This window comes from Solwaraspora sp. WMMD937, from assembly GCF_029581175.1.
Taxonomy (GTDB): Bacteria; Actinomycetota; Actinomycetes; order Mycobacteriales; family Micromonosporaceae; genus Micromonospora_E.
This window is the reverse complement of sequence record NZ_CP120738.1, coordinates 5408952-5466622: the sequence shown is the minus strand read 5'-3', so window position 1 is coordinate 5466622 and position 57671 is coordinate 5408952. Positions and strand designations below refer to the sequence as shown.

At 70.7% G+C, this 57671-nt stretch carries 43 protein-coding genes, 1 tRNA gene and 1 pseudogene (1 of these 45 only partly in view); 23 read left to right on the top strand and 22 right to left on the bottom strand.

All coding sequences use genetic code 11. The features are described from left to right. A protein-coding gene (locus O7621_RS24110; RefSeq protein ID WP_282231358.1) for an FAD-dependent oxidoreductase crosses the window boundary here: on the top strand, positions 1–374 show its final stretch. It extends 826 nt beyond the left edge of the window; only the last 374 of its 1200 coding nucleotides appear in the window; the start codon falls outside the window, past its left edge; it ends in the stop codon at positions 372–374. Here the strand turns inward: O7621_RS24110 and O7621_RS24105 are convergent. After that, positions 352–1374 (bottom strand): zinc-dependent alcohol dehydrogenase family protein, encoded by a 1023-nt coding sequence (locus O7621_RS24105; protein WP_282231357.1) that lies wholly within the window; start codon positions 1372–1374, stop codon positions 352–354. The genes O7621_RS24110 and O7621_RS24105 overlap by 23 nt on opposite strands. Before the next feature lie 174 nt (positions 1375–1548). Between O7621_RS24105 and O7621_RS24100 the strand changes: the two genes are divergently transcribed. Further along, the gene (locus O7621_RS24100) at positions 1549–2427 is read left to right on the top strand and encodes a helix-turn-helix transcriptional regulator (RefSeq protein ID WP_282231356.1); all 879 of its coding nucleotides are present in this window, start codon (positions 1549–1551) and stop codon (positions 2425–2427) included. Here O7621_RS24100 and O7621_RS24095 read toward each other — a convergent pair. Both O7621_RS24095 and O7621_RS24090 read right to left on the bottom strand, forming a co-directional pair. Then, positions 2424–2675, bottom strand: coding sequence for a hypothetical protein (locus tag O7621_RS24095; RefSeq protein ID WP_282231355.1), 252 nt, complete (start codon positions 2673–2675; stop codon positions 2424–2426). The genes O7621_RS24100 and O7621_RS24095 overlap by 4 nt on opposite strands. A 190-nt stretch (positions 2676–2865) precedes the next feature. Continuing rightward, complete coding sequence (locus O7621_RS24090; protein WP_282231354.1) at positions 2866–5073, bottom strand: S8 family peptidase; 2208 nt, start codon at positions 5071–5073, stop codon at positions 2866–2868. Positions 5074–5963: 890 nt separating this feature from the next. Here O7621_RS24090 and serC point away from each other — a divergent pair. From serC to O7621_RS24060, 6 genes are all read left to right on the top strand, one after another. Beyond that, complete coding sequence (gene serC / locus O7621_RS24085) at positions 5964–7088, top strand: 3-phosphoserine/phosphohydroxythreonine transaminase (protein ID WP_282231353.1); 1125 nt, start codon at positions 5964–5966, stop codon at positions 7086–7088. Between the two features lie 13 nt (positions 7089–7101). Then, positions 7102–7944 carry a 2-oxo acid dehydrogenase subunit E2 gene (locus O7621_RS24080; protein ID WP_282231352.1) on the top strand — a complete coding sequence of 281 codons (843 nt, stop codon included), beginning with the start codon at positions 7102–7104 and terminating at the stop codon, positions 7942–7944. Then, complete coding sequence (locus O7621_RS24075) at positions 7931–9268, top strand: cytochrome P450 (RefSeq protein WP_282231351.1); 1338 nt, start codon at positions 7931–7933, stop codon at positions 9266–9268. Before O7621_RS24080 ends, O7621_RS24075 begins: the two co-directional genes overlap by 14 nt. Next, positions 9265–9849 (top strand): hypothetical protein, encoded by a 585-nt coding sequence (locus tag O7621_RS24070; protein ID WP_282231350.1) that lies wholly within the window; start codon positions 9265–9267, stop codon positions 9847–9849. The genes O7621_RS24075 and O7621_RS24070 overlap by 4 nt, the downstream gene beginning before the upstream one ends. 36 nt (positions 9850–9885) lie before the next feature. Next, a complete protein-coding gene (locus O7621_RS24065; protein WP_282231349.1) occupies positions 9886–11625 on the top strand; it encodes a phospholipid carrier-dependent glycosyltransferase in 1740 nt (579 codons plus the stop codon). A gap of 205 nt (positions 11626–11830) precedes the next feature. Further along, positions 11831–16915 (top strand): AAA domain-containing protein, encoded by a 5085-nt coding sequence (locus O7621_RS24060; RefSeq protein WP_282231348.1) that lies wholly within the window; start codon positions 11831–11833, stop codon positions 16913–16915. Between the two features lie 130 nt (positions 16916–17045). Here O7621_RS24060 and O7621_RS24055 read toward each other — a convergent pair whose 3' ends face one another. The 4 genes from O7621_RS24055 to O7621_RS24040 are packed head-to-tail and all read right to left on the bottom strand — an operon-like array spanning position 17046 to position 19208. Further along, a complete protein-coding gene (locus tag O7621_RS24055; RefSeq protein ID WP_282231347.1) occupies positions 17046–17477 on the bottom strand; it encodes an HIT family protein in 432 nt (143 codons plus the stop codon). 9 nt (positions 17478–17486) lie between these two features. Next, positions 17487–18008, bottom strand: coding sequence for a hypothetical protein (locus O7621_RS24050; RefSeq protein ID WP_282231346.1), 522 nt, complete (start codon positions 18006–18008; stop codon positions 17487–17489). Then, positions 18005–18478 carry a DUF305 domain-containing protein gene (locus O7621_RS24045; RefSeq protein ID WP_282231345.1) on the bottom strand — a complete coding sequence of 158 codons (474 nt, stop codon included), beginning with the start codon at positions 18476–18478 and terminating at the stop codon, positions 18005–18007. Before O7621_RS24045 ends, O7621_RS24050 begins: the two co-directional genes overlap by 4 nt. A gap of 37 nt (positions 18479–18515) precedes the next feature. Further along, positions 18516–19208, bottom strand: coding sequence for a DUF4386 domain-containing protein (locus tag O7621_RS24040; protein WP_282231344.1), 693 nt, complete (start codon positions 19206–19208; stop codon positions 18516–18518). Positions 19209–19395: 187 nt separating this feature from the next. Between O7621_RS24040 and O7621_RS24035 the strand changes: the two genes are divergently transcribed. After that, the gene (locus O7621_RS24035; RefSeq protein ID WP_282231343.1) at positions 19396–19965 is read left to right on the top strand and encodes a hypothetical protein; all 570 of its coding nucleotides are present in this window, start codon (positions 19396–19398) and stop codon (positions 19963–19965) included. A 17-nt stretch (positions 19966–19982) separates the two neighbouring features. On the opposite strand, the gene O7621_RS24030 is transcribed toward O7621_RS24035, so the two are convergent. Further along, positions 19983–21215: an endonuclease/exonuclease/phosphatase family protein gene (locus O7621_RS24030; protein WP_282231342.1), complete on the bottom strand. Its 1233-nt coding sequence runs from the start codon at positions 21213–21215 to the stop codon at positions 19983–19985. A gap of 303 nt (positions 21216–21518) precedes the next feature. Between O7621_RS24030 and pyk the strand changes: the two genes are divergently transcribed. The 4 genes from pyk to O7621_RS24010 all read left to right on the top strand — a co-directional run bounded on the left by pyk (position 21519) and on the right by O7621_RS24010 (position 25605). After that, positions 21519–22967, top strand: a complete 1449-nt coding sequence (gene pyk, locus O7621_RS24025; RefSeq protein ID WP_282231341.1) for a pyruvate kinase — start codon at positions 21519–21521, stop codon at positions 22965–22967. Between the two features lie 47 nt (positions 22968–23014). Beyond that, a complete protein-coding gene (locus O7621_RS24020) occupies positions 23015–23845 on the top strand; it encodes an acyl-CoA thioesterase II (protein WP_282234711.1) in 831 nt (276 codons plus the stop codon). Between the two features lie 106 nt (positions 23846–23951). Next, entirely contained in the window at positions 23952–24413 is a 462-nt protein-coding gene (locus O7621_RS24015) for an Rrf2 family transcriptional regulator (protein ID WP_282231340.1), read from the top strand. 97 nt (positions 24414–24510) lie between these two features. Next, positions 24511–25605 (top strand): sulfite exporter TauE/SafE family protein, encoded by a 1095-nt coding sequence (locus O7621_RS24010; RefSeq protein WP_282231339.1) that lies wholly within the window; start codon positions 24511–24513, stop codon positions 25603–25605. A 36-nt stretch (positions 25606–25641) separates the two neighbouring features. Here O7621_RS24010 and O7621_RS24005 read toward each other — a convergent pair. The 4 genes and pseudogenes from O7621_RS24005 to O7621_RS23990 all read right to left on the bottom strand — a co-directional run. Beyond that, positions 25642–26811: pseudogene (locus O7621_RS24005) on the bottom strand (pyridoxal-dependent decarboxylase); the annotation flags it as partial. Between the two features lie 94 nt (positions 26812–26905). Continuing rightward, positions 26906–28090 (bottom strand): LacI family DNA-binding transcriptional regulator, encoded by a 1185-nt coding sequence (locus O7621_RS24000; RefSeq protein WP_282231338.1) that lies wholly within the window; start codon positions 28088–28090, stop codon positions 26906–26908. After that, positions 28090–31071 (bottom strand): glycoside hydrolase family 3 protein, encoded by a 2982-nt coding sequence (locus O7621_RS23995; protein WP_282231337.1) that lies wholly within the window; start codon positions 31069–31071, stop codon positions 28090–28092. The genes O7621_RS24000 and O7621_RS23995 overlap by 1 nt, the downstream gene beginning before the upstream one ends. Before the next feature lie 351 nt (positions 31072–31422). Beyond that, on the bottom strand, positions 31423–32643 hold the full coding sequence (locus tag O7621_RS23990) for an ROK family transcriptional regulator (RefSeq protein WP_282231336.1): 1221 nt from the start codon (positions 32641–32643) through the stop codon (positions 31423–31425). Between the two features lie 286 nt (positions 32644–32929). Between O7621_RS23990 and O7621_RS23985 the strand changes: the two genes are divergently transcribed. Genes O7621_RS23985 through O7621_RS23975 form a run of 3 tightly spaced genes read left to right on the top strand, consistent with a single transcriptional unit; the run spans position 32930 to position 36644 of the window. Beyond that, positions 32930–34612, top strand: a complete 1683-nt coding sequence (locus tag O7621_RS23985) for an extracellular solute-binding protein (RefSeq protein ID WP_282231335.1) — start codon at positions 32930–32932, stop codon at positions 34610–34612. Between the two features lie 17 nt (positions 34613–34629). Next, positions 34630–35667, top strand: coding sequence for an ABC transporter permease subunit (locus O7621_RS23980; RefSeq protein ID WP_282231334.1), 1038 nt, complete (start codon positions 34630–34632; stop codon positions 35665–35667). Next, positions 35664–36644: a carbohydrate ABC transporter permease gene (locus O7621_RS23975; RefSeq protein WP_282231333.1), complete on the top strand. Its 981-nt coding sequence runs from the start codon at positions 35664–35666 to the stop codon at positions 36642–36644. The genes O7621_RS23980 and O7621_RS23975 overlap by 4 nt, the downstream gene beginning before the upstream one ends. Before the next feature lie 17 nt (positions 36645–36661). Here O7621_RS23975 and O7621_RS23970 read toward each other — a convergent pair whose 3' ends face one another. Continuing rightward, complete coding sequence (locus O7621_RS23970; RefSeq protein ID WP_282231332.1) at positions 36662–38968, bottom strand: TIM-barrel domain-containing protein; 2307 nt, start codon at positions 38966–38968, stop codon at positions 36662–36664. 115 nt (positions 38969–39083) lie between these two features. On the opposite strand from O7621_RS23970, the gene O7621_RS23965 reads away from it, so the two are divergent. Together O7621_RS23965 and O7621_RS23960 are read left to right on the top strand one after the other, a co-directional pair. Further along, complete coding sequence (locus tag O7621_RS23965; protein WP_282231331.1) at positions 39084–41360, top strand: beta-galactosidase; 2277 nt, start codon at positions 39084–39086, stop codon at positions 41358–41360. Between the two features lie 138 nt (positions 41361–41498). Beyond that, on the top strand, positions 41499–43823 hold the full coding sequence (locus O7621_RS23960; protein WP_282231330.1) for a cellulose binding domain-containing protein: 2325 nt from the start codon (positions 41499–41501) through the stop codon (positions 43821–43823). A 209-nt stretch (positions 43824–44032) separates the two neighbouring features. Here the strand turns inward: O7621_RS23960 and O7621_RS23955 are convergent, their stop codons facing one another. Further along, positions 44033–45040: an LLM class flavin-dependent oxidoreductase gene (locus O7621_RS23955; RefSeq protein ID WP_282231329.1), complete on the bottom strand. Its 1008-nt coding sequence runs from the start codon at positions 45038–45040 to the stop codon at positions 44033–44035. A gap of 120 nt (positions 45041–45160) precedes the next feature. Between O7621_RS23955 and manD the strand changes: the two genes are divergently transcribed. Beyond that, positions 45161–46369: a D-mannonate dehydratase ManD gene (manD, locus tag O7621_RS23950; RefSeq protein ID WP_282231328.1), complete on the top strand. Its 1209-nt coding sequence runs from the start codon at positions 45161–45163 to the stop codon at positions 46367–46369. 121 nt (positions 46370–46490) lie between these two features. Here manD and O7621_RS23945 read toward each other — a convergent pair whose 3' ends face one another. Together O7621_RS23945 and O7621_RS23940 are read right to left on the bottom strand one after the other, a co-directional pair. Beyond that, the gene (locus O7621_RS23945; RefSeq protein ID WP_282234710.1) at positions 46491–47114 is read right to left on the bottom strand and encodes a GNAT family N-acetyltransferase; all 624 of its coding nucleotides are present in this window, start codon (positions 47112–47114) and stop codon (positions 46491–46493) included. Next, positions 47108–47473, bottom strand: a complete 366-nt coding sequence (locus tag O7621_RS23940; RefSeq protein WP_282231327.1) for a hypothetical protein — start codon at positions 47471–47473, stop codon at positions 47108–47110. Before O7621_RS23940 ends, O7621_RS23945 begins: the two co-directional genes overlap by 7 nt. A gap of 460 nt (positions 47474–47933) precedes the next feature. Between O7621_RS23940 and O7621_RS23935 the strand changes: the two genes are divergently transcribed. Genes O7621_RS23935 through O7621_RS23925 form a run of 3 tightly spaced genes read left to right on the top strand, consistent with a single transcriptional unit; the run spans position 47934 to position 50246 of the window. Continuing rightward, on the top strand, positions 47934–49304 hold the full coding sequence (locus O7621_RS23935) for a transcriptional regulator (RefSeq protein WP_282231326.1): 1371 nt from the start codon (positions 47934–47936) through the stop codon (positions 49302–49304). A 4-nt stretch (positions 49305–49308) separates the two neighbouring features. After that, positions 49309–50019 (top strand): SDR family NAD(P)-dependent oxidoreductase, encoded by a 711-nt coding sequence (locus O7621_RS23930; protein ID WP_281550473.1) that lies wholly within the window; start codon positions 49309–49311, stop codon positions 50017–50019. A gap of 35 nt (positions 50020–50054) precedes the next feature. Further along, positions 50055–50246 carry a DUF397 domain-containing protein gene (locus O7621_RS23925; RefSeq protein WP_282231325.1) on the top strand — a complete coding sequence of 64 codons (192 nt, stop codon included), beginning with the start codon at positions 50055–50057 and terminating at the stop codon, positions 50244–50246. A 156-nt stretch (positions 50247–50402) separates the two neighbouring features. Here the strand turns inward: O7621_RS23925 and O7621_RS23920 are convergent, their stop codons facing one another. The 5 genes from O7621_RS23920 to O7621_RS23900 form a co-directional block, all read right to left on the bottom strand. Then, entirely contained in the window at positions 50403–52328 is a 1926-nt protein-coding gene (locus tag O7621_RS23920; protein ID WP_282231324.1) for a M48 family metallopeptidase, read from the bottom strand. A 4-nt stretch (positions 52329–52332) separates the two neighbouring features. Further along, the gene (locus tag O7621_RS23915) at positions 52333–52932 is read right to left on the bottom strand and encodes a LemA family protein (RefSeq protein WP_282231323.1); all 600 of its coding nucleotides are present in this window, start codon (positions 52930–52932) and stop codon (positions 52333–52335) included. A 115-nt stretch (positions 52933–53047) separates the two neighbouring features. Continuing rightward, positions 53048–53857, bottom strand: a complete 810-nt coding sequence (locus O7621_RS23910) for a hypothetical protein (protein WP_282231322.1) — start codon at positions 53855–53857, stop codon at positions 53048–53050. Positions 53858–53910: 53 nt separating this feature from the next. Continuing rightward, complete coding sequence (locus O7621_RS23905) at positions 53911–54828, bottom strand: hypothetical protein (protein WP_282231321.1); 918 nt, start codon at positions 54826–54828, stop codon at positions 53911–53913. 59 nt (positions 54829–54887) lie between these two features. Then, positions 54888–56591: a hypothetical protein gene (locus O7621_RS23900; RefSeq protein WP_282231320.1), complete on the bottom strand. Its 1704-nt coding sequence runs from the start codon at positions 56589–56591 to the stop codon at positions 54888–54890. 197 nt (positions 56592–56788) lie between these two features. On the opposite strand from O7621_RS23900, the gene O7621_RS23895 reads away from it, so the two are divergent. Then, a complete protein-coding gene (locus O7621_RS23895; protein ID WP_282231319.1) occupies positions 56789–57481 on the top strand; it encodes an NUDIX domain-containing protein in 693 nt (230 codons plus the stop codon). A 43-nt stretch (positions 57482–57524) separates the two neighbouring features. Here the strand turns inward: O7621_RS23895 and O7621_RS23890 are convergent. Then, positions 57525–57601, bottom strand: a tRNA-Leu gene (locus O7621_RS23890). Between the last annotated feature and the right edge of the window lie 70 nt (positions 57602–57671).

Genomic DNA, 57671 nt, shown 5'->3' with positions numbered 1-57671 from the left:
ACGTGTACGCGGTCGGCGACGCGGCCCGGGTGATCGGCCCCGGGGACAGGCCACTACGGATGTCGTGCGCCTCGGGAATACCGACCGCCTGGCAGGCCGCCGACGCGGTCGCGGCCCGGCTGACCGGCGGGAAACTGCCGAACACGCCCTTGCGCTACTTCAACCAGTGCATCTCGCTGGGCCGCCGCGAGGGCCTGATCCAGTACGTCACCGCCGACGACCGGGCCAGGCCGGCGGTGCTGACCGGGCGGCTCGCCGCCGTCTACAAGGAGCTGGTCTGCAAGGGTGCCGCCTGGAGCGTCGCCAACCCGACCCTGCGGCTGCCGACCCGCCGCCGCAGCGTCAGCCGGGTCAGGGCCGGAGCAGAACTTTGATGGCGCGGCGTTCGTCCATCGCCCGGTAGGCGTCGGCGGCCCGGTCGAGGGGCAGGGTCAGGTCGAAGACCCTGCCCGGATCGATCTCCCGGCGCAGGATCAGGTCGACCAGGTCGGGCAGGAAGCGGCGTACCGGGGCGGGACCGCCGTGCAGGTGTACGCCGGAGAAGAACAGCTCCATGCCGGGCAGCTGCACGCCGTGGGCGACGCCGACGTAGCCGACGTGCCCGCCGGCCCGGGTGGAGCGGATCGCCTGGAGCATCGACTCCTGGGTGCCGACGGCCTCGATGACCGAGTGCGCGCCGAGGCCGCCGGTGAGCTCCCTGACCCGGGCGACACCCTCGTCACCACGTTCGGTGACGATATCGGTCGCGCCGTACTCCAGGGCGATCTTCTGCCGGGAGGTGTGCCGGCTCATCGCGATGATCCGCTCCGCGCCGAGCTGCTTGGCGGCCAGGACGCCGAGCAGGCCGACGGCGCCGTCACCGACGACGGCCACCGTCCGGCCCGGCCCGGCCTGGGCGGCGACCGCGCCGAACCAGCCGGTGCCCAACACGTCGGAGGCGGCGAGCAGGCTCGGGACCAGGTCGGCGTCCGGGGCGTCGGCGGTGGCGACGAGGGTGCCGTCGGCCAGCGGGATCCGGGCGTACTGGGCCTGCGAGCCGGTGGGGGTGGCGAACTCCCGGTTGACGCAGTGCGTATGGTAGCCGGCCCGGCAGATATCGCAGGTGTTGTCGGAGGCGAAGAACGAGCCGACGACGAACTGCCCCGGCCGTACGGTGCGGACCTCGCCGCCGACCTCCTCGACGTAGCCGACGTACTCGTGGCCCATCGGCTGCGGCCCGGCGATCTTCTCGATTCCCCGGTACGGCCACAGGTCGGACCCGCAGACGCAGGTCGCGGCCAACCGGATGATCGCGTCGGTCGGGGCGACAATCGTCGGCTGCTCCCGCTGCTCCACCCGGACGTCACCGGGGGCGTGCAGGACGGTTCCGAGCATGGTGCGTACTCCTTCACACGAACACGGATGGTCGGGCCGGTCCTCGCGGCGGTCCGCCGCGCGGGGACCGGCACTGCCCAGCCAACCCGGTTTCCGGCCGGTCGGGGAGTGCCTGTCGAGAGGTGTACCGGCAGGGCACCCCACCGGCGGGCGGCCCGACGTACCGTCGGTGACGTGGACAACCGCACCGAGGTCCGCGAGTTCCTCGTCTCGCGCCGCGCCAAGATCAGCCCCGAGCGGGCCGGGCTGCCCGCCGGCACCAACCGCCGCGTCCCCGGGCTGCGCAGGGCCGAGGTCGCCGCGCTGTCCGGGGTGAGCATCGAGTACTACGCCAAGCTGGAACGCGGCGCGCTGGCCGGGGTGTCGACCAGCGTGCTCGACGCGATCGCCCGTGCACTGCAGCTCGACGACGCCGAACGGGCCCACCTGTTCGACCTGGCCCGCGCCGCCGAGGGCAGCAGGACCCTGATGCGGCCCCGGCGTCGCCGCACCCGGCAGTGGACCCCGCACCCGAGCCTGCAGTGGACCCTCGACGCGGTCACCGAAGGGCCGGCGTTCGTGCGTAACGGCCGGATGGACCTGCTCGCCGGCAACCAGCTGGCCCGCGCCTTCTACGACCAGGTGTACGCGCAGCCACCGCGGCCACCGAACCTGGCCCGGTTCACCTTCCTCGACCCGGCAGCCCGGGACTTCTACCCCGACTGGGAGACGGCGGCCGACATCGTGGTCGCCATCCTGCGCACCGAGGCCGGCCGCGATCCGCATGACAAGGACCTGCACGACCTGGTCGGGGAGCTGTCCACCCGCAGCGCCGGCTTCCGCACCCGGTGGGGCGCGCACGACGTCCGCCACCACGGCACCGGCACAAAGACGTACCGGCACCACGTCGTCGGTGAGCTGACCCTCGCCTACGAAGGGCTGGAGATGGCCGCCGAGCCCGGACTGACTTTGACGATCTACGCGGCCGAGCCGGGCAGCCCGTCCGCGGACGCGCTACGGCTGCTCGCCTCGTGGGCGGCATCCCAGCAGCAGCCGGACACCGTCGACCGCTAGGAACCGCCCAACGCCTGGCGCAACGCCTGTTCGCGTTCAGCTGTGACGGCCTCGGTCCTGGGCCGCAGGTCATCCAGGATGGACTCCATCGGGCCTTTCGAGAAGAAGCCGGCCGGGTTCACCATCAGAACCCGGCCGGCCTCAACAGCGTCCGCCAACGGCTCGTAGCGGCTGTGGAACTGCTCGGCGGCCTGCTCGAACTCGGCGGTGGGTCCGCCGCCCCTGGTCAACGCCACCACTACCACCACGACCGTGACCACGGGTCCGCGTCAAGTACGCCAACGTCGGCCGGGAAGCGCCCACCAAGGCCGCCCTCGTCGCCCGCGCCCTGCAGGACGGCCTGATCACCACCGACGAACTCTGACCGGCCGCCGCCCGAGAAGGTACGCGGCCTGCCGGTGGTGTCCAACAGCCGCGTACCTTCCGTCATCGGCCGGGTCAGAAGCTGAGCCGCCAGCTGTCGATGTACGCCGGCCCGGACACCCCCCAGTAGTGGTCCTCGACCCGCAGCTTCCAGGTGCCGTTCGCGGGTTGCCCGGACGGGTCGACGACGAAGGTCCGGAACATGTTCGGCAGACCCATGCCGTTGACGCCCTGCAGGGTGAACACCTGCCCGTTCGGCGCGACGAGCTGGTAGCTGAGGTCCCGGGACCACGGGTGCACCACGCGTACGTCCACCCAGGCGCTGCGGCCCGGTGCATGGTCGCACCCGGTCACCGTGATCGGGCTCTCGGCGACGTCATGGTCGGCGATCGGCACGTCGGCGGTCGCCACACCGCCGCACACCGGCACCGGCAGGTCGGCCCCGGCGAGGTTCAACGCCCAGGAGTCGAAGAATCCGGTGCCCTGCGGGCCGGCGTCGCGCACCTGCAGGCGCCACGTCCCGTTGGCCACCTTGTCCGACAGGTCGTAGGTGAAGGTGTGGTCGACGTCGGGGCCGGCTCCGCTGCCGGTGCGGACCAGCAGGAAGTAACGGGTGCCGTCCGGGGCGAACAGCTCCACCTGCAGGTCGTGGATGGCGGTGTGCTCGATGCGTACCTCGATGGTGCTGTTGCTGGCCGCGTTGCCCGCGCAGCCGGTGATGGTGATGGGGATGTCGACGGCTCCGCTGAACGGCAGCGCCGTGTCGGTGTCGTTGACGGCGGCGCAGCCCGGCAGCGCATCGACGGTCAGGGTGAAGCTGGTCGTCCGGGTGGCGGCCGTACCGGTGCCGAGGATCACCACCGGATACGTGCCGGCGCTGGTGAGGGCCGCGGTGCTGATGGTCAGCGTGGTGCTGCCTGCCGAGCCGATCGTGGCCGGGGTGAAGGTGGCGCTTGCGCCCCGCGGCAGCCCGACCGCGCTGAGACCGACGGACTGCGCCGCGCCGGCGGTGACCGTCGCCGTGACGGTGGTGGTGACGGTGCCCCCGGCCGGCGTGGTCGCGCTCGCCGGCCCGGCGGTCAGGCTGAAGTCGTCGTCGGCGGTGACGTCGTCGACGTAGAGCAGCCGGTCCGGTGAGCCGGTGCCGGGGTCGGTCACCACCCCGGGCGTGGCCTCGGCGAGGAGCTCGGCGGTGACCTGCGCCGGGGTGTAGTCGGGGTGGTCCGCGAGGATCAGCGCGGCGGCGCCGGTGACGTGTGGGGCGGCCATCGAGGTGCCGCTGGCCGGCACGGCGGCGGTGTCGCTGTCAAGACCGGCCGAGACGATGTCGACGCCCGGGGCGAAGATGTCGACACAGCCGCCCACGTTGGAGAACGGGGCGCGGGCGTCGTCGGGACCGGTGGCACCGACGGTGATAGCCTCCGGCACCCTGGCCGGGGACCTGGTGCAGGCGTCGGTGCCGTCGTTGCCGGCCGCCACGACGTAGGTGATGCCGTCGGCGACGGACCGGGCCACGGCCTGGTCCATCGGCGTGTAGGAGAAACCGCCGAGGCTCATGTTGGCCACCGCCGGCTCGCCCGGGTCGTGGTCGGCGGTGACCCAGTCGATGCCGCCGATCACGGTGGCGACGTTGCCTTCGCCGTTGCAGTTGAGCACCCGTACGGCGACCAGCTCCACGTTCTTGGCCACCCCGTAGGTGGTGCCGCCGACCGTGCCGGCGACGTGCGTGCCGTGCCCGCGACAGTCGCTGGCGTCGTCGTCGCTGTCGATGGTGTCCCGCCCGGAACGGACCCGTCCGGTGAACTCGTGGTGGGTCAGTCGCATGCCGGTGTCGATGATGTAGGCCCGCACGACCGGCGCGACGTCCGGATAGGCGTACGCGTCGTCGAGCGGTCCGGTCCGCTGGTCGATCCGGTCGAGGCCCCAGGACGGCACCGGCGTCTGCACGTCCGCCGCCGTCACGGTGTGGTTCTGCGTCACCGAGGCCACCCGGGGGTCGGCGGCCAGGCGGCGGGCCTGGCGCTGTGGGAGCCGGACCTCGAAGCCACGCAGCGCGTGCCGGTAGACCTGGGCGACGTCACCCCGGTACCGGTCGGCGAGCGCGGACACGGTGCGTTCGACCCCGCTGGCGGTGTCGGCGGCGCCGCCGGCCGCCGTGTCGGCGAGGACGACGATGTACGAGTCCGCCACGGCGGTGGCGCCGCCGACGGCGTGCACAGTCGCCTCCGGTGGCGCGGCGGCCGCCCCGGGTGCCGCTGGGACCAGGGCCAGCAGCGCTGTCAACAGCACTCCTGCTCTTGCCGACACCATGCTCGTTCCTCCCGGTGCGTCGAAGCTGACGTTTCATGGATCTGCGTCAACAGCATGCGGCGGGAAATTCAGAGCCTTCTGAGAGCCGCCGCCGCGCCGGATTGCCGGGTGGCGCGGCGGCGGGTGGCGTCGTCGTCCGGTCGACGCCCGGATTGGACGCCGACATCAGCTGGCCAGGGTCAGCACCAGCTCAACGACGAGTTGACCCGGGTGACGTTGCGGATGACGTTGTTGGCACCGCCGCAGGGGCTCTGCACGATTCGATGTTGGTGACGGTCAGGTTCTGGAAGGTGATCCCGGGGGAGATCGGGAAACTCGCTGCGGGCCCGCCCGCCGCTTTCGGACAAGCAGAAGATGCCGCGTCCGCCGCCGCTGGCGATGACCGTTGCGCACCTTGACCGCGCGGTCGTCGCCGTGGTTGTCGATGCTGATGCCGAGCCCGCCGGACAGCCGCAGGTTCTGCACCTCGACATCGGTGGTGCCGCGGGTACTCCGGGGCCATGTCACCGGAGCCGGAGCCGGTCACGTTGATGGTGCCGCACACGTCCAGCACGGTGTAGCTGGGCAGCGACAGCCGGGAGCTGGTCGGTACGTTGCCGGAGCCACGCACGACGACCCGCTGTTTGCTGGTCCGTTCGGAGCTGAGGCCGTGCATCGCGGCCTGCATGGCGGCGAGCATGTCGCCGTCGCGGGACAATTCGGACGCCACCGCCGACTCGTACTCCGCCGCTGGACGGCCGGAGCCCACCAGGGAATCCTCATTTTTCCCTCAGCACCGCCTCAGACATCGGGTGGAGCGACTGTGCGACGATCTTGGCGCAGTCCGACCGGGCGGGGGCGGTGGTGAGGTGGCAGCAGTGTCGATGGACCGTGCGGTTCTCAACTTCTACGCGGGACCTACCGGCCTGCCCCGCAGCGTCATGGAACGCATCCGCGTCGAACTCGACGACTTCCAGGGCACCGGGATGAGCGTGATGGAGATCAGCCACCGGGCACCCGAGGTCGAGTTCCTCCTGGCCGACACGACCGAACGGGTCCGTCGCCTGCTGGGCCTCGGCGACGAGTCCGACGTTCTGCTGCTGCAGGGTGGCGGATCGCTCCAGTTCGCAATGGTCCCGATGAACTTCTCGGCACCCGGTGACCCGGTCGACTACGTCGACACCGGGTACTGGGCCGCCAAGGCGATCCGTGAGCCACGGACCCTCGGACGCGACGTGGCGGTAGTGGCCTCCTCCGCCGACCGGGACCACGTCTACGTTCCGCCGGACGGCTCGATCCGGCCCCGGCCGGACGCGCGGTACCTGCACCTGGTCACCAACAACACGGTGGAGGGCACCCAGTTCCACCGGGCGCCCGCCGTTGGGGTGCCGGTGATCGCCGACATGAGCTCCGACCTGATGTCCGACACCTTCGACCCGGCGGCGTACGACGTCGTCTACGCCCACGCGCAGAAGAACGTCGGCGTCGCCGGAGTGACCGTCGTGGTCGCGCGTCGGTGCATGCTGGACGGCATCGTCGGTGAGCTGCCGGCGGTGCTCGACTACCGGGTGCACCGACGGCACGGGTCGAACTTCCACACCCCGCCGACCTTCGCCATCTACGTCACCTGGTTGATGCTGGGCTGGTTGGCCGACGAGATCGGCGGCCTGGCCAGCATGGGCAGGATCAACCGCCGCAAGGCACAGATCCTCTACGACTACCTGGACGGCGTCCCGTTCTACCGCACCACCGTCGACCCGGCGTCGCGCTCGCTGGTGAACGTGGTGTTCGACCTGCCCACCCCGCAGCTGCTGGCGGAGTTCCTGGCCGAGGCGCAGCAGGCCGGTATCGCCGGGCTGGCCGGGCACCGCTCGGTAGGTGGCTGCCGGGCCAGCCTGTTCAACGCGGTGACCGTCGAATCGGTCGAACGGCTGGTCGACTTCCTGCACACCTTCGAGCGCCGCAACCGGACGACGGATCTGCCACCCGATCCGTCCGCCGAACGATAGAGACAAGCCACTGATGACTGCTGCTCCGTTCCAGGAACTGCCCTGGCCGCGTATCCGTGAACTCGTGGTCGACGCGCTGAGCGTCGGTCACCGTACGCACATGGCGCACGGCATGGTGGAGTTCGACGTGTCCCGCCCGATCGAGTTGATCGCGCGCTACCGTGCCCAGGTGCCCGACGGGCTGTCGTTCACCGCCTTCCTGGTCTACTGCCTCGGTCACGCGGTCGACGAACACAAGATGCTGCACGCCTTCCGCAAGGGCCGTCGCAAGCTGGTCGTCTTCGACGATGTGGACGTCAACACACTGCTGGAGAAGCGCAAGCCCGACGGATCGCTGGTACCGGTCATCTACGTGGTCCGGGCCGCGAACCGCAAGAGTCTGGCGCAGATCAACCACGAGATGCGCGCCGCCGCCCGTACCGACCTGTACGACGACGAGGGGGTCCGCCGGCGCCGCCAGCTCCTGCGGCTGCCGCGCCCGGCCCGGCGGGCAGTCTGGTGGTGGATGCGGCGCGACCCGGCCCGGGTCAAACGTCAGTGGGGCACCGTCGGATTGTCCAATGTCGGCTCCTTCATCAGCCCGCGCCCGTCCTGGGGAATCTCGATCTCGTTCCTGACCAGCACGCTCATCGTCGGCGGAATGTTCGACAAGGTGCGGTGGATCGACGGTGCCGCCGCGCCCCGTAAGACCCTCAGCGCCACCGTCACGGTCGACCACGACATCGTCGACGGTGCACCCGGAGCCCGGTTCGGCGAGACGTTGGCCGGGCTGATCGAGAACGCCGCCGGTCTCGACGACACGTTCGTCACCGAGACCCTCACACTGCAGGGAGGCGAAGACAGTGCCGCGAAGTGACCACCCGCCGCTGCGGCTGCGGCTCAGCGCCCTGCGTACCGACCTGCTGGGCGTGCAGAAGCGACTGGTCGCCGACCACGACGGCTTCGTCCGGTACCGCGTACTGCACCGGGTCTTCACGCTGCTGGCCGACGCGGACGCCAACCAGCGGGTGTTCATCGGGAACCTGTCCGGCTACGGTCGCAGCCTGCAGCACGACAACCTGTCGCTGATCATCGGCCAGGGACTGATCTGCAGCGACGGTGAGACGTGGCGGCGGCAGCGGACGCTGACCCAGCCGGTGTTCAACCGGGCGCTGCTCGAACGCGTCGTCGAAATCACCGCCACCCTGATGACCGAGGTCGTCGACGGCTGGGAACGCGCCCGCGAGCGGGGCGAACCGGTCGACGTGTTCAGCGAGATGCAGACCCTGGCCATGCGGGTCATGGCCGTGGCGCTGTTCAGCCACGACCCGAAGACGACCGCCAACGACTTCGTCGACACCGTACGGGTCGGGTTGGAAGTCGTGGTCCGGCGCAACATCAGCCCGGTGACGGTGCCCTTGTGGTTTCCCACCCGGCTGCACCGCCGGTTCGCCGGGCATCTGCGGGCGGTGGACGACTTCGTGGCGGAGCGGATCGAGGAACGGCTGGCCGACACCGACCGGTACACCGACATCCTGAGTGACCTGATCCGCGCCTACGGTCCGCAGGCCGGTCAGCGCCGCCGGGAACTGCGCGACCAGGTCGTCACCCTGTTCTTCGCCGGCTTCGAGACGACCGGGACCGCGCTGGCCTGGACCTGGCACCTGCTCGGCCAACACGACGACGAGATCGCGGGCCGGTTCCGTGAGGAACTGGCCCGGGTGCTCGGCGGACGGGCCCCGACCTACGACGACCTGGGCACCCTGGACTACACCCGGCAGGTGATCCAGGAGTCGATGCGGCTTCACCCGCCGGTCTACACCCTCACCCGCCGGGCCGCCGCCGCCGACGAGGTCGACGGACACCGGATCCGCCAGGGCGACAACCTCGTGATCCCGGTGCACGCGATGCACCGGATGCCGCAGTACTGGCCGGAACCGGACTCCTTCTGCCCGCAACGGTTCGCACCGGGCCGGATGACCGCGCAGCAGCGGCGCGCCTACCTGCCGTTCGCCGCCGGGCAGCGCAAGTGCATCGGTACGAACTTCGCCATCACCGAGATGCTCACGGTGCTGGCGGTCGCCGGGCAGCGGGTGCGGCTGACCCCGGTCGACGGGCATCCGGTCGAAGCGGCACCGGCGGTCACCCAGTATCCCCGGCACGGGCTGCTCATGCATGTCGAACCGGTTGGCCCGGCATGAACGACGGCACCTTCTACGGTGTGCTCGACCCGGCCGACCTGGAGCAGGTGGCAGAGTACGAACAGGACTTCTACCGGGCCTACGTCGGACTGACCGACAACCGGCTGGTCCGGCTGATCTGGGAGTGGGACGACACCGAACGGCGGCTGCGGACCCGGATTCCGTACCAGGACCAGATCGTCTACTGCTGGCGGGAGGGCACCGGCCGGCTCATCGGAGCGATGGCGGTCAGCATCTCCGCCGAGCGCGGGTTGCAGTCCGCGTCCTTCGGATTCAGCCCACCCGGATCAGCGGGCGGCGGCCGGGTCTGCGAGATCCTCAACGTGATGAGCGCCGGCGGCGGGCATGTCTGGACGCGCGCCACGTACACCGGTTTCATCCGCGACTTCGGCTACCGCGACCTGGCGGCGCGCGGCTACGACGTCGCCTACGCCACCTGCACCCGTCGGCGGCTACGCCCGTACCTGCTGCTCGGCGCCGAGCTGCTGGACCGCCGGTCCGTCGCCGGTGAGGAGCGGATGTTCCTGCGCTGGCCGATCGCGGCGATGTCGAATCTACCGGGCATCATCCAAGCGAGGTGACGATCGCAGTCGGGCGACGGGGTAGGCTGCCGGCCCGTGAGTTTTTTGCGCAGGTCGGGAGCCCTCGACCGGGATGTACCCGTTACCCCGGATGACCAGCCGGCCACGGTGACGGAGAACTCGGATCGGCCCGGCTGGCTGCGACGGCACCGGCGTTGGTGGTATCCGCTGGTCGTGGCGTTGCTGCTGGGGCAGATGGCGTTCGCGATGGTCGCCACTGCGGTGGCGCAGGCGCCGACCATCGACGAGCCGGTGTACGTGGGTGCGGCGGCGCTCTACCTGCAGGGCGGCGGTCTGCAGGTCAACCCGGAACATCCGCCGCTGGGCAAACTGATCATCGGAGCCGGCCTGTGGTTCGCCGACCCGTACATCGAGCCGTCCTTCCAGGGCAACCAGACGGACCTCGGGCGGCACGTGCTGTACGAAGCGGGCAATGACGCCGACCGGCTGCTGTTGCTGGCCCGGTTGTCGATGATTCTGCTGACCCTGGCGTTCGGGTTGGTGGTCTTCGCGTTCGCCCGCGACATCACCGGCCGGGCCGGTGCCCTGATCGCCCTGGCGGTGTACGCGTTCACGCCCGACGTGATCGCGCACGGCTCGCTGGCCACCCTCGACGTGCCCACCGCCGGGTTCCTGCTGACCTCGGTCTGGCTGCTGTGGCGGGCGCGGCGGCGACCGTGGCTCTACCTGCCGTTGGCCGGCCTGGCGCTCGGCGCGGCACTGGCCACCAAGATGAGCGCGTTGGCGGCGGTGCCGGTGCTGCTGGCGCTGGCCGCCTGGTCGGTCCGGCACGCCCGGCCGGCCTGGCCGCCCCGCCCGTCCTCACCCCGGGCCCGGCGGTACGTCGTCACCGGCGCGGCCGCGACCGCGATCGGACTCCTCGCGTTGCTGACCGTGTGGGCCAGCTACCTCGTCGTCGACCCACGGCTGCAGACGGTGCCCTCCGGCTCGGTGCCGGCGATCGGCGGGCTGCGCGGAACCGTGGTCGACTGGCTGCCGTTTCCGGAGTCGTTCCGCGACGGCATGCGGATTCAGTTCGGCTTCGAGGACTGGCAATGGGGCGGGTACCTGTTCGGTGAGCCCTACTCCGGCCACCGGTGGTACTACCTGCCGGCCGCGCTGCTGGTGAAGACGCCGCTCGGGGCGCTGGTGCTGTGGCTGGTCGGCGCGGTGGCGATGCTGTCGGTGCCCCGGCTGCGCCCGGCCGCCGGGTACCTGCTGCTGCCGGCCGGCGTACTGCTGGCCGTCGCGATGACCGGATCCCGCGACCTCGGCGTCCGGTACGCGATCGTCGTCCCGGTCTTTCTGGCCGTGGCGGCGGCGGCCGTGACCGCCGTACGGTGGCCCGCCGCGGCCGCCCGGTACGCCCGGCCGGCCGCGGTGGTGCTGGTCGCGCTGGTCGCGGCCAGTTCGGCCCGCGCGTTCCCGTTCTACCTGCCGTACGCCAACGAGGCGTTCGGCGGCCCGGCGCGCACCTACCACCACCTGCACGACTCGAACGTGGACTGGGGGCAGGACCTGAGCCGGTTGGCCGACCGGCTGCGGCAGCGGTACCCGGACGAGCGGGTGTGGCTGGCCTACAAGGGCGCCGGCGTGCCGGAGTACTACGGCATCACCGCCACTGATCCGCGCGAGGTGCCGCCTGAGGAGGTACGCGGACTGCTGGTGGTGTCGAACACCTGGGTGGCGACCACCGGCGGTGAGTTGCGTGAGCTGATCGACAGCAGTGAGCCGATCGACCAGGTCGGTCACTCGATCACCATCTTCCGCCGCTGACCCGGCGACCACCTGTCTCGATTCCACATCGCAGATTGGCGAGCATCACTGCATCTGGCGCTGATCGTCCGTACGGCCTCGGAACCAGCGCCGAAGAGCGGAGGTGTGGCGCTGGTGTTCTTTCCTCTATGTTCGATCAGGTGGTCCAGCGTCGAAAGGAAACCGTATCTTGACGTCCTCTGCGGCGAACCGCCTCGATCGGGCGGTGCGACTCTTCGAGTTCCTGGCGCGGGCACAGCAGTCGGTCGTCTCGGCGCCCCGCACGGTCGACAGTTACGAGGAGGTCGCCTGGACGCGGAGGATGCCACGACACTCCGCCGTGCACTTCGCGCACTGGGACGCCACGCCAGAGCCTGGTGACGAGGTCGGCCACATCGATCGGATCGATCTGGTCCGGCCGCCCGCCGTCGGCGAGGCGCTGCGCCGCTGGTTGACCCCGGGCATCGACGATCCGCAGATTACCCCGCAGCTCAGAGCGGAGATCCCGGATCCGGGCGGGGAGCCGGACGAAGACGGCAACCCTGCGGTGTCTCGTCTGGCTGAGCACCCCGACGTCGAGGACGCCTACCGGTCATGGCTGATCCGCTGGGAGACTTGGTCGGAGCGGGAACGTGCCGATCAGCCGGTGCGTGAGGCTTACGGCACGCTCTTCTCGATGCAAGCAGCGGCGGCGAGCAATCCCGAAGAGAAGGAGCTGGTCCTCGCCGTCGGATGCCTCACCTGGAAGCCAGCCGACCATCCGGCCGTACGGCGGCACCTGCTCACCGTACCGGTCACGATCGACCTCGACCCGGTGACCGGCACACTGCACGTCAACGCCGCCGAAACGGCCGACCCGCTGCGCCTCGAACTCGACATGCTGGATTCGCACCTGACGCGATCACGGCACATTGGCGAGGTCCGGGAATCTACCCGGACCTTCGCCGACCATCCGCTGAACGTGGCGACGATCGGCGAGCTGTTGCAACGCGTGGCGCACAGCCTCGACCCGGACGGCGGCTACCTCGAGACGGAACTGCCCGGCAGCGGCGGTCCCGCGCGGCCCGAGGTGACCCTGGCGCCCGCGATCGTCCTGCGTCGGCGCAGCCACGGGCTGGTCGAGGTGCTGGAGCGCATCCGCAAGCAGTTGATCGACGCGGCTTTCGTGCCGGAAGGGATCCTGCCGCTGGTGGATCCGGATCACCGTCCGGCGACCGTGACCGACCCGACGCCCGGCGCGGTGGTCGCCGTCGACGACGAGTTCTACCTGCCGCTGCCGGTGAACGACAAGCAACTGAAGATCCTTCAGCAGGTGGATCGGCACGCGCAGACCCTGGTGCAGGGCCCGCCCGGCACGGGCAAGACACACACCGCCGCCGCGTTGCTCAGCCATCTGCTCGCCCAGGGCAAGCGGGTCCTGGTCACCGCGCAGACCGATCGTGCGCTCAAGGAGGTGCGCACAAAGCTGCCGGAGGCGATCCGGCCGCTGTCGGTCGCGGTCGTCGGCGCGTCCAGGGAGGACATGGCGGACCTGAAGGTCGCGGTCAACACGATCTCGCAGCATGCCATCGACTTCGACGCCGACGAGTCCGACCTGACCATCACCCGGCACCTCGACGCGATCGACCAACTTCGGCGTCAGCGTGCCCAACTGCACGAACGGCTGGTCGACGTGCGGGCCGCCGAAGTCGTCCGGCACGAACGGGGACCGTACCGGGGCACGCTGGCCGCGATCGCCGAGGCGCACCGCCACGCCGGAGAACGGTACGGGTGGATTCATCCGTGGGCACCGGCAGCACCCGGTGACGAGCCCCCGCTGACCAGGACCGAGATCACCGAGTGGTTGCGGCTGCTGCGCGACCAGCAGTTGATCGCGGACGAAGCGTCGTCGCGGGCCACGCTGGCCGACCCCGCGCGGTTGGCACCGCCGGCGGACTTCGCCGCTGCCGTCACCGCCGAACAACAGGCCCGCGCCGCCCACGACGCGCGGCACGACAGCCGGCAACATCCGGCGTACGCGTTGGTCAGAGCGCTGGCTCCGGCGGCCCGAATCGCGCTGCAGCAGGATCTGCACCGCCTCGCCGACGCCGCCGAAGACTTGGCGCGACGACGCGAACCGTGGATGGCCGACGCGTTGGCCGACGTGACCTGCGGCCGGGGACAGCTGTGGCACAACCGGGCCGCGCAACTGCAGCAACTGGTGGCACAGGCCGAGCCGCAGGTGCGTTACCTCGGCATCACCGACGTGCAGGTTATCGGCGTGCAGGACGGCGGCGTGCCCCAGGCCGGGCCGGACGTCGCCCAGCTCGTGTCGCTCGCCCACCACCTGCGCGAGCACCTCGCAGCCGGCGGCAGGGTCAAGCTCGCAGCCGACGGCACGCCGGTGCTGAACCTGCTCGCCGCCAAGCCGGTCAAGGCGGCTAGGGAGCTGTTCAGCCGGGTCAGGGTGGATGGTCGCCCGCCGACCACGGTCGGGGCCGTCGACGCGTTCCTCGCCTGGGCACAGGCCACCCGGCTGCTGACCGCGGCCGACCGCGCCTGGCCGGCCACCGTCGTCGTCCCGCCCGAGGACACCTTCCAGGAACGGCTGACCTGGCACCAGACCGAGCTGCGCCAACTGCAGCGGGTTCTCGCGCTCGGTGCCGGGCTGACCAACCAGGAGCACCGGCTGGCGGCCGCACAGCTACCCCGCCCACAGTGGTCGGATCTTTCGGCGGTCCGGACCTACGCCGCGTTGGTGGACTCGGCCGCCGCCGACGACCACCTGGCGCGGACCCGGACCGCCGTGGACGCCATCGGGGAGCCGGTCGTCGCACTGAGCCATCAGCCGACCGCCGCTGCACCGCTGCGCGACCTGGTGGAGGCGGTCGCCGACCGGGACGTGGGCAGGTACGCCGCCGCTGTCGCGCGGCTCACCCGACTGACCCAGGTGTGTGAGCTCGTCAACCGTCGGGACGCGCTCGGTTCCCGGTTGCGGGCGGTGGCGCCCCGCCTGCACGACGCCGTCGTCACCGACTGCGCCGACGACAGATGGGACGAGCGCCTCGACGGCTGGGACGACGCCTGGGCCTGGGCGGTCGTCGGCGCGTGGCTCGCCGACCGGCAAATCACCGATCTCAACCGGCTGCAGGCCGAGATCGGCGAAATCGAGGGCCGGATCCGGGGCCACGTCGAGGAGTTGGCCGCCGCCCGCGCCTGGCGGCATGCCGCCTCGCCGGACCGGATCAGCGGCTCCGCCCGGGCCAACCTGCAGCAGTACGGCCAGCTCGTGCGAGGGCTCGGCAAGGGCACCGGCAAGTATGCCCATCAGCGTCGCGCCGAGATCCGCCAGGCCATGGACCGCTGCCGCCCGTCGGTACCGGTCTGGATCATGCCGATCTACCGGATCGCGGAACAGCTGCAGGTGCAGCCGAACATGTTCGACGTCGTCGTCGTGGACGAGGCGTCACAGGCCGGACTGGCCGCGACGTTCCTGCAGTACCTGGCGCCGAAGATCGTGGTAATCGGTGACGACAAGCAGGTATCACCGAGCGGGGTCGGCGTCGACCAGCAACATCTGCGCGACCTCGCGGACCAGTACCTCGGCGACGACCCGTACCGGGCGTCGTGGCAGGACCCGAAGCGGAGCCTGTTCGACGAGGCCAAGATGCGGTTCAGCGGCCTGATTCCGTTGACCGAGCATCGCCGCTGCGTACCGGAAATCATCAACTTCTCCAACCAGATCGCGTACGAGCCGGAGAACATCCGGCTGATCCCCGTCCGTCAGTACGGGGCCGACCGCCTCGAACCGATCCGGCCGGTGCACGTCGGGAACGGTTATGTCAGCGGCACCAGCAACAAGGTCAACCCGCCGGAGGCCGAGGCGGTCGTCGCGCAGATCGTGGCCTGTGCGCAGGACCCCCGCTACGACGGTCTGACCTTCGGCGTGATCTCGCTGCAGGGAGTCCATCAGGCCAAGCGGATCGAACGGCTGCTGCTGGAACAGCTCGATCCGGCGGAATGGGAGCGCCGGGAGCTGCGGTGCGGCGACTCCGCCGATTTCCAGGGATCCGAACGCGACGTCGTGTTCCTCAGCATGGTCGCGGCGATGGAGGACGGCGTTCGGATCGGCGCAGCGACGGCCGAAATGTACGTGCAGCGCTACAACGTCGCCGCCTCCCGCGCCAAGGACCAGATGTGGGTCTTCCACTCGGTCCGACTCAGCGACCTTGGTAATCCCGAGGACATGCGTTACCAACTGCTCGACTATTGCTACGGCGTGACTGCCCGCTCGAGCGAGCACGACGGCACCCGACTGCCGACCGAGGTGCCCGAGGACCGGTCGGTCGCACCCTTCGACTCACTGTTCGAGCAGCGTGTCTATAACCGGCTCGTCGCCGCTGGCTTCACCGTCGTGCCGCAGTTCGAGGCGATCGGCTATCTCATCGACCTGGTGGTGATCGGTCCGAACGGACGGCTCGCGGTCGAGTGCGACGGCGACGCCTGGCACGGGCCCGACCGCTACGAGGCCGACATGGCCCGGCAGCGGGAACTGGAGCGTTGCGGCTGGGAGTTCTTCCGTATCCCGCAGTCGTCGTTCGTCGTCGACGAAGCGGCGGTGTTGCAGGATCTGCGGGCGGCGCTGGATCAGCGGGGTATCCGCCCGTCCGGCTGGGCAGCGGCCGCCGAACCGGCGCGCGAACAAGTCAGCCAAGCGGGACCGGACGAGCGGGCGGAACCGGTCGGACTGGTGGAACGGGTCGAGCGGACGGAACCGGTCGATCGGGATCTGGACCCGGCGCCTGGACTCAAGCCGTACGAGATCTTCCAGGGCGCCGCCCCGCGCGCCGAGACACCGCCGCCGCCGGGGATGCAGGAGGCCATACTCGCCATCGTCGCCTGCGAAGGCCCGGTGACCGGCGGGCGGTTACAGATCGCGTACGTCCATGCAGCCGGCGGCCAGCGCGTCAGTCGGGCCTTGGCAAGTGCGATCAACGAGGCGGTCACTGCAGCGGTACGCAGAGGTCTGCTCGTCCGGGACAGCCCTCTCGGCGAGACCGGAGTCCAGCCGAGCACGTATCGGCTCGCCCATCAACCGCCGGCACTGCCCCGGGCGCTCGGTCCACGCACCTTGGAGGAGGTGCCGCCCGCCGAACTCGCGCAGGTCATGGCCGGGCACGCCAGCGTCCTCGGCTGGCACCAGCCGGAGGCCGTCTACCGGGCAACCCTGCAGACCTACGGCCGTAAGGCGCTGACCGCCACCGCCGCGGCCCGGTTGACGAAGGTTTCGCCGCTGGCCCGCTCGGTCACCCGTCGATCGTCGGACAGCTGAGCGGCCCCGGGCAGCTCGTCGGTCAGCCGGAGCACCACCCCATCCACTGTGGGTAGCTCGGCGAGTGAGCGGGGCACCAGGGCGAAACCGTCAAGGTCCGCCAGCCCGATCCGGCGCCAGGAGGGCGGCTTCACGGCAGATCCGGCCCGGGAGGTAACGCGGCGGCGACCCGTTCGGCGTACCGCCGGGCCTCGACGTCGTCGGCGTAGCGCCGGCGCGGCCAGAAGAAGCCGCGCAGCCCGTCGCCCTTGGTCCGGGGCACCACGTGGGTGTGCAGGTGCGGCACCGACTGGGACACCCGGTTGTTGATCGCGACGAAGGTGCCGCCCGCGTCCAGGCCAGCCTCGACCGCCGCCGCGACCCGCTGCACCAGTGAGAAGTACCCGGCCAGATCGGCCGGCGGCAGGTCGGTCAGGGTGACCACGTGCGGGCGCGGACTGACCAGCACGTGGCCCGGGAACACCGGCCGGGTGTCCAGGAACGCCACCCCGGCGGGGGAGTCGGCGACCCGCCACGCGGGGGACTCCCCGGCGATGATCCGGCAGAACACGCACCCGTTCACCGGCGCAGCCTAGCCCGGCTGGTGCTCGACCAGCAGGTTCCACCGCACGTCCGCGCCGGCCTCGACCCGGATGGTGACCGGACCGCCCGGGTGGTCCTGGTCGACGTTGCGGGTCTTCGTCACCTCGTCGGCGGGGCACTGCAGCTCGAACCGCATCCCCGGGTCGAGGAACACCGCGAGGTCGGCAGCTCCGCTGGCGGCGGCGGCATCCCCACGGCCGCCGCTGACGCAGTCGAGGCTGACCGACAGCAGGCCCGGCGGGATCTCGACCGTGCCGACCGAGACCGGGCCGCTGGTGGCGGCCACCGAGGCGACGGGCCGGGCGTCGGCCATCGGGTCGGGCAGCGGCGCGATCGGCGGTGCGGGCGCGACCGGCGGTGGTTGTGCCGCTGACCGCTGATCGACCGGGTCGGCGCTGGTGGCGGACGGGCCGGTGTCGGCCTCCGACGGATCGGCGGTGCAGGCTGCGGTGCCTGCCCCGATGGCGACGACGGTGAGTACGACGCCGAGCGCCGCGCGGACATGACTCATTCGTACCGTTGCAGAATCTGTTTCATCTGATCGATCTCCTCCTGCTGCGTCTCGACGATCTGTCCACACAGCTCGATGATCTCCGGGTCGGTGATGTCCGACCGCTCGCAGACCAGGATCGCCCGCGAGTGGTGCGGGATCATCGACTTGAGGAACTGCTCGTCACCGATGAAGCTCTCCTGCCGGCCGAAGTAGAACGCCACCCCGAACAGGACGACGAACCCGACCGCCAGGATCACGTTCAGCGTACGGTTGCCGAACATCATCCACATCACCCCGAGCATGATCACCCCCATCGGGGCGACCATCATCAACGCCATGTAGGTGTTGCTGAGGTTGAGGTAGAAGTCGTCGATGGTCCAGATCATCGAGTACGTCAGCAGCAGCATCACCACGAAACTCAGCGTCAACGCGGCGCCCAGCCGCAGGTAGCTCCGGTTCATCGCCAACTCCCATACCTCGTCGGGCACGATAGCGGCGATCCGCGTGATTCGCCGCTACCTTCGCCTACCCGCCCTGACGGTGCGGTAACACCCGGGACGGCGTCTTCCGCCGGACGCCGACGCTCAGCAGGTAGCCGATCATCCAGAGCTCGCCGACGGTGGCTGGCACCACGAGCAGGTCGGCGACGATCTGAGCGTCGGGTGCGAGGTAGAGCAGGAACCCGCTCGCGAGGTAGCAGAGGCCACCGATGACGAGCACCCAGCCGAGTGGTCGGGGCATCCAACGTGACCGGATCACACACATGCCCATCGGGATGAGCCACAGCCCGAAGAACAGGTTGCCCACCCCCCACAGGTTGCCGCTGACCAGATAGAGAGCCTGGACGATCGTCGCGGCGTCGCCGATCGGCTCGCCCGCGACCTCGACGGCCGTGGCGAGCATCGCCGCACTGCCCATGATCGCCACCGCGTTGACCAGCCCGAACGCGCCGATGCTGCCGGCGGCGAGCGGGTCGGCGATGCGGAAGAGACGGTAGAACCAGACGGCGGCGAGCGCCTGGGTGACAACGACGCCCAGCTCGAGCGCGACGCCGGCGCGGGCGAGCGTCTCGTGCCCTACCAGGTTGCCCAGTGTCGCTGCGGGGTCGCCGGCGATGAACAGCTGGGGTCGGACGATCAGAAAGCCGAGCATGGCGGTGATGCCGAGGCCTAGATAGAACACGCCGGTCAGCCGCGCCGTGCGGACCAGATCGCTCATGGGTGGTTCCCTTCTCGTCCGCCGGGCGTCCGTCGATGCGACCGGCTGTCTTACGCTGTAAGGCAGCCTAACTTACAGTGTAAGGTGTGGGCAAGCGGAGACCGTCGAGGGGACCGGGGCTTGTGGCCGGCCCGCGAGCTTGTGGCGGCTCACTACCCTGAGGCCCGGCGACGCGACGGAGAGTGTGATGTCTCTGCTGGAACACCTGCCGACCATCCTCGCGGTGGTCGTCGGTGGGGTGCTCACCTACGTCGGCACCGGGATCACCGAGCGCAACCGGTGGCGCCGGGAACAATCAGTGCGGTGGGACGATCGGCGGCTCGCCGGGTACGTCGAATTCGCCGCCTCCGCCAAGCAGATCGCCCTGCTCACCTCGCGGGTGCTGGCCAGCCGCGGTCTGGTCACCGCGATCAGCCCGATCGACCGCGAGGAAGGCCTGGCCCGGCTCGGACAGGCCGAGTCGGACCGGTCAGTGTGCTTCGAGTCGATCCTGCTGCTCGCCGACGGGCCGACCATCGCCGCCGCGCAGGCCCTCACCGAGACGTTGTGGAGGCTGGAGGCCTTTGCCACCGGTGACGAACCGGTCGACGAACAGACCTGGCGGGCCGGGTTCGTCGACTACCGCCGTGCCCGGGCGCAGTTCTACCAGGTGGCCCGGCTCGACATGGGGGTGCGGGCAGTGCGGATCCCGATGAACGCGATCGCCTCCCGCGACGCCCGCCCACCGGGATCGCTCGCCGCCACCGGCACCGACTGACCGCTTGGAATCGCCGCTCAGCAGCGCAGGTCGAGCCAGACGAGCCGGTGGTCCGAGGTGGGGAACCCGCCGGGCAGCGCCGGGTCGTAGTCGCCGACCAGCCGGAACAGCGGATCGTCCGGCGTCGGCCAGAACACCCCGCTGCCCGCGGTGGGTAGTCGGCGGCTGGGCAGCAGGTAGTCGACCCGCAGATTGCCCGGCGTGCCGTCGGCGAAGTCGGCGGTGTCGTAGCGGGGGTCGCCCTCGTGGGTCAGGTTCGCCCCGCCCTGGCGCTGGCTGGCCGCCGGCCCGCCCGCGCTGGTCGGCGGCCGCCGGTCGTCGACCAGCGGATGCCCGGTGACCTGCTGGGCCGATCCCGGGATGCTGTCGCCGTCGTACGGGTCGGAGTTGAGGTCACCGGCGATGACGAACCGGGCACCTGGACGCAGCCCGCCGCGGCGGCCCCGGTCGTCGTAGATGTAACCGGACCGGGCCGGGGTGACGTAGTCGGCCCAGAACCGGATCTCGTCGTGGTTGCGCCGGCCGTTGCGGTCCTCCGGGCCGTCGAACACCGGCGGCGTGGGGTGGCTGGCCAGCAGGTGTACGGTCTGCCGGCCGATCCGCACCGGCACGTCCCAGTGGCTCTTCGACGACAGCCGCACGTCCGCGAGGGCCTCGGGGGAGTACCAGTCGGCGGGCTCCGGGGTGTCCGGGTCGTCCGGCAGCAGTGCTCCCGGCATGTCACGCCAGCGGAACGTCTGGAAGGTACGCAGCGACCGCCGGTCGATCGGGTGGCGCGAGTAGACCGCCATGCCGTACTGGCCGGGAAACAGCCCGAAGCCGTACGCGTCGTCCGGGCCGCCGACCGTACCGTCGCGGTTGAGGTCGTGCCCGGACGGCACGCCGGTGTTGGACGGGGCGCTGAACCGGTACGGGTAGTGGATCGGCCGGGCCCCGCCCTGGCCGCGGGACAGGTAGTTGCGCTGGAACAGCTCGACGGCCCGCCCCTCGGCGTCGTGGTCGAACTCGTTGATCAGCAGCACGTCGGGGCGGACCCGTTGGATCACCTCGGCGACGTTGGCGGCCTGCCGGTCGCCCAGGGTGGACAGGTCGGCCACCAGGCCGCCGTCGACGCTCCGGTTGAGCGAGGCGTTGAAGGTGGCGAACCGGACGCCGCCGCGCTCGTCGCCCTGCCTGCCGCCTGCCGTCGCTGTCCCGGGCGCCAGCCCTGCCGCCAGACCGGTGGCGATCATCGCCACCAGAGCGGTCACCGTTCGTGTCCGTACCCGCTGTGTCACCGTGCCACCCTCCGGTCGTGTGGTGACCAGTTAACCGGATCTATGTGACGGTTCGGCGAATGATCTCCGAACGTCCGGGCGTCGGCCGTCCGGGCGTACCGCGATGGTCAATTACCGCGCTACCCTGAGGGCGCGGTCGTCGATGCCCGCCGGTCCACCGTCACGGTTCCACCCACCAGTACGATGTCTCGCGGAGCGCCGAGCGCTGGTGGGCACTTCCGTTCGGACATCAGACAGGGTCGGCCGATCGGCCGGTTCAGGGGAGAGACTAGCCTCATGGGCGTGACACGCCGCGCAAAGATCGTTTGTACGCTTGGCCCCGCGACCGCGTCCCCGGAGCGTATCCGTGGGCTGGTCGAGGCGGGCATGGACGTGGCCCGGCTGAACTTCAGCCACGGCAGCCACGACGACCACCAGCAGGTGTACCAGCTGGTCCGGGAGGCAGCCCAGGCCTCCGGCCGGGCGGTCGCCGTGCTGGCCGACCTGCAGGGCCCCAAGATCCGTCTCGGCCGGTTCGCCGACGGGCCGCACGAGTGGCGAACCGGCGACTCGGTCGTCATCACCAGCGACGACATCCTCGGCAGCCGGGAGCGGGTCTCCTGCACCTACCGCAAGCTGCCCCAGGAGGTTCGCCCCGGGGACCGGCTGCTGATCGACGACGGCAAGGTGGCCGTCGAGGTCAGCGCGGTGGACGGTAACGACATCCGGGTGCTGGTCGTCGAGGGCGGGCCGGTCTCCAACAACAAGGGCATCTCGCTGCCGAACGTCGCGGTCAGCGTGCCGGCTCTGTCGGACAAGGACACCGACGACCTGCGGTTCGCGCTCGGCCTGGGCGCCGACTTCATCGCCCTGTCGTTCGTCCGGTCGCCCGAGGACATCAAGCTGGTCCACGCGATCATGGACGAGGAGGGGGTTCGCCGACCCGTCCTGGCCAAGGTCGAGAAGCCGGAGGCGGTCACCCACCTGGAGGCAATCGTCGACGCGTTCGACGGAGTGATGGTGGCCCGGGGTGACCTCGGCGTCGAGTTGCCGCTCGACGAGGTGCCGCTGGTGCAGAAGCGCGCGGTGCAGCTGTGCCGGGAGAACGCCAAGCCGGTCATCGTCGCCACCCAGATGCTCGACTCGATGATCGAGAATTCGCGGCCGACCCGCGCGGAGGCCTCCGACGTGGCCAACGCGGTGCTCGACGGCACCGACGCGGTGATGCTCTCCGGTGAGACCAGCGTCGGCAAGTACCCGGTGCTCACGGTCAGCACCATGGCCAAGATCGTCACGACGACCGAGCACGGCTCGATCTCGGTGCCCCGGCTGCAGCACGACCCCCGTACCCACGGCGGTGCGCTCACCTCGGCCGCGTCGCAGATCGCCCGGGCGATCGGCGCCAAGGCGATGGTCGCCTTCACCCAGACCGGTGACACCGTGCGTCGGCTCTCCCGGCTGCAGTGCGAGCTGCCGCTGCTGGCTTTCACCCCGGTCGCCGAGGTGCGCGACCAGCTTGCCCTCTCCTGGGGGGTGGAGACGTTCCTGATGCCGTTCGTGCAGCACACCGACGACATGTTCCGCCAGGTCGACCAGGCACTGCTCGGCCTCGGCCGGGCCAATCCCGGCGAGTACGTGGTGATCGTCGCCGGCAGCCCGGTCGGCACCCCCGGCTCCACCAACACGCTGCGGGTGCACCAGCTCGGTAGCCTTGTCGACGCCGCGGCGGCCCGGGCGTTGCAGTGACCGGTGATCCGGTCGGCGGGCAGGCCGCCGTCGATCAGCTGCTCGAGATGCTCGACCTGAGCCGGACCGGGCCGTCCGCGTTTCGCGGGATGAGCCCCAAGGTCGGGCCGCAGCGGGTCTTCGGCGGCCAGGTAGCCGGTCAGGCGCTGGTCGCCGCCGGGCGGACCGTCGACCCGCAGCGGCTGGTGCACTCGCTGCACGGCTACTTCGTCCGCCCCGGCGACGGCGCCGAGCCGATTGACTACGAAGTGGAGAACATCCGCGACGGCCGGTCCTTCTCGGTCCGCCGTTCGGTGGCGTACCAGCACGGCAAACCGATCTTCTTCATGTCGGCGTCGTTCCACCGGCCCGAGGACGGGCTGGACCACCAGGCCCCGCAGCCACCGGACGTCCCGCCGCCGGAGGCGGTACCGACCATGACGGAGCGGCTGGCCCGCTATCCGGAGCGGCTGGGTGTCTGGGCGGTGATCCCCCGGCCGATGGACGTGCGGTACGTCGGCGAACCGGGTCTCGTCGCACCCGGGGACCGGCCGGCCGACCCGTACCAGCGGGTCTGGATCCGCGCCGACGGCAAGCTGCCCGACGATCCGCTGCTGCACGCCTGCGTACTCACCTACGCCTCCGACCTGACCTTGCTCGACTCGGTGTTGTCCGTGCACGGCGAGGTCTGGGGTCCGGGCGGGGTGATCGGGGCCAGTCTGGACCACGCGTTGTGGTTCCACCGGCCGTTCCGGGCCGACGAATGGTTTCTCTACGACTGCTGGAGTCCGTCGGCCGCCGGCGGGCGCGGGCTGGCCACCGGTCGGATGTTCACCCGCGACGGCCGGCACATCGCCAGCGCTGTGCAGGAAGGCCTGGTCCGGCGGGTCGGCGGGTGACCGGGCCGCCTGCCTGACCGGCGCTCGGGCGGCGGTGGCCAGGGTGGTTGACCGACGTCGCGGTCGGCCGGTCCGATAATGGAAACAGTGCCGTAACCTGAGAGGTATGCGTCTCTCTGCCCGGGTCGACTACGCGCTGCGGGCCGCCGCCGAGCTGGCGGTCGCGGCTGCGGCGTCGGCGCGGGTCGTGTTGACCGCCGAGCAGGTCGCGCGGGCCCAGGGCATCCCGCCGAAGTTCCTTGAGGGCATCCTGCTGCAGTTGCGCCGGGCCGGCGTGGTGCAGGCCCAGCGTGGCCCGGACGGCGGCTACTGGTTGGCTCGCCCCGCCGAGCAGATCAGCCTCGCGGAGCTCATCCGGGTCATCGACGGCCCGCTCGCCCACGTGCGCGGGCACCGGCCGGAGGAGCTCGGCTACCAGGGCGCGGCGGTCGCGCTGCAGGACGTCTGGATAGCGTTGCGGGCCAGCGAGCGGGAGATCCTCGAGTCGGTCACCGTCGCCGACGTCGCCACCGGCCGGCTTCCCGAGCGGATCCGGGATCTCGCGGCCAACCCACGCGCCTGGACCTGACCGGCCGCGACCGGCTTCGTCGATGTGCTTGACAACAGCACCGGCCGTCCGCATTCTCTACTAAGTCGATAGGTTTGCTATCTCAAGTAGGTGTGCTGTGCGGAAGCTGCTGGTACTCGCCCTCGTCGGGCTGCTCGCTCAACTGGTGGACGGCGCGCTGGGAATGGCGTACGGGGTCACCTCGACCACGCTGCTGCTGCTCGCCGGAATCGCCCCGGCCTCGGCGAGCGCCTCGGTGCACCTGGCGGAGATCGGCACCACGCTCGCCTCCGGCACTGCGCACTGGCGGTTCGGCAACGTCGACTGGCGGGTCGTCGGCCGGATCGCCGTACCTGGCGCGGTCGGCGCCTTCGCCGGTGCCACGGTCCTCAGCTCCGTCTCGACCGAGGCCGCCGGGCCGTGGATGGCCGGGATCCTGCTGGCCCTCGGGGTGTACCTGCTGATCCGGTTCGCCCGGCCGATCCCGGCCCGGCGAGTAAGCCGACCCCTGCGCAGCCGGTTCCTCACCCCGCTCGGGCTGGCCGCCGGCTTCATCGACGCGACCGGAGGCGGCGGGTGGGGGCCGGTCGCCACCCCGTCTCTGCTGGTCTCCGGGCGGATGGAGCCGCGCAAGGTGATCGGCTCGGTGGACACCTCGGAGTTCCTTGTCGCGGCGGCGGCCAGCGCCGGCTTCCTGATCGGGCTCGGTGGCCAGGGTTTCGTCCTGCCCGTCGTCGCGGCGTTGCTGGTCGGTGGCCTGCTCGCCGCCCCGCTGGCCGCCTACCTGGTGCGGATCGTGCCGGCACAACTGCTCGGCGCCGCGGTCGGCGGTCTCATCGTGCTGACCAACGCCCGGTCGCTGATGCGCGCCGTCGACCTGCCCCCGGGCCCGAGGTTCACCGGGTACGCGGTGATCGTCGTCGGCTGGGCGCTGGCCCTCGGGCTGGCCGTCCGGGTGCTGCGCACGGCCCGTCGTGACCAGCGCCGGTCAGCGCTGGTCGGCGAGCAGCCCGGTGGCGGTGTCCGCGATCAGCTCCCAGGCGGCGGCGACGTGCCGTCGCTCGGTACGCGGCGCGCCGACCGCCAGCCGCAAGGTGAACCGGCCCGCCACCCGGGTGTGGGTCAGCAGCACCGAGCCGTTGGCGTTCACCGCAGCCAGCAGGGCGGAGTTGACCTCGTCGGGCTGGCCGCGCAACCGGAAGCAGACCAGTGAGAACGGCCCCGGCGTGACGAGCTCGAACCGGTCGTCGGCGCGTACCTGGTCGGCGAACCAGGCCGCGTGCGCCACCGCCGAACGGATGTGCGCCCGCAGCCCCTGTGCGCCGTACCAGCGCAGTACGAACCACAACTTCAACGCCCGGAAGCGACGACCGAGCGGCACCTGCCAGTCCCGGTAGTCGATCACCGTGCCCGCGTCGCTGAGCTCGTTGCGCAGGTACTCCGGCATCACCGTCAACGCCTCGACCAGCTCGGCCCGGTCCGCCACCCAGAACGCGTCGCAGTCGAACCCGGTCAGCAGCCACTTGTGCGGGTCGAAGCAGTACGAGTCGGCCCGCTCCAGCCCGGCGTGCGTCCAGCGCAGCTCCGGGCAGACCGCCGCCGCACCGGCGTAGGCGGCGTCCACGTGCAGCCACACCCCGTACTCGGCGCAGATCGCGCCGATCTGCTCGACGGGGTCGATGGCGGTGGTCGAGGTGGTACCCACGGTGGCGATCACGATCGCCGGTCGCCGGCCGGCGGCCAGGTCGGCATCGAGGGCGCGGCGCAACGCGTCCGGCCGCATCGCCAGCGTGACCGGATCGACGTCGATCAACCGTACGCCCTGATCACCGACCCCGGCGATCCGGGCCGCCTTCTCGATCGACGAATGGCCCTCGGTCGAGGTGTAGACGGTGTAGCCGCCAGCGGTGCCCGCCGAGCGCCAGGTGTCGCCGCTGGCCCGGTGCAGCGCCACCAGGGTGGCCACCAGCGTCGCCGACGACGCCGAGTCCTGGATGACGCCGCCACCGGTGGACCCCGACCGGAACCGTAGCGGCAGGTCGAGCAGTTGGGCCAGCCAGTCGAGCAGCACCGTCTCCACCTCGGTGCAGGCCGGACTGGTGGCCCAGAGCATGCCTTGGACGCCGAGGCCGGCGCTGACCAGGTCGCCGAGCACGCTCGGGGCCGAGGTGTTGGCCGGGAAGTAGCCGAAGAAGCCGGGGTGCTGCCAGTGGGTTAGCCCGCCGACGACCACCCGGTCCAGGTCGGGGAGGATCCGGTCGAACGGCTCGCCGTGCTCCGGCGGTGTCACCGGCAGCGCCCGGGCCACCGTACCGGGCGGGCTCGACGGCCGTACCGGATGTTTCTCCAGCGTCTGCCAGTAGTCGGCGATCCAGTCGACCACCGCGTGCCCGGCCCGGCGGAACTCGTCCGCCGACATGTGCCCGCCGGCCGTTGTGTCCGAGCCGGGCGTGGTGCCTGCGCCCGACGTGGTGCCCGGCGCGGATGCGTCGCCTGCCATGCGGTCGAGTTGATCAGGAATCGGTACGGCGGGCAAGCGCCACCATCGTCTCCGGCCCGGTGCCTGCGACGGCGGTGTCTCCGGCCTCGGCGCCCGGCAGCGCGGCGGCAGGGCCAGGGCCGGTGCTGGCCCGGACGGTCAACCGTGGGTCGAGCAGCGTCGCGGCCGGCACCGCGTCGCCCTGGACCTTTCGCATCAGCAGGCTGACCGCCTGCCGGCCGACCTCCTCGGCCGGAATCAGCACCGAGGTCAGCGCCGGACCGGACCGCTCGGCGACCTCGTCCGGGCAGATCGCCACCACCGAGATGTCGTCGGGGACCCGTCGACCCAGGGTCGGCAACGCGGCCAGCACGTGCCCGACCGCCGCCTCGTTGTGCACCACCAGCGCGGTGAGCCCCGGGTGCCGGTGCAGCAGCCCGGCCAGTTCCCGGCGTACCGCGTCGTAGTTCTCCTCGCACGGCTGGGCGACCGCCGTGACGCCGCAGCGGGCCGCCGTCTCGGTGAAGCCGGCCCTGGTCCGGTGAGCGAAGCCGGTCTCCCGTTCGTAGACCACGGCCGGGGCTCCGAGCAGGGCGAGTTGCCGGTGGCCGAGCGTGACGAGATGTTCGACGCAGGCCTCGCCGGCCCGGTAGAAGTCCAGGTCGACGCAGGTCAGACCGGCGGACTCGGCCGGGAAACCGATCAGCACGCTGGGCCGTTCGAGTTCACGCAGCAGGGGTACGCGTGGGTCGTGCATCTCCACGTCCATCACCACGATGCCGTCGACCATGGCGCTGACCGCGATCCGGCGCAGCCCGGCCGGCCCTTCGTCGGCGGTGACCAGCAGCACGTCGTGGTCGAACTGCCGGGCGGTGGTGACCACGCTGGTGGCGAACTGCATCAGTACCGGCAGGTGCATCCCGGAGCGCAGCGGCAGCACCAGCGCGATCACGTTCGCCCGGCGGCTGGCCAGCGCCCGGGCGCCGGCATGCGGGTGGTAGCCGAGGGCGTGGATGCTGGCCAGAACGCGTTCCCGGGTGGTAGCCGAGATCGCCCGCTTGCCGCTGAGCACATAGGAGACCGTGCTGACCGCGACGCCGGCGTGCCGGGCCACGTCGGCGATCGTCACCATGTCGGCCCGCTTCCCGGCCCGGTCCCGCGTCGGGCCGGGCCCGGTGGGGTCCGGCCCGGCGCCGGTCGGCTGTGACGGAGTTGACACTAGGCTCCTCCATCCATGTCCCTGGCCGGACCGTCAGTGGCGGTCCCGGCAAAACTCAGGTAGCTCACCGTAGCGCCTGCCGTACTGAAAAGCAGATACAGGTCTCGGGTTCCGGACAGTCCGTGCAGCTCCGTCCGTACCTCGGCCCAGTCGTCGCGGCCGCCGGTCGCCGGTACCGGAAGCGTACCGGCGACCGGGCCGGCCAGCGGATCGTCCAGCCGCAGGGTGACCGTTGACCCGTCCGCTGTCCGGCCGACGGCACCGGGGCCGGCCCCGGCCCCCTCCAGGGGCGGCCGGTGCGCGACGCGGGCGGTGACGGCGGTGGGTCCGGAGTCGAAGTCGACGTCGGTGAATGCAATCCAGCCGCCGTCCTCCGCCGCGCCCACCGCGTCCCGACCCTCGAGATGGTCGGCCGGTGCTGTGCCGGCGTAGTCGTCGTTGTCAGCGGCCCACAACGGTCCGGCCAGCGGATCGCGGGGCCCGATCCGTTCACCCCGTACGGTCAGGGTGGTGGTCGCCACCAGGTCGGCGCTGGACCGGCCGACCGACACGGTGTGCCGGGCGCTCTCCACCACCGGCCGGTTCCGGGTGACGTCCCAGGTCGCCAGGTCGGCAGCGGCGAGGCGGAACCGGAGCGTGGTCTGCGCCCCCGCCGCGAGGCTGATCTTGCGGAAGGCACGCAGCTGGCGCAGCGGCTGCTTGACCCGGGAGTGCCGCTGGCGGGTGTAGAGCTGCACCACCTCGGTCCCGGCCCGCGCCCCGCTGTTGCGCACCGTGACGCTGACCTCGACCGTGTCGTCGGCACCCACCTCGGTGGCCGACAACCGCAGGTCGCGGTAGTCGAACCAGGTGTAGCTCAAGCCGTGGCCGAACGGGTACAGCGGTTCCCCCCGGAAGTAGAGGTACGTCGCGTCCGAGGCGATCACGTCGTAGTCGAACAGGTCAGGCAGGTCTGCGGTACGCCGGTACCAGGTCTGAGTGAGCCGGCCGCCCGGATCGGCGTCCCCGCAGAGCACCTCGGCCAGCCCGGTGCCGTACTCCTGACCGCCGTGCGCGGACCAGACGATCGCCGGCACGTGCCGGTCGGCCCACTCCACCGCGTACGGGTAGCTGCTGGCCAGCACCAGCACAGTGCGCGGATTCGCGACCCGGACCGCCCGCAGCAGCGCTGCCTGGGCGGCGGGTAGCGCCAGGTCGACCCGGTCCTCGGTCTCCCGTCCGCACACCATCGGATGGTTGCCCAGCACCACCACCGCCACCTCGGCGTCGCGGGCCAGCGCCGCCGCCTCCCGGGCGCCGTCGGTGACCAGTTCGACGGCGAACCTGGTGGCGGTGTGGATGCTGGCGGCCTCGGCCCGCGCCAGCCCGTCCGGGCCGACGGTGACGTAGCGGTCCCGGGCCAGGTGGTGCAGTGCCGTACGGCCGTCGGCGTCGCGGACCAGCCGGAAGGTCTCGTTCACCACCCACCCGCCCGGACCGGACCGGTCGTTCACCAGCACCCCGTCGTCGCCGGCGGCCAGGTACCGGCCGTTGGCGACGCTGCGCAGCGCGACCACCCCGTCGCCCCAGTCGAACACGTCGAAGCAGCACTGCGGTGCTGCCTCCGGCGCGGCGGCGCGTGGCGGTCCGCCCGCCGTGCTGTCGGCGCGCAGCGGTCCACCGGCGGCCCCGCCGTTGGCCTGCAGGTAGGTCGCCGAGGTGCCGAGTCGCAACGCGATCCGGTCCACTCCCTCGTGGTGGGTCACGGTCGCCGCCGGCAGCCGCGCGGTCAGCCCGGCGCGGGCGGTGACCGCGTACGGCATCGATCCGGCGTACCAGTCGGTGTGGAGGGTGTCGGCGAGCGGGCCGACCACCGCGACCCGCCGGATCCGGTCCGGGTCCAGCGGCAGCACCGGGTCGGATCCGGACTCTGCCGGTGCGTTGCGCAGCAGGACCACCGACTCGCGTACCGCGATCCGGGCCAGGTCCTGGTGGGCCGGGCAGTTGATCACATCGGTGCCGGCCGTCGCGAACGGGTTGCATTCGGGTGGATCCAGCTCACCGAGCCGGATCCGGACGGAGAGGATCCGGCGGACCGCGCGGTCGATGTCCGGTTCGGCGAGCAGCCCGCGCGCCACCGCCTCGGTGATCCGCGCGACGGTCGGCAGCGAGTCGGTGTCGTCCTCGGTGAAGCTGTCGATCCCGGCGCGCAGCGCCGCCGCGTAGCCGGTGACGTGGTCCGGGTGGTAGCCCTGGGCGCCGGCGATGTTGGTGGCCGCTCCCGCGTCGCCGACGACCAGGACGTCGTCGTCGGTCCACCGGCGCAGCTGCTCGTCGATCAGCGGGCTAAGGTGCGCCGGCCGGCCGTTGACCAGGTTGTACGCGGCCATCACCGCGACCGCGGCACCGGCGGCGATCGGGGCGCGGAACGCCGGTAGTTCGTACTCGTGCAGCACCCGGGGCGGCAGGTTGCTGCTGGTGGTGGCCCGGTCGGTCTCGTTGTTGTAACCGAGGAAGTGCTTCAGGGTCGGCGCGGTCCGCAGGTAGTAGGGATGGTCGCCGCGCAGCCCGCTGGCGTACCCGGTGGCCAGCACCCCGGTCAGCCACGGGTCCTCGGCGTAGCCCTCCTCGTTGCGGCCCCACCGTGGATCCCGTAGCGGGTTGACCACCGGCGCCCACACGTTCAGTCCGACGCTGACGGGGTCTTTGTGGTGGAACGCGCGTACCTCGTCGCCGACCGCTTCGCCGATCCGCCGCAGCAGGTCCGGGTCCCAGCTGGAACCCAGCCCGATCGCCTGCGGGAACACGGTCGCCGGGCCGAGCCAGGCCACCCCGTGCAGCGCCTCGGTCCCGGTGCGGAAGCCGGGTAGGCCGAGTCGGGGCACCGGGGGCTGATGCTGGTGCAGCAGGGCGATCTTCTCGTCGAGGGTGAGCCGGCGGAGCAGGTCGGTGACCCGGGCGGCCACGGGTTGGTCGGGGTCGCGGAACGTGCTGTCGCTCATAACGTGGATCGCCTTCCGGGATCGGCAAGGGCACCCGTGTGGGTCGCTGCGGCGGTGCGGGGCACCGCCGCGGTCACCGGATCACGGGCAGGCGTCGGTACGCGGTGGAGGTTGGCCGCCAGCCCGGGAAGCGCTGGCTCGAAGCGCTTCGACGACCGTCCCAAAAACGCTCCACTGTCGACACGATTTCAGCCGTGTTAACCGTGGAGCCCTTTGAGGTTGACATCCATCAGTACGGACGGTCAAGGGGCTACCCGCCACAAATTGATGTCAGCCGCCGCCGGCCCCCGGCCGCCGCCCCGGGCCACCGCAGTGGGCCGCTGGTCAGCCGGGCGGCGGCCGCCGGTGCGGTCAGTCGGTCGGCCGGGCCGGCATCCGGCCGTTGTCGATCGCGGCGATCGCCCGGGCCGCGCCGCCGATCGCCGCCGCGCCGCCGGCCAGATCGGAGGCTGCCAGCTCGGTGCCACCGGCCGCCGGAGCCACCGTACGGTCGGCGAGCTGCTGCCGGGCCGCCGGCAGCAGCCACTGGGCGAGCGGAACGTAGTAGCCGCCGAGCAGCACCACCTCGGGGTTGATCAGGTTGGCCAGGATGGACACTCCGGTGCCCAGGTGGCGGCCGACCTCGTCGAGCGCGTCGAGCGTCGCCGGATCCCCGGCGCGCGCCGCCGCCCGTACCCGGTCGATCTCCGGCGCGAAGTCGGTGACCGGCCCGTCGGTCTCGGCGTCCGGCAGCACCCGGCGGATCAGCGCCGGTACGGCGGCCAACGCCTCCAGGCAGCCGTTCGCACCGCAGCGGCACGGCGGACCCTGGGGATCCAGCTGGATGTGCCCGATCTCGCCGGTGAACCCCCGCGCGCCGTGCAGCAGCCGCCCGTCCACCACCAGCCCCGCGCCGATGCCGGCACCGCCGGTCAGGTGCACCAGGTTCGCGGTGCCGGCGTACGGCCCGTGCCGGTGCTCGGCGAGCGCGGCCAGCTGGGCGTCGTTGTCCACCACGACCTCGTACGCCGGTCCGCGCAGCGCCCGGACCAGATCGGCGTGCAGGTCGACGTCGCGCCAGCCCAGTTCGGGGGAGAGGCTGACCCGGCCCTGCTGGTCGACCAGGCCGGGTACTCCGACGGTGAGCCCGAGCACCTGCCGCCCCTGCCGGGTCACCCGGTTCACCGCCCGGCCGGCCAGTGCGGCCACCGTGCTGGCCGCCTTGCCCGGGGTGGCAGCCAGCCCGGTGAAGGCGCGTCGCCAGGACAACAGCTCACCGCCGGCCAGGTCGAGCGCGACCGCGGTCAGGTGGTCGGCGCTGATCTCGATGCCGATCGCGGCGTACGCGTCGCCGTCGACGACCAGCATGGTGGCCGGGCGTCCGATGCGGTGTTCGGTGAGGCCGATCTCCCGGACCAGGCGGCGGTCGATCAGATCGGCGACCAGGCTGGAGACGGTGGCCTTGTTGAGCCCGGTGGCACCGGCGATGTCCGCCCGGGAGCAGGGCGCGTTGGCCCGGACGTAGCGCAGCACGACCGCGAGGTTGGTGGCGCGTACGTCGGTCAGGTCCGCTGGCTGCGGGCCGCTCCGCATGGTGATCACGTTACGCCCCGGGTCCCGGCCGGGTGGCTCGGGCCGGATGCCCGGCGGGCCGGCGTGTCGCGGCGGTCACCGCGGGGTGGGCCGCCACCGGCGGTTCGCGTCATGTCGGCCTCCCTTGTGGCACCTGCCTTGTGGCACCTGTCACCGTCGGCTACTTTGTTTAGTCAGCAGACGAACTAACTCTAGCGTGCAAACTGTACCCCCACACCCCCATTTCGAGCTGGTTCGTCCCACCGTCGCCGGGATGCCTGGCTCGCCGATACGAAGGGAGCGCGCCGTGGATCGATCCCTCGCGGGCGCGGCCACCAACCGACGTCGATTCCTGGGCCTGGTCGGCCTGGGTGCCACCGCAATGGCCGGTGGCGGTCTTCTCTCCGGCTGCAGCCGGCCGGCCGGCACCCAGGGCACGGCGACCGACGTCGACGCGGTCAGCGCGGTTCTGCCCAGATACCAGCCGGTCGAGCTGATCACCCCGGACATCGCCGGGGTACGCCCGATCGCCGACGGCTACCTGACGTACCCGACCGACCTGGTCCGGGCGGTCACCGAGACGCCCGGCAGCAGCGGTGAACCGCTCACCGCGATGACTCCCTGGTGGGGGCCGACCCCGCCCGGCATCGACCGCAACGCCTACCTGCAGGCGGTCAACGAGCGGCTCGGCGTGCCGATCGACTTCAGCGTCCAGGACGGCAACACCTACGCCGACAAGCTGAGCGCCATTCTCGGTGCCCGCGACGTGCCGGACCTGCTCTGCGCCCCGAACTGGGAGATCGACAAGATCCCGCGGTTCTCCGACGCGGTCTCGGCGCTGTTCGAGGACCTGACCGACCACCTGGCCGGTGACGCCGCGCTGGCCTACCCGCACCTGGCCAGCTTCCCGACCGGGGCCTGGCAGTACGCGGTCTGGGGCGGCCGGCTGGCCGCCGTCCCGTGGCCGACCGACGGCCCGTTCCCGTACGCGCTGTTCTACCGCAAGGACCTCACCGACGCCGCCGGCGTGCAGGCCCCGAAGAACATCGAGGAGCTGCACGAGTTCGGCAAGGCGATGACCGATCCGGCCAACGGCGTCTGGGCCTTCGGCTCGATCTTCAACATGGTGCAGATGTTCTACGGTGTGCCCGGCTCACAGGGCGGCTGGCGGCGCACCGACGGCGGCGGCCTGGAGTTCAAGTACGAGACCGAGGAGTACCGCGAGGCCCTGGAGTTCACCGCCAGACTGTTCGCCGAAGGGCTGGTGCATCCGGACATCGTGGAGAGCAAGGGCGCCGCCGACGCCAAGCAGCTGTTCAACAGCGGCAAGATGGTCTGCTACGAGGACGGCGTCGGCGCTTGGCGCGGCATGTACTCGGAGCAGCGGCAGATCACCCCGACGTTCGACATGCGGCCGGTGCCGATCTTCTCCGCCGACGGGCAGAGCGCCCCGGTCGCCTGGGGTGAGGAAAAGCCGGTCTTCTACACCTTCATCAAGAAAGGGCTGGGCAAGGAGCGCGTCGAGGAGATCCTGCGAGTGCTCAACTGGTGCGCCGCGCCGTTCGGCACCGAGGAGTACCACCTGCGCCAGTACGGGGTCGCCGACCAGCACCACACGGTCAGCGCCGACGGTAGTCCGGAGCTGACCGAGCTGGGCCGGCAGGAGATCGCCGACCAGTACACCTTCATCGTCGGGCGTTACCCGACCATCGTGCAGACCGCCGACGTCCCCGGCTTCGTCGAGGCCCTGCTGGACTACTCCAACGAGACGGTGAAGTACCTGGAGCCGAACCCATGGGCCGGGATCAAGTTCGAGCTGCCGGCCAACCTGTCGCGGGTGCTGCAGCCGACCGAGGACAAGATCCTCGACGTGCTGCGTGGTCGCCGACCGACCAGCGACCTGGACCAGATCATCGACGAGTGGCGCAGCGGCGGCGGTGACGAGGGCCGCGACTTCTTCCGCAAGGCGCTCGAAGACAACGATCGATGACCTCGGTCGAGACGTCCGTGACCGCCGGATCCGGCGACGACCGGAGCCGGCGGTCGCCGGACCAGCCCACCCCGGACGGCAACCGCCGGTCAGGCCGTACCCCGGATGGTCGGCGCACCCGCCGACGGACCGTGCCGGTGCGGGCCCGGCTGCGCCGGGACTGGCCGCTGCTGGTGATGGCCGCGCCGGCCGCCCTGCTGCTGCTCGTCTTCCACTACCTGCCCACCCTGGGCAACGTGATCGCCTTCCAGGACTACAACCCCTGGGTCGGCGACAACGCGTTCGAGGCGTTCGTCTACAGCGAATGGATCGGGTTCGGCAACTTCGAGACCCTGTTCCGTGACCCGGCGTTCTGGGACGCGGTGGTCAACACCCTGACCATCACCGCGTTCCAGCTGGTCTTCTTCTTCCCGCTGCCGATCCTGCTGGCGATCCTGCTGCACAGCATCCTGTCGACCCGGGTGCGCGGGTTCATCCAGAGCGTCGTCTACCTGCCGCACTTCTTCAGCTGGGTGCTGGTGGTCACCTTCTTCATGCAGATGCTCGGCGGGGCCGGCCTGCTCGCCCAGCGGATGCGCGACGCCGGGCTCGACCCGCTCAACGTGATGGGCAACCCGGACACGTTCATCGTGCTGGTCACCGCCGAGGCCGTGTGGAAGGACGTCGGCTGGGGGGCGATCATCTTCCTGGCCGCGCTCAGCGCCATCGACCAGAACCTCTACGAGGCGGCGGCGGCCGACGGTGCGGGGCGCTGGCGGCGGCTGTGGCACATCACCCTGCCCGGGCTGCGTCCGGTCATCATCCTGCTGCTGATCCTGCGGCTCGGTGACGCGCTCACCGTCGGTTTCGAACAGTTCATCCTGCAGCGTGAGGCGGTCGGCCGGCAGGCCGCCGAAGTGCTCGACACCTACGTCTACTACCAGGCGATCATCCCGCAGCAGTGGGGGATGGGTGCCGCCGCCGGCCTGTTCAAGGGCGTCATCGGGCTGGTGCTGATCATCGCCGCGAACAAGTTCGCCCACCGCCTCGGCGAGCAGGGAGTGTATTCCAGGTGAGCATCGCGCGTACGCTGGCCGCCGGGCGCCGACCCCGGCTCGACCCGGTGAACCAGCCGCCCCGACGGCGGCGCCCCGGCGTCGGCCGGCCGGTCTGGGAGGAGCCGCCGAGCCCGGTCGGCCAGGGCGTCAAAGGGCTCGTCCTCACCACGATGGTGCTGGCCGTGATCTTCCCGATGTGGTCGGTCCTGGTGACCAGCCTCGCGTCGCGGGAGACCATCAACGCCACCGGCGGCATGGTGGTGATCCCCCGGGAGATCGACCTGTCGGCGTACGTGAACATCTTCTCCGGCGGTCAGATCAGCCGGGCGGTGTGGGTCAGCACCCTGGTCACCGTCGTCGGCACGACGTTCAGCCTGGTGCTGACGGTGCTGGCGGCGTACGGGCTGTCCCGCAAGGACTCGGTCGCGCACCGTCCGTTGCTGTTCCTGTTCCTGCTCACCTTCCTGATCTATCCCGGCATGGTGCCGAGCTACCTGGTGGTGACCGGGCTGGGCCTGAAGAACAGCCTGTGGGCGTTGATCCTGCCGACCGCGATCAGCGTGTTCAACCTGGTGGTGATCCGGGCGTTCTTCATGAACGTGCCGGCCGAGCTGATCGACGCGGCCCGCATCGACGGCGCCGGGGAGTTCCGGATCCTGTGGCGGATCATGTTGCCGCTGTCGCGGGCGGTGATCGCCGTCGTCGGCCTGTTCTACGCCGTCGGCTACTGGAACGCGTACTTCAACGCGGTGCTCTACATCGACGACAACGACAAGTGGCCGATCCAGCGGGTGCTGCAGAGCTACATCCTGGCCGGCCAGTCGCCGTCGGTCACCGGCGCGCCGGTGAACATCCCCGGGGTCACCGCGTACCCGCCGACCCTGGCGGTCAAGATGGCGGTGGTGGTGATCACCGTCCTGCCGGCGGTGGTGATCTTCCCGTTCGTGCAGCGGCACTTCACCAAGGGCGTCATCACCGGCGCGATCAAGGGTTGACCGGCCGGCACCGCTGGTCAGAGCGGTACGCCGTCGAGCAGCACGGTGGTCGGTGGCTCGGTGCCGGTCACCGCGACGACCTCGACCCGGCGGACCGGCAGCGGCCCGTCGACGTCGACCCGCAACGTGCCGCCGTCGCGTACCGCCCGGACCGTGGTGTCGCCGTCGACGTCGCAGACCAACGTCTCGGCGCTGACGCCGCCCCAGCTGACCAGGGTGACGTCGGTGAACGGGCCGTCGCCGACGGTGTCCCGGGGCGCCGACGTCGGGATCAGCGCGCCGTGCCGGACGAACAACGGGATCCGCTCCAGCGGAGTCTCGACCAGCAGGTGGCGTCCGCCGGTGTGGGTCCGGCCGGTCCAGTGGTCGACCCAGTCACCGGCCGGCAGGTAGACGTGCCGCCGCCCGTCCGGACTGATCATCGGCGCGACCAGCAGGTCGGTGCCGAGCCGGTACTCCAGCTCGGCACCCCAGGCGGCCGGATCGTCCGGCGCGTCGACCAGCAGCGCCCGCATCATCGGGGCACCGGTGCGGGCGGCCGTGACCGCCGCCGAGTAGAGGTAGGGCATCAACCGGTAGCGCAGCCGGATCGCCTCGACCGCGTCCCGAGCGGCGTCGTCGGGAAAGTCCCACGGCAGCCGGCTGGTGGTGCCGTGGAAGCGCACCAGCGGCGAGAACGCCCCGAACTGCGCCCACCGCACGTACAGGTCGGGGGTCGGGGTGCCGTGGAAGCCGCCGGCGTCGTGGCTCCAGAACGGTACGCCGGACAGGCCGTGCGACAGCCCGCCGCGCAGCGTACTGGCCATCCCCGGGTACGTGGCGTTGACGTCGCCGCTCCACTGGGCCGGATGCCGCTGCCCGCCGAGGAACGACGACCGGGCCCACACCATGCCGTGCCCGGCGACCTCCCGGGTGACCGTCGCGACCGCGTCGTTGAACAGCAACGTGTAGACGTTGTGCAGCTCGACGCCGGTCATCCCGTTGTGTGCCACCGCGTCGGCCGGCACCCCTTCGGCGAAGTCGGTCTTGAACACCATCGCGCCCTGCCGCAGCAGGTCGCGCAGCAGACCGGTGAACCACTCGGTGGCCGCCGAGTTGGTGAAGTCGACGATCCCGCAGACCGGGTAGGAGCCGTGCCAGACGTCGGCGATGTAGGTGGAGCCGTCCGGGCGGCGCAGGAAGTAGCCGGCCGCGTCGGCCTGCGCGAAGACCGGGCTGCCGGTCATGATGTACGGGTTCATCCAGAGGCTCACCTTGAACCCCTGCTCGGCGAGGGTGGCCAGCATGCCGGCCGGGTCGGGGAAGTTGGTGGTGTCCCAGGCCAGGTCGGACCAGGCACCGTCGGCCTGCCAGTAGCAGTCCAGGTGCAGCACGTCGCACGGGATGCCGTCGGCGCGGATCCGCCGGGCCCGGTCCAGGACCTTCTCCTGACTGTCCACGAAGAAGCCGGAGGAGATCCAGGTACCGAACGCCCACTTCGGGGGCAGCACCGGTCGGCCGGTCAACCGGTCGTAGCGGTCCAGGATCTCGGCGGGGGTGGGGCCGGCGATCACGTAGTAGTCGATCAGGTCGTCCGGCACCAGGATCTGTACGCAGCTGTGCGTGGAGGAGCAGATGTCGAACTCCACCGGCATGCCGCTGTCGACCAGCACCCCGTAGCCACGGTCGGACAGGTACAGCGGGATGTTCTTGTGCGACCGGTCCGACTCGCTGCCGAAGGCGTCGAAGTTCCACATCAGTGCCCGCTGGCCGCGCTTGTCCAGCCGGGTGAACTTCTCGCCGAGCCCGACGAAGCGTTCGTCGCCGGGCGCGTCGAAGCTCTCGTGGTACGCGGCGATCGACCCGTCGACCAGGGACCGGCCGAACGGCAGGGTGCGCAGCCGGCCGCTGATGTCACGCTCGCCCCGGTTCTGGTTGAGCAGCACCCGACCCTGCTGGTCGAGGAAGCGCAGATGCCACGGGTCGAGCCGCACCTCGGCGACGACCGTTCCGGCGTCGACGCGTACCGTGTCGCCGGCCACGGTGACCGTAGCCGGGTGCGGGCGTGGATCGACCAGCGGCAGCGCCCGGGCCGACCGGCTGCGGGCGTCGGGTGTCGCACTCAGCCGGACCCGGATCACCCCCTCCCCGGCGGCGCTGACCGCGACCGTCAACGTCGCACCGTCGGCGGTGCTGCCCTTGCCGGTGATCCCGGCCGCATCGGTGCCCAGCAACTCGGCGCGGACCAGCGCGGACAGGCCCTCCTCGCCGGGCGCGCGGACCGGCAGGTCGGGCGGGTCGGCCACGAATGTCTCATGGGGGACCAGGGGCGGACGGTACGGCATGGGCTCTCCTCGTCGGTCCGGGGCTCGACGCTCCCTGGTGGAACCAGCGGCCTGGGGGCGACTAAATTAGTTTCTTTGGTCATCCAACAAACTGTCAACGTCGGAGGGAGCGCCGATGCGCTGGCCGAGAGGACTCGACGGGCTCTGCTACGGCGGGGACTACAACCCCGAGCAGTGGCCGGAGACGACCTGGGTCGAGGACGTCGAGCTGATGCGTCGCGCCCGGGTCAACCTGGTCACCGTCGGGGTGTTCGCCTGGTCCCGGCTGGAACCGCACCCCGGCGAGTACACCGTCGACTGGCTCGACCGGGCACTCGACCTGCTGCACCAGGGCGGGATCCGGGTCGTCCTGGCCACCCCGACCGCCTCGCCGCCGCCGTGGTTCTCCCTCGCCCACCCCGACGCGCTGCCAATCACCGCCGACGGGGTACGGCTGCGGCACGGCAGCCGGGACACCTACTGCGCGGCCGCCCCCGCGTACCGCGTCGCGGCCCGGCGCATCGCCGAGATGCTCGCCGAACGCTACCGCGACCACCCGGCGCTGGCGATGTGGCACGTGCACAACGAGTACGGCACGGTCTGCCACTGCCCGCACGCGGCCGACGCGTTCCGGCGGTGGCTGCGGCAGCGCTACGGTGACCTGGACCGGCTCAACGAGGCGTGGACCGGTGCTTTCTGGAGTCAGTGCTACTCCGACTGGACGCAGGTCGACCCGCCGCGCGCCACCCAGTACCTGACCAACCCGACGCAGGTGCTGGACTTCCGCCGGTTCTGGTCCGACGAACTGCTCGCCGCCTATCGCGACCAGCGCGACGTGCTCCGCGAACACACGCCGGACATGCCGGTCACCACCAACTATGTGTTCGGCGACTGGGTTCCGGTGGACCACGCCCGGTGGGCGCGGGAGGTCGACCTGGTCGCCGTCGACCACTATCCGACCGAGACCGACGGCCGGGCCGAGGAACAGACCGCGCTCGCCGCCGACCTCGCCCGGTCCTGGTCACGCCCGGTCACCGGGGACGGATCGCCGCCATCGGCCGGTCGGCACCGGCCCTGGCTGCTGATGGAGAGCGCGCCCAACCTGATCTACCGGTACGCCGAGGGTACCGCCTACGCCAAGGAGCCTGGCCGGATGCTGCGGCACAGCGTGGCCCACGTCGCGCGCGGCTCCCGGGGCGCGATGTTCTTCCAATGGCGGGCGCCGCGCGGCGGTGCCGAGGCGTTCCACTCGGCGATGGTGCCGCACGCCGGTGCCGACTCCCGGACCTTCCGGTCGGCGGTACAGCTCGGCGAGGCGCTGCGGCTGCTCGCCGCGACCGACACCGCCACGGTGGCGGCCCGTGCCGCGATCGGCTGGGACGCCGCCAGCGGGTGGGCGCTGCAGCATCCCGGGCTGCCGTCCGGGCACATCTCGTACGCCGACGAGGTGGCCGCCGCGCACCGGGCGCTGTGGCGGTGCGGGATCACCACCGACTTCGTCTGCCCGGCGGCCGGGCCGCTGGAGCTGAGCGGCTACCGGATGCTGGTGCTGCCCGCGCTGTACCTGATGGACGACGCCGTCGCGGACGCCCTCGGCGACTGGGTGCGCGCCGGCGGTCATCTGGTGGTCAGCTACCTGTCCGGGGTCGCCGACTCCGACGCCCGGGTCCGACTGGGCGGATATCCGGGCGCCCTGCGTGAACTGCTCGGCGTCCGCAGCGAGGAGTTCCTGCCGCTCGGTCCGGACGGCACGGTGCGGCTGTCCGGCGGGCGTACCGGCCGGCTGTGGCGGGAACGCTTCGAGGCCGGCGCCGCCGAGCCGGTACTCAGCTACGTCGACGGCGTGCTGGCCGGCCAACCGGCGGTGACCCGCCGGCCGGTCGGTGCCGGGGCCGCCTGGTACCTGTCCACCAGGCTGGACGACGACGGCTACCGGGAACTGCTGGCGGCAGTCGCCGCGGAGGCCGGGGTGGCACCGGTGCTGCCCGCCGCGCCCGCCGGGGTGGAGGCGGTACGCCGGGTGGACGGCACCACCCGGTGGCTGTTCCTGTTCAACCATGGCCGGGAGGAGGCGGTGGTGGCGGCCACCGGTGAGGTGCTGGTCTCCGGTGGCGTCCTGCCGTCCGGGGAGATCATGGTGGCCAGCGACGTTCTGCCCGCCGGTGAGGTCCTGCTGGCGGTCGGTGCCGGCTCGGCTGATTCCGGCCGGTCGACCGGCCGATGGTCGGTCAGCTCGGCCGGTGTCACCGGCACACCGGGTCGCGGCCGGGGCGCTCGTCGGGTCCGGGTGCCAGCGGGCGGGCTGCTGGTGCTGCGGGAGCCGGACCAACCGGTGGGTGACCGCCTCCGCCGACACGGACCCCGCCGGGCTCCGATGGACATCGACATTGATCGAGGAAAGCGATTGCCCTAGCATTGGCCTGCACGGGAGCCGACCGACGACCGCCGCACCGCGGTCGACCGATCCAGCGCAGCGCCACCGGGCGCACGCCCCGGCCGGGCAGCCGGGCGTCCGTCCGTTGCCGCCCGCCCTCTGCTCCCGGAGACTCCCATGCGCAATGTCCCTCCCAACAGTTCCCGGTCCCAGCCCGGGACTCCCCGCCGAGCCCTGCTCGCCGTCGCGACCGCGGTGGCCACCGCGGCCGGTGCCGGTGTGGCCACCACGATCCTCGCGTCGCCGGCCGCCGCAGCCGCTGGCTGCGCGGTCGACTACCGCGTCACCAGCCAATGGCCCGGTGGCTTCGGCGCCAGCGTGTCCGTGACCAACCTCGGTGACCCCGTCACCTCCTGGCAGCTGACCTGGTCGTTCGGCGCCGGGCAGACGATCACCCAGGCGTGGAACGCGGCGGTGACGCAGAACGGTGCCCAGGTCACCGCGGACAACGTCGGCTACAACGGGAACCTGGCCACCAACGCCAGCACCGAGTTCGGCTTCAACGGATCCTGGAACAACAGCAGCAATCCGGTGCCGACGACCTTCGCGCTCAACGGAACCACCTGCACCGGCGGCGTCGCGCCGACCACCGCACCCCCGCCGACAACGGCACCACCGACCACGGCACCACCGACGACCGCCCCACCGACCACGGCGCCACCGCCCACCACCCCGCCGCCGACGCCGGGGCCCGGCGCCAAGCAGATGGAAGACCTCGACCGAGGGCTGATCAGCGTCCGTTCCGGATCCGGCAACCTGGTCTCCTGGCGGCTGCTCGGCACCGAGGCCGCCGGCACCGGGTTCCACGTCTACCGTGGCTCCACCCGGATCACCTCGTCGCCGGTCACCGCGTCGACCAACTACTACGACGCGGGTGCCGCGTCCAACGCCAGCTACACCGTCCGGGCGGTGGTCGGTGGCGTCGAGCAGCCCGCGTCGCCGGCGTCGTTGACCTTCGCCAACGGCTACCTGGACGTGCCGCTGCAGGTGCCGCCAGGCGGCACCACCCCGTCCGGGGAGAGCTACAGCTACTCGGCGAACGACGCCAGCGTCGGCGACCTCGACGGTGACGGACAGTACGAGATCGTCCTGAAGTGGGACCCGTCCAACGCCAAGGACAACGCGCACTCCGGCTACACCGGCAACGTCTACGTCGACGCGTACCGGCTCGACGGGACCCGGCTGTGGCGCCTCGACCTGGGGCGCAACATCCGGGCCGGCGCCCACTACACCCAGTTCCAGGTGTACGACTACGACGGCGACGGCCGGGCCGAGGTGGCGATGAAGACCGCCGACGGCAGCCGGGACGGCCGGGGCACGGTGATCGGCAACTCCGGTGCCGACTACCGCAACTCGTCCGGCTACGTGCTGTCCGGCCCGGAGTTCCTGACCATGTTCGACGGTCTGACCGGCGCCGCCCTGTCCACCGTCAACTACGTGCCGGCCCGGGGCAACGTGTCGTCCTGGGGCGACTCGTACGGCAACCGGGTGGACCGGTTCCTCGCCGGCACCGCCTACCTGGACGGCCAGCGGCCGTCGTTGATCATGTCACGCGGCTACTACACCCGTACCGTCATCGCCGCCTGGGACTTCCGCAACGGCAACCTCACCCAGCGGTGGGTCTTCGACTCCAACTCGTCGGGTAACGGCAGCTACGCCGGGCAGGGCAACCACTCGCTGTCCATCGCCGACGTCGACCGCGACGGCCGCGACGAGATCGTCTTCGGCGGTGCCACCATCGACGACAACGGTCGCGGGCTGTGGAACACCAGCCTGAACCACGGCGACGCCGGCCACGTCGGTGACCTCGACCCGGGGCGGTCCGGGCTGGAGTACTTCAAGGTCCAGGAGGACGGCTCGAAGCCGTCGTCGGCGCTGATCGACGCCCGTACCGGGCAGATCATCTGGCAGACCCCGACCGGCGGGGACAACGGCCGGGGCGTATCGGCGGACATCTGGGCTGGCAGCGCCGGAGCCGAGTCCTGGTCGTCGGCCGTTTCCGAGCTGCGCTCGCCGACCGGCGGCAACGTCGGACGCAAGCCGTCGTCGGCCAACTTCCTCAGCTGGTGGGACGGCGACCCGGTCCGGGAGTTGCTCGACCAGACCCGGATCGACAAGTACGGCACCTCCGGCGACACCCGGCTGTTGACCGGCTCCGGGGTGGCATCGAACAACGGCACCAAGGCGACCCCCGCTTTGTCGGCCGACCTGTTCGGCGACTGGCGGGAGGAGGTCATCTGGCGGACCAGCGATTCCCGCGCGTTGCGGATCTACGCCACACCGCACACCACTGATCGACGGATCCACACCCTGATGCACGACCCGCAGTACCGGGTGGCGGTCGCCTGGCAGAACACCGCCTACAACCAGCCGCCACACCCGTCGTTCTTCATTGGCGCCAACATGCCGGCACCACCGACGCCGAACGTCTACTTGCGGTGAATGTTTACCTTCTAGTGCATCCGGCGGCCGACTGAGTGAGTCGGCGGCCGTAGACGCGCCGACGGGGGACCGGAACCCGGTCCCCCGTCGGCGGACGCGACGACATCCACCCCACGCGTGATCTCGTGCGTCGAACCATCACCTGCCAAAGACGATAGCCAGCGGACCGTCGCGCGGCGGTGACCAGCTGATGAAGCTCCTGTTTCCGGCTATTGATCGCCGTCCGTGGGGTGACCCGGGTCACCGGCCACCAGCTCGAACGAGCGCACCCGGTCGGCGACGTCGTACACCATCGTGGTCAACATCAGCTCGTCGGCACCGGTGCGCTCGCGCAACTCGCGCAGCGCCCGCCGGACCGTGTCGGGGGAGCCGACCGCCTGCTCCTCGTTGCGTTGGCGGATGAACTGCAGCTCGAGATCCGTGTACGGATAGGCGGCCGCTTCCTCCGGGCTGACCAGTGCCTCCGGCCGCCCGGCGCGCAGCCGCAGAAACGCCAGGGCGGCCGGGCCGGACAGCCACTCGGCCCGCTCGTCCGACTCGGCGCAGACGACGTTGACCGCGACCATCGCGTACGGCCGGTCCAACCACGCCGACGGGCGGAAATGCTGCCGGTACAGCGCGAGCGCCGGCAGTGTGTTGGCCGCACTGAAATGGTGGGCGAAGGAGAACGGCAGGCCCAGGGTGCCGGCGAGTTGGGCGCTGAATCCGCTGGAACCGAGCAGCCAGATCGCCGGTGACTGCCCGGCGTGCGGGGTCGCGGCGATCGGTCCGGCGTCGCCGCGCAGATAGCCGATCAGGGTCGCCAGCTCCTGCGGGAACGTCTCGGCACCCAGCCCGGCCATGGTGCGCCGCAGCGCCAGCGCGGTGGCCTGGTCGGTGCCCGGGGCCCGGCCGATGCCGAGGTCGACCCGGCCCGGGTGCAGCGCCTCCAACGTGCCGAACTGCTCGGCGACCACCAGCGGCGGATGGTTGGGCAGCATCACCCCGCCGGAACCGACCCGGATCGTCGAGGTGGCCGCGGCCAGGTGGGCGAGCAGCACCGCCGGTGCCGAGCTGGCGATGGCGGGCATGTTGTGGTGTTCGGCCACCCACAACCGGTGGTAGCCGAGCTGCTCGACCCGGCGGGCCAGCTCCGTGGTGTGCCGCAGTGCTTCGCTGGCGGATCTGCCGGCGGCGACCGGGGCAAGGTCGAGGACGGAGAGCGGAACGTCGATCACAACCGTGCCCAACCCGGGGACCCCCCCGGATCTTCCCGCCGCCCGGATCTCCCGGCATCGTCGGTTCGGCTAACCTCGGCGGCGAGCGGCAGCCGGCCGCGCAGACGAGGAGACTGGTCGATGCGGATCGTGGACGCCCGGGTGATCGTGACCTGCCCGGGCCGCAACTTCGTCACCTTGAAGATCGTCACCTCGGACGGTGTGACCGGCGTCGGCGACGCCACCCTCAACGGCCGCGAACTGGCCGTCGCCAGCTACCTGCGTGACCACGTGGTGCCGACGCTGATCGGTCGGGACGCGAGCCGGATCGAGGACACCTGGCAGTACCTGTACCGGGGTGCCTACTGGCGGCGCGGCCCGGTCACGATGAGCGCCATCGCGGCAGTCGACACCGCGCTGTGGGACATCAAGGGAAAGACCGCCGGACTACCGGTCTACCAGCTGCTCGGCGGTCGCTGCCGCGACGGGGTCACCGTCTACGGCCACGCCAACGCCGAGACGGTCCCCGAGGTGCTCGCCGAGGTGGCCCGCTACGTCGACCTCGGCTACCGGGCGGTGCGGGTGCAGACCGCCGTCCCGGGCCTGCCGGCCACCTACGGCGTCGGCAAGGACCGGATGTTCTACGAGCCGGCCGACGCCGCGATCCCCACCGAGACCACCTGGTCGACCGAGCGCTACCTGGTGCACACCCCGCAGGTCTTCGCGGCGGTACGCGACGAGTTCGGCCCGCACCTGAAGCTGCTGCACGACGCCCACCACCGGCTCACCCCGATCGAGGCGGCCCGGCTCGGCAAGGACCTGGAACCGTACCGGCTGACCTGGCTGGAGGACCCGGTCCCGGCCGAGCTGCAGGAGGGTTTCCGGCTGATCCGCCAGCACACCACCACGCCGATCGCCGTCGGGGAGGTCTTCAACACCATCTTCGACTGTCAGCAGCTGATCACCGAGCAGCTGATCGACTACGTCCGGACCACCGTGGTCCGGGCCGGCGGGATCAGTCACCTGCGGCGGATCTTCGACCTGGCGGCGCTGCACCACGTCCGTAGCGGCTCGCACGGCGCCACCGACCTGTCCCCGGTCTGCATGGCGGCGGCGCTGCACGTCGACCTGAGCATCCCCAACTTCGGCCTGCAGGAGTACATGCGGCACACCCAGGCCACCGACGAGGTCTTCCCGCACTCGTACCACTTCGCCGACGGTTACCTGCACCCCGGCGAGGAACCCGGGCTCGGCGTCGACATCGACGAGTCTGCGGCGGCGCGCTACCCGTACGCGCCGGCGTCGCTGCCGGTCAACCGGCTCACCGACGGCAGTATGCACAACTGGTGACCCGGCCAGGCCGGTCGGTTTCTTGCCGGCACGCGTCGATGTGAGGCTGAGATACCCTACGACGCAGGCAGATGTGAGGTATCTCAGCCTCACATCGACGAAGCGGTGCGGCTCTTCCGGCTCAGCCGACACGCAGTGCTGCGGCCATGGGCGGTTGGTCGAGTGGTGCGCCGCCCCGACGCATTGCCCACAGCGGCGGGCCGCCGGCCGGCAGGTGGGCCACCCGTACGATCCGGTAGCCGTGGCGCAGGTAGAACGCCTGGGACCGTGGACTGCTCGCCTCGACCACGGCCGGCATGCCGATCCGGTCCAGCCGGGCATGATGCGCGGCGAGCAGCGCCGACCCGATGCCCTGGCGTCTCAGCCAGGGCGCCGCCGCCAGGAACGCCAGGTGGTGGTGCCGACCGGTCGCTTCCACGCGGCCGGCGGTGAACGTGTAGTGCGCGTACGGGCCGTGCCGGTCGCCGCAGGCCCGCAACCTGCGCCGTTGATGCTCCGCCGCGAGCAGCCGGTCGAACGGGTGCGGGTACCAGATCGCCACCCCGTCGCAGTGGCCGACGACATCGACGATCCCGTGCCGTACGCCGAACTCCAGCTCGGCGGTGAAGAACTGGTGCATCGTCAGGTACCGCAGTGCGTGGTCGCTGATCAGCCAGGACACCACCGGGTCCAGCACGCATGCCTGCGCCATCAACTCGGCCAACGGCTCAACATCAGCGGCCGTCGCCGCCCGTACGGTCAGCATGGCCGCCACGTCCACACCAGGAACCGGTCGAACAGCTCGGCCGCCGTGACATCGAGCAGGTCGAACGCCGCCTCGGTCATCCGCTCCACCATGTACGTCGCCAACGCGACCGGCCCGAACACCCCCGCCAACTCGACCCGCGCCACCAGACACGGCCACAACTCGCCGCAGCCGGCACACGACCACGACGGCCGCACCGCCACATGACCACCACCGCCGCCGCTGTCGGCCGCCGACTCCGCGCCGGCCACATCGCGGTACGCCGCACCGCCGACCCGGCCGACCCCGGGTTGCCCGTCGTGCCGGACGACCAGCACCCCACCACCGGCAGCGGCCAGGTCCCGCAACCGTGCCCTCACCGCGACCACCGGCCCTGGTTGACCCGAGCCGCGTCCACCGCAGCCCGACCGACAGCCCCGGACCGACCGGCACCGGCCGCGCCGGACAGCCCGGTGGGGCTGAACCGCATCGAATGCCGAGGCATACATTCCGGACACCGCAACGTCGCCCCACACCTCGGACACCAGCGGCGACGTGCAACGTTGAGTAGGAACCCCGCGACGAAGCCAACGATGATCCCCGCAAGTAGGGAGAGGAGAAGCTGAGGCACTGGACGCCCTTCCGTCAGATCGTGAAGATGGTGCGCCTTCGCCCTCACGTCATGATCAGCTATTGGTAGGGCGCCTTGACGCTCACTCAGCAAAGCGCTGCTACGGACCGACGTTCCACCCGTCAGCTGTTGTCTTGGTGTTGTCTCCACACCCGACTGAACATGAAACGTCCTTTTAGTGCGGCTCGATCGTCACGATCTCCGGTAGGTTGATCCGAGACGAGAGGGGAACCGTGAGAAGCGATCCTTTTCAGAACCAGTCTCGAATCTTGGTGCACCCGCTCGCCTACGTTCGGCATGATCGAAATTGGAGTCAACAGGATCTGGTCGACAAGATCGCCCGGCGGCTGAACACCGCTGCCCGACGCGAGAAAGCGTGGCGCTGGGAGCGTTGGGGCGTCGTGCCCGACCTCGCAACTCAGTGCGCGCTCGCCGACGAGTTGGGCGTACCGCGACAGGCGGTCCGCGAGCTGGGCTGGCCCCATTGGCTACCGGTCGGTCAGCGGATCGACACCGACACCCCTTGGACGATCGACGGCGGATTGACGCTGTTGAGAGAGACGGCGGGAGCAGCAGTGATGGATCGGCGCGGGTTCATGATCCTCGGTGTCGGCGCGGCGGCGACACTCGCACAGCAGTGGCTCACGCTTGATCCGCCACCGCTGCGTTCGGCGCTGGACGGCGGCCCACTCGACGCCTCGCTCGTCGACTGCTTCGAGCAACGCCTCCCCACTCTCCGGCAGATCGACGCGCTCCTCGGCGGCGGAAGCGTCCGTGACGTCGTGGACGCGGAGCTGCGACTCGTCACCGACCTGTTGAGCAACAGCTCCTACGCCGACAGCATCGGCCGACGGATGTTCGCGGTCGCCACCGAACTCGGCAGGATCGCCGGCTGGGCCAGCTTCGACGCCGGCCACCAGGCCGCAGCCGAGCGCTACTGGGTTTCCGCGCTGCACACCGCGCACCTCGCCGACGATCGGACCGCCGGCGCGAACATTCTGAAGTGCATGAGCCTGCAGCGGGTCGACAGCGACCGGGCAGAGGAAGCACTCGCACTGGCCACCGCCGCCGTCGATGGAGCCGGGGATGCTCCCGCGCGGGTGCTGGCGATGTTCGCCACCCGCAAGGCCCGAGCCCACGCCGCCCTTAACGACGCCAGTGCAGCGGAACGCTGTCTCACCAGCGCGGAAACGCACATGGCCCGAGCTGATGACGAGCCCGGCCCGACCTGGGCCGGCTACTTCGACCAGGCCGAGTACTGCGCACAGGTCGCGGCCTGCTACCTCATGCTCGAACGCCACCGGAACGCCGACCGCTGGCTCGCCCAAGCATTGGACCTGCACCCCACGACCCGCAGCCGGGACCGCGCCACCTATTTGATCTGGCGGGCGGGCGTCACCGCCAGCCTCGGCGACGTCGAACAAGCCTGCGCGTACGTGCACCGCGCAGCACCCGAGGTCGTGAAGACCCGCTCGCTCCGGAACCATCACCGGCTGATGGGCATCCACAGCCGCCTTACCAAGTACGACACCCCCGCCACCCGCGAGTTGGACGAACGCGTACGGGGTCTGGTCGCATAGCACCATGACATCGGACGTCCAGCGGGTAGCCGTCGTCACCGGAGCCAACCGAGGGCTCGGCCGAGCAATCGCCCAGCAGCTTGCACAGGCCGGCCTCCACGTCGTGGTCACCGCCAGAAGCGACGAAGCCGCAGAGCGCACCGCCACAGAGCTGACCGGCCTCGGCCTGCCTGCCTCCGGCCACCAGCTCGACATCACCGACCCCGCCAGCGTCGCGCGCGCCATGGCCGACGTCGGCTACCAGTACGGCCGGCTCGACGTCCTGGTCAACAACGCTGCCATCGCCATCGACCGAGGCCAGGCCGCCAGCGCGGCCGACATGGAGAAGGTCGCTGCGACCCTCGACGCGAACCTCATCGGCACCTGGCGCTGCTGCACCGCCGCCATCCCCGAGATGAAGCGAAACGGGTACGGCCGGATCGTCAACGTCACCAGCCACATGGGTACGTCCGCCGAAATGGGCACCGGCAGCGTCTCCTACCGAGTCTCCAAAGCAGGCGTCAACGCGTTCACCCAGATCCTCGCCGCAGAGCTACACGAGCACAACATCCTCGTCAACGCGGCGTCGCCGGGGAAGGTCGACACCCGCCTCGCTTACGGAAAAGCCAATGACACTCCCGGCGAAGCAGCCGACACCTTCACCTGGCTGGCCACGCTCCCCGACGATGGACCCACCGGCGACCTCTTCTACAACCGCAAGCTACTACCCTGGTAGGTAGGAGATAGGCGGAAGCCAACCGGGGAGGAATCATGTCTGATCTGACCGGTGCGGAGCGGCGGAAGAGCAGCCGAAGCAGCTCACAAGGCAACTGTGTCGAGGTTGCAACTAATTACCCAGAAATCGTCGCTGTCCGGGACAGCAAAGATAGGGAAGGGGCGACGTTGATCTTCACGTCCCACGGATGGGATGCCTTTCTCGTTTTCGCCAGAGTAACGAGGTAGCCGCCCATCTTCAGACGCATGTGCCGTGATCCGCTGCGCTCCAGCTGACCACACGCCGGCGTGTCGGGTCGAAGAGACGCTGTGGATCACGGCTGTACGAGGTCGGTCAGCGAGGACGTCGTCACGAGCGCGGCTCCAGGGGCAGGCTGTGAGCGGTCAGGCCGGCACCGGAAGTGGTGGCAGTGGGCTGTGCAGGATCAGGCAGATGGTCCGCAGCAGCTCGACCTCCGGCACGGTCATCACCCCGTCGTGTCCGATCACCGCGACCGCCGCCGCCACCAGCCGGGACTTCTCCACCGGGCGCAGTTCGTCGAGGAGCGGCCAGACCGATTCCAGTTCCAGTACGCCGCCCGCAGGCGGGGTGAACCGGGCGGATGCCTCGGGCAGGGCGTGCGCCGCACCGGCGGCGAAGGCCCGCTGCGCGGCGGCCGGATCCGGGTGCCCGGCCTGGGCGAGCACGCTGAGCAGCGTCTGTACAGCCGGTTGGCTGGCGCGCAGCGTACGGCGGCCGTGGCCCGGCTGCGACGATGGCCGCAGCGATTCGCGCAGCTCATCGCCGACGAGCCGGGACAGGCAGTACTCGAAGACGCTGATCCGCCCGTCGGCCCGGACCAGGGTGGCCATCGCGTCGGCGAGCGCGTCCCGGTCGGCCGGTGACCGCTGCGCCAACGCGGGGAAGGCGACCTCGGCCAGCGGCAGCCGCAGCATCGGGTGCAGGCCGGCGGTGCGCGCACCGGCCTGCCAGGCGGCGTCGGCGAGCGCGGTGCCGTACCGCTGGGTGATGGCGGCGTGCTGGCCGGCGCGGACCTGCGGGTCGGCCGACAGCAGCAGGCCGAGGATCAACGGTGCCACTGTGTCCGGTCGACGGGCCTGCTCCGTCAGCTCCTGCGGGATCCGGGAGAGCAGGTCGGCGGCGTGAGGGTAGGCGCCGGCCGGGGGTGCGCCGATCCGGTCGACGACCTGGGCCGGGTCCATCGGCACCTGGGTGTCGTCGGCGGGCAACGCGGCGCCGCCCGGGGTGCCGCCGGTCAGCCCGAGCGCGCGGTCCTCGGCCAGCCCGGATGGCGGGGCCGCCGCCCACCGCCGGGACAGTGTGGTCAGCTCGGTCGCGTCGAAGCTGGGATCGAGTGCCTTGATCCGGTCGGCGATCGGCGGATGCGTCGAGAACAGCGCGGTCAGCCTGCCACCCGGCCCGAACAGCATGTGGCCGACCTCTTCGGACTTCGGACTCGTCAACTGTGACCCGGCGGGCAGCCCGGCGATCTTCTTGAGCGCACCGGCCAGCCCGGCGGTCTGCCGGGTGAACTGCACGGCCGACGCGTCGGCCAGGTACTCGCGTTGCCGGGACACCGACGCTTTGATCAGTCGGCCGACCAGCACACCGACGTACCCGGCGGCGACCATCGCCAGCCCGATCAGCGGCAGCGGATTGCCGCCCCGGTTGTCGCTGCGGGAGCGGCCACCGCTGACGAATCCGGTGCGCAGTAGGCCACGGCCGATCACCGCCAGGAACAGGATGCCGAACAGCAGCCCCATCAACCGGATGTTGAGCCGCATGTCGCCGTTGACCACGTGGCTGAACTCGTGGGCGATGACGCCCTGCAGCTCGTCGCGGTTGAGCCGCTCCAGCGTGCCCCGGGTGACCGCGATCGCCGCATCCGAGGTCGACCAGCCGGCGGCGAACGCGTTGATCCCCTCCTCGCGCGGCAGCAGGTAGATCTCCGGCACCGGCACGCCGGAAGCGATGGCGATCTCCTCGACCACGTTGCGCAGCCGGCGCAGCTGCGGGTCGGTGGTGTCCGGCGGCACCGGTACGCCGCCGAGCTCCCGGGCCACCCGTCCGCCGCCACCGCGTAGCGTGACGGTGCGGACCAGCGCCGCCAGGCCGATCACCGCGACGGTCGCCAGGCTGGTCACCACCAGCATCCCGAGGAGCGCGGCCGGTTGCCGGGACGCGCCGTCGAAGACGACGAAGACGGCGAGGTCGACCACGGCCACGATGCCGACGACGGCGGCCACGAACAGCACGACCAGCCGGGCGGAGACCCGTCGGACCTGACGTTGCCGTTCGAAGAAGTTCATTCGCTCAGAAGTTCACCTGGGGAGCCTGCCGCTGCTGCGGATCGTCGACCTCGAACAGGGCGGCCGGGCTGAACGAGAACATGCTCGCCACGATGCTGCCGGGGAAGCGTTCCCGCTTGTTGTTGTAGCCCATCACCGCGTCGTTGTAGGCCTGCCGGGCGAAGGCGACCCGGTTCTCGGTGGAGGTCAGCTCCTCGGTCAACTGCATCATGTTCTGGTTGGCCTTGAGGTCCGGGTACGCCTCGGAGAGCGCGAACAGCCTTCCCAGTGTCTGGGTCAGCATGTTCTCGGCCCCGGCTAGCTGCTGCATCGCCGCGGGGTCGCCCGGCTTGCCGGTCGCGGCGGCCTGTGCGTCGACCGCGCCGCCGCGAGCGGCGATCACCGCTTCGAGCGCCTCACGTTCGTGTCTCATGTACCCCTTGGCAACCTCGACGAGGTTGGGGATGAGGTCGTGGCGTCGGGTCAGCTGTACGTCGATCTGGGCGAACGCGTTCCGGAACGCGTTACGGGCGGTGACCAGACCGTTGTACACCGCGACGCCGTACCCGGCGAAGACTACCACAACTATACAAATCAGGCAGAAGAGCCCAATGGCCAGTTCCATGTCCTCCTGCTCCCTGCCTCGCCAGCGGTGACGCAGCGACCCCGGCGGCCTGCACTGATAGCTCGCCCGAGCGTACGCCACCTGCACCGCAGCCGGGCCGAACCAGAGCGGCCGGTCAGGGCACCGGAGCCCCAGTGAGGTCGACCGGCCGTCCGTGCCGCCAGAGGTGTTCGAACTCGTCACGGAAGTGTCGGTACCACTGCAGACTGGCGGTGGTCAGCGTCATCATCGGTTCGGCTGCCGACGGGCGGTGTGAGTAGAGGTCGACGTGAATGCGTCCGGTCTCCTCGTCGGCGTCCAGCAGGATCATCCCCGACGCCGGCACGAGCGGCAGCAACCGTACCTCCAGGGAGCCGGTGCCGGGACGGGCGGTACGGGCCAGCTCGCGTAACAGGTCGAGAGTAGGCCGGGCCCGGTTGACGAAGATGTCCCGGTCGTCCGGAAGGGTGGCCCGCCGGGCGGCCTCGGCCGGTACGGAGGTCGCCGGGTCGATGAGCGCCACTCTGATGCGGGCACCTGCGGCAAGCCGGCTGGCGATCTGATCGACCTGGTTGCGCAGGGTCCGGCCGAGGGTCACCCCGACTAGGGCGATGTCCTCGACGTCGGTGAGGTCGACGTCTGCACCGGAGGTGGAGGCCCGTAGCGACATCCCGCCGGACGGCTGGGCCGGCAGGTGCCGAATCAGCCGTACCGCGCCGTCCAGCCGGCGCACCACCTGGTCCAGCTGCCGGCGCTCCCCGGCCACCGTCGTGGTGAGCAGGGCCAGCGTTCCCAGCGTCGCGGCAGCCACGGTGGCGGTGTCGACCACGTCAAGGACGCCGAGCAGACCGAGCGCCAGGGCGAGCAGGACGGTGATTACGGTGTCCAGCCGGTGGCTGAACAGACCACGCCTGCGCGGTGGCCAGGCGCGAATCGGACCTGGCATCGCATCCTCCTGGTACGGCAGGTGCTGCCCGGACCGGGTCCGGGCAGCACCTGTCAGCGGCGTGCGTCCCACAGGTAGGGCAGCACGCGGTGGAACGCCCGGGCGGCGTTTCGGGCCGCCAGGTCGTGGTCGCGGTGGCCCTTTGCCGCGTCGGCATGGTCGGAAATGCCGCGGAGCACGAGCCAGCCGGTAAGCCCGGTACCGTCGGCGAACTCCTCCCGGAAGCCCTGTACGAGGCCACCGGACTCGGTCTCCACAGCGAGGCACTTCTCCTGGAAGTCATGCAAGAACGTACGGATCCGGGAGTGTTCGTCGGTGATCACCGCGCTGCCGGAACCCAGCGGCCCGCGTCGTACGCGGAAGTCGTCGCCGTGATCCGGTGAGGGAATTCGCAATGGCTCGCCCTCGGTGCTGAACAGGTCGTTTACCGCGATGGTCAGTGCCGCCGTCAGCGCCGTCGACTCGCCCCGCCAGCGGGGACCGTCCGCGGTGTCCCGATGGTTGTCGTAGAAAATGATCTGGTCGGCGAGGACCACGTCGCCGACGTCGAGTTGAGCGCTGATGCCACCGGCGATGCCGACGAGGGCGATGATCGGCGGCGCGTACCAGTGCCGTAGCCGGGTGTAGGCGGCGGTGGCCGACAGTTGCCCCCGGTCCAGGGTCTGCATCAGCACCGCTGTGCGCGGCCCGTGCGGAGTCTCGAAGGTGGCCTCGTGCACCCGGCTCCCGTCGGGGAGCACTTTGCGGCGGTACTCCTCGGCCTGCTGGAAGACCTCGACGACGGCGCGCGTCTCCTGCGGTAGCACGGTCAGCACACCCAGATCGGCCCGCTGCTGGGCGGGATCGGCTTCGGACTGCTGTGGTACGGCACGGGTGTCGCCCCGGTGTGGCGTGGCGCCGCCGGAAACCGGTTTGAACGAGTCGGAGATATGGTTGGCGTGTATGTCGCCCTGATGGAGGTTTCCACTCATGTCGCCACCGAAATAGGTTCCGCTGTTGTGACTGGCGGCTGGCTGGTTCATCGGGGCACTCACTTTCGAACCGGTTTGAACGAGTCGGAGATGTGGTTGGCGTGTATGTCGCCCTGATGGAGGTTTCCACTCATGTCGCCACCGAAATAGGTTCCGCTGTTGATCAGGACGTTCGCGCGCTGGCGGAACTCGGTGACGTCCACCCCCTGCTCGACGAGGAAGTCGAGGGTGGCGGCGACCAGGCGGCGAGTGACGATTTCCTGGTACTTCGCGACGTCCTGGTTCTGGAAGTCGTTGCGGACCTCGTCGAAGGTGGCCAGCTCGCGAACTCCGACCCGGGCGCCTCGGTCGATGCCGTACGGCAGGGCCGACCGACTCGTCGCGACGCGCCGGATCAGCGACCGTACGACGGTCCGGGCCAGGTTGACCGGAGCCATCGCCACCACCTGCGGTGATTCGGCCAGAGCGGACAGGGCGGCCCTGGCGTAGGGCAGTAGTCCGATGCTGCTGACGTCGTCAACGATCCGGTACTCGTCGCGGCACGGGGCCAGCGCGCAGGTGGCGATCTCGAGGTAGAGCGTGCGGCCCTGCAGCGCGAAGTGCGCGTAGACGGTGGTGACCAGCTCGCCCCGCCAGGAGGTGACCTGGCAGGCGAGGTAGTGCCGGCGGGCGTCGCGCGGCTGCCGGATGATGTCCACCATGGCGGGTCCCCAGGTCATCTGGGCCAACTCGGTGGTCTCGGTACCCGCTGTGAAGACCTTGTCCACCACCGTCAGGCCCGGCAACAGGTGTTCCGGCGAGTCCGCCTGGCTGAGCGTCGCGAGCCGGTCCCGGACGTATCCGACGAGCTGCTCCGCAGCGAATGGAAGTTCGTCGATCTCTCGCTGTGACTCGGAGGACCGGTCATCGAAGCCCTGTTGCGGGCGGATCATTCGGACGGCCAGGTCCGAGATTCCCAGGACCGTTCCTGATCCGACGAAGGGAGAGTAGCCGGAGTAGACGATGGTGTTTCCGCCCTGCTGCCGCAGGATCTCCTGGATTCGGCCGTCCGACGGCGGGGCCGGCGGACGGTTGGCGGGTCCATGCTGCGCGGCCTCGTGCCACCGGACGATGTTGGCGACAACGGTGGGCCCGAACGCAGCGCACAGAGCCGTCACGGCTCCGATATGGGCGACTACCACGAAGCTCGTGACGGGGTCTTCACCCTGGAACGCCTGACTGGTCACCAGGAGACTGGCGGAGCCGAAGAGCAGTGCCAGGAACAGCCAGAACGCGCCGATGCTGACCAGACTCGCGACGGCGGAGCCAACGATCCGGCTCAGCCATCGCGACTCGTCGACGGCTGTCCGGTGCAGCGAGTCGCGCACCAACCGGATTGTCGAGACAACCGACTGCACGGCGCCGAGCAGCATGCCGGTCGCCAGGATGCCGAACCCTCCGATGCAGAGGCTGAGGAGCAGCACTCCGACGATGACGGAGTCCCGGATGGTGAGGATGCGCCCGGCCTGTCGGCAGTGCCCGAGCACGGTGCCGAGGTCGAACCCGTAGGACGGTGCCACCGCCCGGGTCGGCTGGTCGTACACCTCCCGTAGCGCGGCCCGGCAGAACCGCTCGTCGAGGTACGCGCCGACGACAAGGTGTCGGGTAGCTGCGGTGGGCACCATCGCCGGCGCCATCGCCGGCGTCGGCGTCGGCGGTTGCGGTGTGGCCGGCTGCGGCGTGGGCGGCCGCTGCGGCGGCACGGGGGAGAACTGATCGGTCATGAGGGCGACCTCCGGGGAGGGTGCTGAAATCGGATCGCGGTCGGACGACGACCGGGCGGGACCGGGTCGTCACAGGTAGCCGATAGATATCGTCAGGTTGACGAGATCAGTTACCAAGCGTAAGTGGGCAATCGGTTATCGTCAAGGTGACGATTGGATACACTCAGGCCGTGAACGGTCGAGGAGTAGTGACCCTGGTGTCACTGACGGTTGACCTGGTCGTGTTGACCGTGCGGGACGAGCGGTTGCACGTGCTGTTGATCGAACGAGGCAAGCAGCCCTTTCTGGGCAGGACCGCCCTACCTGGAGGGTTCGTCGGCGCCAATGAGGACTCCGGTGCCGCCGCCCTGCGGGAGCTCGCCGAGGAGACCGGGATCGACGGCCGCGCCCTCCACCTCGAACAGCTGTACAGCTACACCGAGCCCGGGCGCGATCCGCGAGGCCGGGTGGTCAGCATCGCGTACCTCGCGCTCGCCCCCGACCTGCCGCTGCCGGCGGCCGGCACCGACGCGCGACATGCCAGGTGGACGCCGGTTGACGAGCTCGGCTCGGACGACCTCGCCTTCGACCACGCCACGATCCTGGCCGACGGAGTCGAACGGGCCCGCGCCAAGCTGGAGTACACGACCCTGGCGACGGCGTTCTGCCCGCCGACCTTCACCATCACCGAGCTGCGGCGGGTGTACGAGGTGGTGTGGGGGATGGGTATCGATCCCCGCAACTTCCACCGTAAGGTGGTCAACGCCGACGACTTCCTCGTTCCTACCGGCCATCGCCGGGTGACCGACGTGGGCCGGCCCGCCGCGCTCTACCGTGCCGGCGGGGCGACCGTGCTGTATCCGCCGATGCTGCGCAGCGGAAGCCACGGGCCAACGGCGGGACAGCGCTGATATCGAGTCCGGCCCGCCGAACCGAAGGGCCGCGCCTAGCTGGTGGTGCCCCCGGTGGGATTCGAACCCACACTGTCGGAGGTTTGAGCTCCGTCTCTCTACCGGTTGGAGTACGGGGACCTTTGTCGGGTCTGGGGCCCGGCTACGCCAAGCCTACCTACTACGCTGAAGGCGGTGACACCCAACCCGG

Excerpts from the sequence above, each read along its gene's own strand:
- serC (WP_282231353.1), top strand. The coding sequence starts at position 5,964 with ATGGACCGTGCGGTTCTCAACTTCTACGCGGGACCTACCGGCCTGCCC.
- O7621_RS23970 (WP_282231332.1), bottom strand. The coding sequence starts at position 38,968 with ATGCCGTACCGTCCGCCCCTGGTCCCCCATGAGACATTCGTGGCCGAC.
- O7621_RS23915 (WP_282231323.1), bottom strand. The coding sequence starts at position 52,932 with ATGGAACTGGCCATTGGGCTCTTCTGCCTGATTTGTATAGTTGTGGTA.
- O7621_RS24040 (WP_282231344.1), bottom strand. The coding sequence starts at position 19,208 with ATGAGCGATCTGGTCCGCACGGCGCGGCTGACCGGCGTGTTCTATCTA.
- O7621_RS24020 (WP_282234711.1), top strand. The coding sequence starts at position 23,015 with ATGCTCGACCTGAGCCGGACCGGGCCGTCCGCGTTTCGCGGGATGAGC.
- O7621_RS23910 (WP_282231322.1), bottom strand. The coding sequence starts at position 53,857 with ATGCCAGGTCCGATTCGCGCCTGGCCACCGCGCAGGCGTGGTCTGTTC.
- pyk (WP_282231341.1), top strand. The coding sequence starts at position 21,519 with ATGGGCGTGACACGCCGCGCAAAGATCGTTTGTACGCTTGGCCCCGCG.
- O7621_RS23905 (WP_282231321.1), bottom strand. The coding sequence starts at position 54,828 with ATGAGTGGAAACCTCCATCAGGGCGACATACACGCCAACCATATCTCC.
- O7621_RS23900 (WP_282231320.1), bottom strand. The coding sequence starts at position 56,591 with ATGACCGATCAGTTCTCCCCCGTGCCGCCGCAGCGGCCGCCCACGCCG.
- O7621_RS23945 (WP_282234710.1), bottom strand. The coding sequence starts at position 47,114 with ATGCTGACCGTACGGGCGGCGACGGCCGCTGATGTTGAGCCGTTGGCC.
- O7621_RS23925 (WP_282231325.1), top strand. The coding sequence starts at position 50,055 with ATGTCTGATCTGACCGGTGCGGAGCGGCGGAAGAGCAGCCGAAGCAGC.
- O7621_RS23920 (WP_282231324.1), bottom strand. The coding sequence starts at position 52,328 with ATGAACTTCTTCGAACGGCAACGTCAGGTCCGACGGGTCTCCGCCCGG.
- O7621_RS23995 (WP_282231337.1), bottom strand. The coding sequence starts at position 31,071 with ATGAGCGACAGCACGTTCCGCGACCCCGACCAACCCGTGGCCGCCCGG.
- O7621_RS23930 (WP_281550473.1), top strand. The coding sequence starts at position 49,309 with ATGACATCGGACGTCCAGCGGGTAGCCGTCGTCACCGGAGCCAACCGA.
- O7621_RS24035 (WP_282231343.1), top strand. The coding sequence starts at position 19,396 with ATGTCTCTGCTGGAACACCTGCCGACCATCCTCGCGGTGGTCGTCGGT.
- O7621_RS24105 (WP_282231357.1), bottom strand. The coding sequence starts at position 1,374 with ATGCTCGGAACCGTCCTGCACGCCCCCGGTGACGTCCGGGTGGAGCAG.
- O7621_RS24015 (WP_282231340.1), top strand. The coding sequence starts at position 23,952 with ATGCGTCTCTCTGCCCGGGTCGACTACGCGCTGCGGGCCGCCGCCGAG.
- O7621_RS23960 (WP_282231330.1), top strand. The coding sequence starts at position 41,499 with ATGCGCAATGTCCCTCCCAACAGTTCCCGGTCCCAGCCCGGGACTCCC.
- O7621_RS24070 (WP_282231350.1), top strand. The coding sequence starts at position 9,265 with ATGAACGACGGCACCTTCTACGGTGTGCTCGACCCGGCCGACCTGGAG.
- O7621_RS23965 (WP_282231331.1), top strand. The coding sequence starts at position 39,084 with ATGCGCTGGCCGAGAGGACTCGACGGGCTCTGCTACGGCGGGGACTAC.
- O7621_RS24080 (WP_282231352.1), top strand. The coding sequence starts at position 7,102 with ATGACTGCTGCTCCGTTCCAGGAACTGCCCTGGCCGCGTATCCGTGAA.
- O7621_RS23990 (WP_282231336.1), bottom strand. The coding sequence starts at position 32,643 with ATGCGGAGCGGCCCGCAGCCAGCGGACCTGACCGACGTACGCGCCACC.
- O7621_RS24050 (WP_282231346.1), bottom strand. The coding sequence starts at position 18,008 with ATGAGTCATGTCCGCGCGGCGCTCGGCGTCGTACTCACCGTCGTCGCC.
- manD (WP_282231328.1), top strand. The coding sequence starts at position 45,161 with ATGCGGATCGTGGACGCCCGGGTGATCGTGACCTGCCCGGGCCGCAAC.